Raw genomic sequence first — 57,671 nt, forward strand, 5'->3', positions numbered from 1 at the left:
GAACAGTTGCCAGACTTCAGCACCATGTAGCTAGACAAAGAAAAGTGTAGAGGGGCGTTCAGGAGTTTGCGACAGCGAACTATGTCGTTCATTCACTTGAAGCGTTAGCTTCAAGCGACATTGCGAGCAGTCGCCCAACTCCTGCCCCTCGTAGCTAGACAAAGGAGAACAATCATGTCAAAATTTGAAAAAGACGCAAGAGATTTACTTTCTGCAATTGGCGGAGCTGAAAATATTTCAGCAGTTACACATTGTGCTACTCGCCTACGTTTTGTTTTAAATGACCCGAAAAAAGCACAGGAGAGCAAAATTGAACAAATCCCGTCTGTAAAGGGGATGTTTACCAATGCAGGACAGTTTCAAGTGATTATCGGCAACGAAGTACCGACTTTTTACAATGATTTCACCAAAATCTCTGGAGTAGAGGGTGTTTCAAAAGAGGCTGCAAAATCAGCAGCGAAACAACATCAAAATATTATTCAACGCTTAGTCGGTGTTTTAGCGGAAATTTTTACGCCACTTTTACCTGCGATTATCGTTGGTGGTCTCATTTTAGGTTTTCGCAATATTTTAGAAAGCGTTGGAATGGAATTTCTAGGTCAAAAAGTTATTGAAGGTGTCAAACAACTATCGCCTGATGGCAAGCCAGTTTGGAATACAATTGTTGACATTTCGCCATTTTGGGCTGGTATCAACCGCTTTTTATGGTTGCCGGGCGAAGCGATTTTCCATTTTCTACCAGTTGGTGTGACGTGGAGTATTACACGCAAAATGGGAACAACGCAAATCTTAGGGATTGTTCTTGGGATCACACTTGTCTCTCCGCAGTTGATGAATGCCTATGCAGTAAACGGAGCGAGTGCAGAAGATATTGCCAAATATACGATTGATTTCGGTGTGGGCAGTTTGTTTTTACGAGGGTATCAAGCACAAGTCATTCCAGCCATGCTTGCAGGTTTCCTACTTGTCTATTTGGAAAGATTTTTCAGACGTGTCGTGCCAGAAGCAATTTCGATGATTTTCGTGCCACTTTTTGCTTTAATTCCTACGATTATTGCTGCTCACGTTGTGCTAGGACCAGTCGGTTGGGCAGTTGGTCAAGGGATTTCAAATGTGGTCAATGCAGGTTTGACCTCTACGTTTAGTTGGCTGTTTGGTGGAATATTTGGAGCATTGTATGCACCATTAGTTATTACAGGACTGCACCACACCACGCTTGCCATAGATAGTCAGTTAATTGCAGATTTTGGTTCAACTAATCTTTGGCCGATGATTGCCTTGTCAAATATTGCTCAAGGAGCAGCAGTTTTAGGAATTATTATTGCACATAAAGGCAATAAAAAAGAAGAGCAAATTTCTGTACCGTCGCTTATTTCCGCTTGGCTTGGGGTAACAGAGCCTGCAATGTTCGGGATTAATTTGAAATTTGCCTATCCATTCGTTGCTGCAATGATTGGTTCAGGAATTGCAGGGATGTTTGCTACTTTTGTAAAAATTCGTGCCAATGCTATCGGTGTCGGTGGACTTCCGGGGATTTTAGCAATCCGAGGACAAGATATGGGAATGTTTTTGGTGGCAATGATTATTGCAATTGTGGTACCATTTGTCTTAACATTGTTCTTTAAAAAAGCAGGTATTTTAACTAAAAGTGAACTCGCCCAAGAAACTACCACGGGAACATTTGAAAACATGGAAGAAAATGATACAAAAGAAATACAATCAGGGAGCAAAACAACTATTTTTTCACCAATGAAAGCAGAAATGCGACCACTTTCCGAATGTAGGGACGAAGTTTTTTCTACAGGGATGATGGGCGTAGGTGTAGTGATGAACAATGTGAGCGGAGAAATTTTTGCCCCGTTTGATGGTGTGGTAACAAGCCTTTTTCCAACGCTCCATGCAATTGGTTTAATGAGTGATGAAGGTGTAGAAATGCTTATTCATATTGGCATGGATACAGTAAAATTAAACGGTGAACATTTCATTAGTAATGTCAAGCAGGGAGATAAAGTACGTCGTGGAGAGAAGTTGCTAACGTTTGACGTAGAAAAAATCAAAGCAGCGGGATATAACACACAAACACCGATTGTGATTACAAATGCAAATGATTGGCAAGTAGATTTTACTACTTTACCAAAAGAAGTAAATGTAGGCGAAGAAATATTCTTTGCAACCAAATTATAATTTAGTGAGCCTAAGAGACGACTTGTGAAGTTTTCTCTTAGGTTCAAAGATTGGAGAGAGGAAATTGAGTTTTAAGGATAAGGTAATTTACCAAATATATCCAAAATCGTTTTATGATACCAACCAAGATGGGATTGGGGATTTGGCAGGAATTAGGGAAAAATTGCCTTATTTGGCAGATTTAGGCATTGATATGATTTGGTTAAATCCTATTTATCCTTCGCCACAGCATGACAATGGATATGATATTTCCAACTACAAGGCGATTGATAAAATGTTTGGCACGATGGAGGAATTTGAACTTCTCGTTACGGAGGCGAAACATTTCGGGATAGAGCTAATGCTTGATATGGTGCTAAATCACGTTTCGACAGATCATGAGTGGTTTACTCGTGCATTGGCAGGGGAGAGGCAATATCAGGAATATTTCTTTCTATCTGAACAACCGACAGATTGGCAATCGAAGTTTGGTGGCAATGCGTGGGAAAAATTTGGCAAGAGCGATTTGTACTATTTGCATTTATACGACAAAACACAGGCGGATTTGAATTGGCGAAATCCTCGTGTACGAGAAGAATTGTTTAGCGTAGTCAATTTTTGGCGTAAAAAAGGTATCAAGGGATTCCGTTTTGACGTGATAAACGTTATCGGAAAAGATGAAGTGCTAAAAAATAATTCGATTAACGAAGGGAAAGCTGAATATACAGACAAACCAATCACTCATGACTATTTGCGTGAGCTAAACGATCAGACTTTTGGTCAAGACAATTCGAGCATTACCGTTGGTGAAATGAGTTCTACAACAATTGAAAACGGCATTTTATACACTCAGCCAGAACGAAAAGAGTTATCTATGGTCTTTCAATTTCATCATTTAAAAGTGGACTATGAAAATGGTGAAAAATGGACGAAAAAAACGTTTGATTTTGAAGCATTAAAGCAAATTTTACACAGTTGGCAAACGAAAATGAGCGAACAAAATGGCTGGAATGCTCTGTTTTGGAACAATCATGACCAACCAAGAGCGTTGAATCGCTTTATTGACGTGGAAAATTACCGAGTGCAAGGAGCAAAAATGCTTGCTGCTGCGATTCATCTCAATCGTGGAACACCATATATTTATATGGGAGAAGAAATCGGTATGCTCGACCCTGAGTTTAGTGAAATGAGTGAGTACAAGGATATTGAGAGCTTTAACGCTTATGAAGCTCTTTTAGAAAAAGGCATGCCCCCTGCTGAAGCTAAAAGTATTATCCAAGCAAAATCACGCGACAATTCACGCGTTCCAATGCAATGGAATGGTGAGAAAAACGCAGGTTTTACAAAAGGAACACCGTGGCTAAATGTCGGTAGAAGTTATCAAACAATCAATGTTGAAACGGAGAAAAAGAGTGGTAGCATTTTATCTTTTTACAAGCAATTGATTGCTTTAAGAAAAGAGAAAAAGCTAATTTCAGAAGGGAGTTATCACCCTTACGCTACTAGTCATCCGAAAGTTTACGCTTTTTTACGTGAATTGAAAGATGAAAAACTCCTTGTCTTAAACAATTTCTTCGCTGAAAAAACAATGGTCAAAATACCTAGAGAATTTACAAACGGCGAAATTTTAATAGACAATTACGCAACGCAACAGTTAGAAGAAGAACTTGTCTTGGAGCCTTATCAAGTGTTGGGGATTTATGTGAAATAGATCTTAAGGTTTTGAGGAGAGAGGGGTGTTTCAGAACTCCAGAAGTTTCGTTTTTTGGAGTTCTTTTTTCCCTTGTATTTTTTAAAAGAACATCATATAATAAACTTAACTTAAACAGCAAGAGGTGAGAAAATGTATAACTAACTCAATTTACTATTTGGATAAAATAAAAAAATTGGTTAGTTTGCGTTTTTTTTTGGTGTACAAAAAATGATTTTGTCGTTGAGCTGAATGGAGAGTGTAGGATTCTATGCTTTTTTCGTGAACTTCCAATTTTAAAATTGGAGTTTTTTTTATGTCAAAAATTGAATTAAAAAATATGAGTTTTAGTTACGGTGGAGAGCGTGAAGTTTTTCAAAAAGTTGATTTGACGTTAGAAAGTGATTGGAAACTTGGGTTGATTGGACGAAATGGACGAGGAAAAACGACATTGTTGCGTTTGTTAACAGGTGAACTTTGTTGTTCTGGTGAAATTATTCACCAGATGAATGTTGTTTATTTCCCAGAGAAAATAGAAAATCAAAATGAGCTGACACTTTTTGCTTTGCAGGAAATTAGAGAGTTTGAGCAATGGAAATTGGAGCGAGAGCTACATTTGTTAAATGTTGATTTAGATGTTTTGTATTCACCATTTTCTACGCTATCTGGAGGAGAAAAAACGAAGGTGTTGCTTGCACTTTTGTTTCTGGATGAGCAAAATTTTCCATTAATAGATGAACCGACTAATCATTTGGATATGAAATCAAGAGAAATTATAGCAAGCTATTTGAAAAATAAACGACAGGGATTTATTGTAGCAAGCCATGATAGAGAGTTTGTCGATAAAATTGTTAATCATGTGCTGACGATTGAAAAGACACAACTTATGCTTTACAAAGGGAATTTTTCCACCTATGAGGAGCAAAAGAAACGCCGAGATGAGACGGAAATGGCTCAAAACGGGCAACTGAAAAAGGAAATCGTTCGCTTGAAGAAAACAACTAGAGAGAAAAAAGAGTGGAGTTTGAACAAAGAAGGTGAAAAAAGAGGTGCTGCCGATAAAGGCTTTATAGGTGCAAGAGCGGCACGGCTAATGAAAAAATCTAAGAATTTAGAGAGGAGAATGGAAAAGGAAATTGAGCAAAAGCAGTGTCTGTTAAAGGAAATCGAGGAGACAAGAGAATTGAAAATGAATTTCACCCCTAGTCATCATAAGAGTATTTTTACTGTTGAAAATTTGACACTTTCATTTTCAGAAAAGAAATTATTTCTTCCAATTTCTTTTGAACTGAAAAAAGGAGAAGTTTTGGCGATTCAAGGAATGAACGGCATAGGAAAAACTTCACTTATTCACGCTCTATTAGGTAATTTTCAAGGAGAAATGACAGGAGAAATTCATGCAGTTCAAAATATGAAAATTTCCTATGTTCATCAAGAGCATGAAGGGAATAAAGGCACGTTGTCAGAATTTGCGAAGAAGAAAAAGATTGACTACGAGTATTTCCTCAATAATTTACGAAAACTCGGCATGGAAATGGAAGTATTTAGTCAAAAAATCGAAAATATGAGCTTAGGTCAAAGAAAAAAAGTAGAACTTGCGAAATCTTTAACAGAACAAGCAGAACTCTATGTTTGGGATGAGCCGTTGAACTATTTGGATGTGTTCAACCATGTTCAAATCGAGAACGTTATCAAAAATTTCAAACCAACAATGATTGTAATTGAGCATGACAAACGGTTTATTGAGAATGTAGCAGAAAAGGTAGTAAAATTAGAACGAAAAAAATTATCGGAACAAGCAAATAAAATCCTTTTGTCATAAAAGTAACGATAAAAAATGGTAGAATAAAGAAAAGCGAAGAGGGGCGAATTGAAGTCTGTGGCAGTGAACCGTGCCGTTTACTTGCTCGAAACGAGTTTCGAGCGGCACTGCGAACAGCCACCAGACTTCAGCCCCACGTAGCTAGACAAGGAAAAGCGGAGAGGGGCGTTCTGAAGTTTGCAACAGTGAGCCGTGCCGTTTACTTGCTCGAAACGAGTTTCGAGCGGCACTGCGAACAGTTGCCAAACTTCAGCCCCTCGCAGCTAGACAAAGAAAAGCAAAGAGGGGCATTCTGAAGTCTGCAACAGTGAACATAGCCTCAAGTAACGTTGAGACCCTTTACCAGACCTCAACTCTTACAAATTGAAAAGGAGGATACAAATGTGAAAATCGTAATTATTGGTGGTGTGGCAGCAGGAACGAGTGTGGCGGCGAAGGCACGAAGAAATGATGAACAGGCAGAAATTGTAATTTTTGACAAAGATACGGACATTAGCTACGCAGTTTGTGGGATTCCTTATGTTTTTACAGGAGAAGTGGAAAATTTTGATGAGCTATCTCCACGTGATACCACGTTTTTTAAGGAAAAGTACAATGTTGATATTTTTACAAGACATGAGGTGCTGGATGTTTCTTATCAAGAGAAAAAAATCATCGTGAAAAATTTAAAAAATGACGAAATATTTGAGGAACATTTTGATAAGTTAGTATTTGCAACGGGGACGTATTTTAACACACCAGAGGTTTTCCAAAATGTGCAAGCGAAAAATGTTTTTAGTGTGAAAGATATCACTTCTGGTAAAAATATCATGAATTATCTTGAGCAAGAAGAGGCGAATTCAGTTGTAATTATCGGTGGTGGTTTTGTCGGTTTAGAAATGGCAGAACAGCTGAAAAAGCGTGGTATAGCTACTTCTATCGTGGTTCCTCACAATCAAGTAATGTCAACATTTGATGAGGATTTGGCATTGAGAATTGAGGACGAAATCACACGTCAAGGGATTTGGCTGATTAAAAATAGTGAAATTGTAGAAATTCAAGGCGACAAACGAGTGAAAACGCTTGTTTTAGAGGGCGACCAAGAGCTTTCAGCTGATTTCTTTATTGTGGCAACAGGAGTGAAACCTCTCGTTACACTGGCGGAAAAAATAGGTGTGAAATTGGGCGAAACAGGGGCAATTCAGGTTAATTCGAGCATGGAGACCAATCTGGAAAATGTTTATGCAACGGGAGATGTTGCTGAAAAATTTTCTAGGATAAATGGAAAACCGTTATGGCTACCACTTGCTACGCACGCAAATAAAGAGGGACGTATCGCAGGAGATGCCATGACAGGTGGAAGTTCACGAAATCAAGGCATTTTAGGTACGAGCATTTTACGTTTTTTTGATTTGACGATTGGGCAAACAGGTTTGAGTGAAAAAATGGCGAAAAAGCAAGGTTATGACGTAGAAATTTTATATAATCAAAAAAATGACCGTCCAAATTATATTAGTGATAAAAAAATCTTGATAAAAGCAGTAGCAGACAGGAAAACGCATCAGCTCTTGGGGGTACAAATTATTGGAAACGCTGGTGTTGACAAGCGTTTGGACGTTTTTGCAACGGCTCTTTCCTTTGGTGCGAAAGCAGAAGATTTATTTCAGCTGGACCTTGCCTATTCGCCAGTGTATTCGACGACAAAAGATCCTGTGAATTATACGGGAATGGCACTTACCAACGCTCTTTCAAGGGGAAAAATGATAACTCCAGCCAAACTTTTAAGCTGGCTAGAAGCGGGTGAAGAACTTCAGCTGATAGATGCTAGACCTCTTCAAGAGTATGCAGAAAATCACATTGAGGGAGCAAAAAATATTCCACTCAAAGAGTTGCGGACACATCTTCAAGGGCTGGATAAGGAAAAACGAGTGGTTGTTTACTGTAATACAGGCGTAACAGCTAATGCTGCTCAAAACATTTTGTTAAATGAGGGATTTAAAGAAGTTTACAATTTAAACGGTGGCAATGTGAATTATCAAATGATGAGGAATCATATGGATGGTTAAAAAATTTGGTTGAGGAAGAAGTGAGGCTTTATTTTCCACTTTTTCACAAAAAAAGGATATACTAGAGTAAAGAATAAGAATTTAAGTGGGCGATAGCTTGCTTTGCACTCCCACTTGACTGAAGTTAAATTTCAAAATTTTACGAAGTGAATTCGGAGAAAGAAGGAATGTTTAAAAATGGTAGTGCCAGAAAAAATCCAAACCTCAGTAGAACGTTTAAAAGAAGTGGCAACGGATAAAGCTCAAGAGCTAAAAAGCAATTTCACAGATCAAGTGGAAAAAATTCACGAACTTGTACAAAAAGATTACTCTATTTTCTTATCGGTTGAAAAAGATGGTGTAAAACGCATAGTGAAAACCAATCGTCCGACCAAGCGAATAATTAAATGGCAAAGTAAAGGTCATTAAAAAAAAAGAATGTAAGTCGCCTCCCGCTGACTTACATTCTTTTTTATGCTTCTTGAAGTAAATTTAAGAAATAATCTTTTTCGCTCACCTGTCCTTTTAGCAAACGAATAAAGATAGATATTTTGAGTTTTTCATTGGCATTTAATTCTTCGCCATGATAACTAAGTGGTGTAGTTAATACCTTTTCAATATCATTTTTGCGAACGCTACTTGAAACTAATAAATTATAATCTACTTGCAAAACTTCAGCGACACGTTTGATAAATGAAATTGGTGGGTCGTATTCCCCACGTTCAAATTTTTGATAGGTTGTCCTCGAAACAAAGACTTTTTCTGCCATTTTGCGTTGAGAAATTCCAGATTCTACTCGTAATTTTCTAACCAATTGTTCGTCCATCGTCAATCCTCCCTTTGAAAATATAGTACCAAAAAAGAAAGGTGGATATGTTTCTTTTTTTATGCTAATTCTCATTTTTTATGAAACATAAACGAGCATAATCTGGAAAAAATAGATGAGTGCAATTCCGAAAACCACTTGTAATTAGAAAAAAACAAAGATTGAGAGAAAGAGAGAACTTCATGAATTTCTTAAAAAAGTTTTTGTATTTGTTTAAAAATGCCAAAGGAAGACAGATGTGGATTGTCAAAATGTATGTTTAATGAAGGGGAGTATATAAAGTCAGTGAGGAAATTTAGGATATTATAATGAACCTCTCCTTTACAACACCCAAAAAAGCCTAACCCAAAAGGTTAAGCTTTCAACTGTCTTAACGACGAATTTCTTTGATACGAGCTGCTTTTCCTTGCAATGCACGCAAGTAGTAAAGTTTCGCACGACGTACTTTACCGTAGCGGACTACTTCGATTTTTGCTACACGTGGAGTGTGAAGTGGGAATGTACGTTCTACACCAACACCGTTTGAGATTTTACGAACAGTGTACGTTTCGCTAATTCCAGCACCACGGCGTTTGATTACAACACCTTCAAAAATCTGGATACGTTCGCGACTTCCTTCGACAACTTTCGCATGAACACGTACAGTGTCTCCCGGGCGAAAAGCAGGAATGTCTGAGCGAAGTTGCTCTTTTGTTAATTCTTCAATCAATGGATTCATCTTAATCCGTCTCCTTTTTCCAGTCTATCAATAGAAATTTGAACTCTCCAGCGGATAAACGTAATACGTGAAAAACTCACGAAGAAAATTATACCATGAAATACTCTATTTGTAAAGGAAATTTTTTTCTAGTCCGAATGTCTATTGTTTATTTGCTCGTTAAAAAAAGTCATAGAAGGATAAAATTCCGTTTATCCTTCCATGAACTAATTCTCAATTTTTAATTTTTCCATTTCAAATCTTTCAATGTCAATGGAGAGGCGAATGTGTGGAAATTCACACCCTCGAGATCTGGATTTTGTAAAACGGTTTGTTGATTTTGGCTTAACACTGCCATACCAGCCGTTTCTTCAAGTGCAACTTTTTCCGCCTCTTTCAATACCTCCCATCGTTTTTCAGGGTCAAGAGCATAGTCTTTTGATGCTTTATCAATCAACTCATCAAATTTCTTATTAGAATAGTTGCGGTCATTGCCTGAGTAGAGCATTTTCAAAGTAGAAATTGGGTCTTTATAGTCAGGTGTCCAGTAAATTAGAAAAGCATCATAATTACTTTCACGACTAAGATTCAGAGCAGTTTCTGTTGGTAATGCACGCACATCAACCGTTAAACCAGAGAAGTTTTCTTGCCATTGATTTTGAATACTTTCGCCAAATTTTTTGTAAACTTCAGCATCAGTTGACATCAATTCAATCGTTACTTTCTCGCCAAGCTCTTTTTGAGCAAGTTTCCAGTATTTTTGAGCCTCTTCTTTATTATAAGCCATAACGTCACCCGCATCTTTACGGAAGTCAACCCCTGTTTTTTCATTACTGAAAAATTCACTTGTTACCATTCCATTGAGTGCTTGCGAGCCGTCTGCGATTACGTTTTTCACCAAATTGTCTTTGTCAATCCCAAGTGCCAATGCTTTGCGAAGATTTTCATTTGCAAGTGGCGTAGGTTTTCCGTTTCTTTTTTGGTTAAATCGAATATAATTCATCGTAGCTGTTGGATAAGATTTGAAGTTTTCATGTTTCAAATTCATTTGAGCAGTGCTACCGCTAAGATAAGCGAGGTCAAGTTTTTTATTGTCAAACAAATTCAAAGCAGTATTGCCTTCTTTAACTGTTTCATAGTGAATATTTTCCACGTTGACATTGTCTTTATCCCAGTATTGTTTATTTTTCTTCAAATCCCAGCTCGTTGCCGAATGTTCCCAGTTTTCCACGATAAATGGACCATTATAGGCGACAGAATCAGCTGTTGTACCATATTTTTTGCCATATTTCTTCACAGCGTCTTCGTTTTGTGGGAAAAATGTTGAAAACGTCAAAAGTGAAGTGAAGAAAGGTTTAGGCTCTTTTAGTGTTACTTGCAACGTCAAATCATCTAGTGATTTGACACCTAAACTATCGACTTCTTTCTCGCCATTTGCCACTTCCACCCCATTTTGAATCGTTTCTTGGATAAGGAAACTGTAAATATAACTGTTTTTCGGGTCAGCCACTCGTTTCCATGCGTACTCAAAGTCATGTGCCGTCACTGCTTTTTCATCGCTCCACTTCATTCCCTCACGAAGTGTAATTGTATAAGTCAAACCGTCCGTAGAAATTTCGGGCAATTCTTTTGCAGCAGCAGGAATGACATTGTCTTTGTCATCAAGCGTGTAAAGTCCTTCAAACGCAGCAGTATGCGTAATCGCATCTGGAAAGTCAAGCAATGCCGCTGAATCTAGTGTTGTCAACTCACTTTGCGACATGAGATGAACCGTTTTTTCTTGTGTTTCCTCTTTTTTGCTCTCGTTTCCATTTGAGCAAGCACTTAGTAAAATAGGTGCCAACAAGCTCAGTGTGATGAGTGTTTTTCTTTTTTTCATTTTGTTTTTTTCCTCTCATTAAAAAAATTAAATCAGCAGAAGTTATCTTTCCACTAAAAACCAGACAACAACAGCCTCTTCATTGCTATCGTTGTAATTGATATGCCCTTCGCCAGCCTCAATCAATTGGGCATCACCTGCCTTGCCAACAATATCTTCACCGTTTTCTAATATTGTATGTGCAACGCCAGAGACGACATATGAAAATTCATCTTGCTCGTGACGAGCAAAATCTTTTTCAGGTCGTCGTTCGCCCGGTAATAGTGTAATAATTCCCATTTGTACACGAGAATTATCTTGGTTTTGTGCATCAAAAAAAGTTTCAAATAATTTTGATGAGTCTTTAGAAATGACTTTCATTGTTTCCCTCCAATCAGCCTTACACCCAGAAAAATTTTTTTCTCCATTTAGTATAAAAATTCTGAATATATATGCGTATTTTTGCTGAAATACTAAAAAATAAGAATATTTTCTCATTTACTCAGTCCGCTAAATCAGACTTAAAAATGATTTTCCTTCATTTTTTACTATTTTTATCACTATACCAATGTTCAAGAGTGTTGTCAAAAGTTTTTCAAAAAACTTAGGGATAATAGCAAGGTTGCCTCTAAAAATTCACGCTTACCCAAAATAGCTAATTTTGTTTTAACCGGAATTTTTAGAGATTCCCTTAATTTTCCATTTCTCTTACAAATTCCCTTTTCACTTGTATCATCACTTCAATCAGTTGCAATACTTGAAATAAACCAGCACGATTTTCAAATTCTTCCCGTGTTTTCGGTAGGGGCATTTCTCGGTAGCTGGCATATGCATTTTGAATTTGCTCTAAAAGGATTTTTCCGTCATTATTGGTTGCATAAGTCAGACTAAGGTTTTCAAAAATACGGGCGATTTCGTCAAAATGTTCGGTATCGACTTCCAGTTTAATCATGTGCTGAAGAATTTCTGACAAAATATTTACTTGCATTTGACGCATGGTGAAATATTTGTAGAAAAATTCATTTCGTGAAAACACATGATTTTCCATATATTTTTGCGAAATCGTAACGTTTTTTTCAGTAAAAAGAAGTAATTTGTGACATCTTTTATAAAGTTGCTCCGCCTCCATTTTTCGATTGACATGACTTGCAAGGAGACCTGCAATTTCCTTAAATTCCAACTCTAATTCCAACTGATTTTCAGCAAGCTCTTTTTCGTCGTTTGGCATATAAAGATTAGCGATTAATGCAAAACCAACACCAATGCACATCAAAAGTAATTCGTTTAAAATAAGTGGCAAGCTCGTTTGCTTTTCAATCAGAAAATGCGTCACTAAAACAGAATTGACCACAATGCCGTCGCTCATTCCAAGATACGTGGTAATTGGAATAAATAACAACAAATAGATACCAAACGTAATAGGAGTAAATCCTAGCGTGTGAAAAAGTAGAGCAGCGAGGAGTATTGCGATTAGTAAACTCAAAAGGCGATTCACGCCTGTAATAATCGTACTTTTTTTGGTATTGCTCACGCTTAACACCGCAATAATTCCAGCACTTACTGCATATTCAAGATGAAATACGTTGGCAACAAGGACGGCAAGTGTTGCTGAAATAGCAGTTTTGATTGTACGAAGTCCAATTTTTATTTTCGGTCTATTTTTCATGATGATTACCTTCTATTTTTAACTAAAGTTACTAGTTTCCTAATTTTAAGCGAAACAATAACAATAATAATGATACAATCATATCAAAAAAATTGTTTTATAGACAGAAAAAGATTTAAGGAAATACTAAAAAGGGCAAGAAGTACAATCTATGTTTTAAGAATAGAAGTATTTTCTTGCCCTCAATAATTATGCTAGATTTTCTTTGAGTTCTTCAATCATTTGACGAACGACTTCTTCCGTGCCGTCAGGTAAAGCATGGTAGCCGCCAAGTTCTGTTTTCTTTTTGAGAATGAAATCGAGACGATTTTCCATTCTGAAAATTAATTTCTTCACGTAATCAGCATTTGAAAAATCAGGGGTGAACCCTTCAATTTCACGATATTTCATTCCTTCGATAGAACCGAAGTTTTTCCATTCAACTTCGTCATCGACCACTGCTTCAATCGAAGAAAGAGTGTGATGTGGTTTGACTTTTTCATCGTTGAAAAATCCTGTGTTTAAGATATAGCACTCGGTTTTTCTTTGCTCAAATAGATTTTTGAAATCCTCAAAATCTTCGCCAAGAGCATAAGCACGAAATGGATTGGCGAATGGCTCGATAACGAGAGCATCCATGTCTACTTTGCCCACGATATTTTCAGCAGTAGAGCGTTTGGTGGCAAGTGTCAAGCCAAATACTGCAGCGAGAGTGGCATCTTCAATTTTGACAATTGGTGGCAAGGAGTCGTCTTTCATAATCCAGTAGACAGCATCAATGCTCTCTTTTAAATGGTCGACACGGTTTGGTGTGACAAATTTAGATTTGACTGTTCGTCCGTTTCCGTTGCGAATATCTTCGGTTACAAGCACTTTTTTTCCCGTAGTATCAAGGGTTACGCCGACATTTTGACAAGTAAGGAAATATTTTACCGCCTCACTATCCATTGGGTAATCTTGCGTTTTATCAAAATAAGCAGGCTCAAGAGCAGTAGTAGAACCGTCTTCTTTGGAAATGACGAACGCATCATCATGTAATACAGTTACATCATATTTATCTGCGTTTTTTGCAAGAGTAATCGTAGATTTTCCACTTCCAGAGAGACCGTAGGCTGCCATTGTGTATTTTTTACCATTTGCCAAAGTGTACTGTTTCATACCGCCATGACACGCAACAAAGCCATTTCTATGAGCTGCCGCCCAAGCAAGAGTGAGCGTTCCTTTTTTAAATTCGCCAAAATAACGCAATCCAAGCACCACAGCAGTATTGTGAAGTGGATCAAAAAGAGCAATACCATGCGGAAAATCAGGGTGCGTCCAATCAGGATCACCAACGATAAAAATATCCCCTTGATTGTATGGAGTAGAATTGGCATACATTTCCTCATACTCCGAAGTAATCGCTTGGAAATTGAGCATATAGCTTAAAATATTATTTTCATATCCCTCTGGCAAGAGAAGATGACTTTTCATCATAAATGCTTCATCTAGCCCTACGACAACGTCACAGGTTAAAGTTTTCTTGAGATTAAGCTGATACATTGCCTCACGCACAAGTTTGGCAAAATAAGCCTCGTCAACTTCTGGTTGCCCAATAATTTTGCGAGCAGCAGCAGTACGACCCACGATTTCACCGTCATTGAAAACAAGTACACTCGCTTCACTTGGTAACCCTAAATCTTCTGCACGATAAATTGGTAGACTTGTTTTGATTACGCCTTTTGCTTTTTCTGCTAATCTGTACGCTTCCTCGGTGTTTTTCACACGAGAGACGGTATTGGCATAAAAGGCAGTTTCCACGGTTGAACGAATCGCCGAGAATAAAACGTTTCCATTCTTAATATCTTCGATTTTGTAATTTCCAATTGTAGACATAAAATCACTCCTTATCACTTTCCTTGTTTTTCTTACAATTCTATTTTACCAGACTTTATGTAAAATGGCATTGATAATCTGTGAGCTTGAGAATTTTTTTGAATACAACAAAGAATATAACCATTATACTGGTAGCGGACAAAGAAATTTGTTATATTTAGGGGAAGAATAATAAAGGACACCCCTAAAAGGAATGAAATGATGGAAAATTTGTTATATGTACTTGATGTAGTGAAAGAATGGTTTGTTTATGCACAAAAAAATTATAGAAAACAAGCGTTGCTGTTTTTGGTTATGATTGGCGTATTAATCGCTGCTAGTTATTCGATTTTCCCCTCGGCACGTGAGAAAATTCGAGCAAAAGAAATGGAAGTATTGGTGAACAATGACTTTCTTTATCCGAATAAAGTAAAGACGATTCATTACCATGAACTAGACAAACTACTAAAAGAAAAACCCGCTGTTACAGTAATTTTTGCGATACCAAACGGAAAAGAATACACGAATTTGTTGAAATTGATGAACAAGGAAAAAGAAGTGAGTGCCATGAATCGCATGATTTATTTTTATCCTATTATTTATGATTTAGATGAATTGTCTCAAAAGTATCAGTTGAATGTCAAAAAAGGTATGATTGATATAATTTTTTTTAGTGGTGGAACGGAAAAAAATAGAATTCAACTTTCAAGCGAAACGGTGATGAACAATCAAGTAATTCAACGAATTAACACTCTTGCAGTGACGGAAAAATAAAATGTTAGAGCGAAATACGAAAAAATAATTATAATTTTTGAAGTTATGTAGAAAAAAAGAGAAAATCACTTCATATCCTTTGAGAAATTAATGAAATGTTGCTATATTAGTTATAGGAAGTCACATCGTTAGTTTTTAGAGGAGTGGGTGATTATTATGACACAGCAAACATTTCAACATCTTCACATTACACCGCAAACGCATCAGTTAGTTCATTTTCGTGGTTGTGATTATTATATGGTGCCGTATGGTTCAAATTATAAAGTAGGTGATTTTATTTTAGTTTCTGAATTTGACAGTACAGGCGTTTGCCTGCACAGTTTTACTGAACAAATTTTAGAAATTGATATTAACAAATCAAAGACGAAAATGATGCTTATTATGAAACCGTGGAGTGCAGCAGAAGAAATTTTCTCAAAACTAAAGAAAATGCGTCTGCAAGAAGAATTTGACGAAAAAAACAAAGAGCGTGAGTTTTTACATCTTACACAGAGTTTTGCAATTTGACCGAGGAATTTTCTTCCTTGGTCTTTTTAGAACTTTACCATTTCTTAAACAAAAAAATTTGACTACTTACTGCTTTTTTATTTTCACTATGCTATAATTCAGTGAGTAATATTCATGGAGGGAATTATTTTGGCACGTAAAATAGATGAACACAACACAGAGCCTTGGGAAAAATCAATTTATGACACGGAATTTGAGACGACATCCACTCGTTCTGCCCAAAGGAAAACGAAAAAAGGGAATACTGCATTTTCTACTGCACTCGTGATACTGATTGTCATGATTATTGGGGCACCGCTTTTGGGGTATTATTATATTACACACAAAGGAGATGACCCAAAAGTTACTACTTCGACGACAACAAGTGTTTCAAGTAGTGAGGAGACAAGTTCTTCGACTGTGGCAAGTAGCAGTTCTTCACAAAGTTCGGTTAGTAGCGAAGTGGCAAGCTCGTCTGTTAGCTCATCCGTACCTGCATCTTCTTCAACTGTCGCTTCTTCTAGTTCACAGCAGGAAAACTCTGAACAATACACGACAGTCTTAGACGGTGAAGGATTGGCTCAAATTGCTGCACGTACTGGTGTAGATGAGGAAACGATTGCCCAGCTTAACGGAATTACGATTGCCCAAGACGGGTCATTTGCTCCTGCGATTCATCCGGGACAACAACTAAAAATTAAATAGTCAAGGAGAAGTTGGGACAATACTCAAATTCACTTTATCACAAAGATAAAAGGAGTATGTCAAGTATTGAACCAACCTCTTTTTGTATGAAAATAAATTGAGGAGAAGAACATGAAAGACATTAGTATCGCCATTGACGGCCCTGCTAGTAGTGGGAAAAGTACGGTAGCGAAAATATTAGCGAAAGATTATGGATATATTTATATTGATACAGGAGCAATGTATCGAGCAGTTACTTATTTGGCTTTGGCAAAGAAAATTTCCGTTGAAACTGAAGAATTGCTTATACAAGCGATCGAAAAACAACCTATTTCTTTTCAAGCGAGTGAAAATGGTCAGCAAGTGTTTGTCGGAGATGAAAATGTGACGGAGGCAATTCGCCAAAATGATGTAACAAATCTCGTTTCAACAGTTGCAGCGAAATCTCTCGTGCGTACTGCTCTAGTGAAATTGCAACAAGAATTTGGCAAAAATGGTGGTGTGGTTATGGACGGTCGAGACATTGGCACGGTCGTTTTACCAAAAGCTGAAGTGAAAATTTTTCTCGTAGCAAGTGTTGAAGAGAGAGCAGAACGTCGTTACAAGGAAAATATTGCCAAAAAAATCCCAACGGATTTTGAAATTTTAAAAGAAGAAATCGCTCGTCGTGATTATTTGGACTCTACTCGTGAAATTTCCCCACTCGTGCAAGCTGAAGATGCTGTTTTGCTTGATACGACAGGGTTAAATATTGAGGAAGTAGTCGGTGAAATTAAGAAGATTATTATAGAAAAAACAAGGTAAAAACAAATAATTTCTATTTATTTACAAAAATGTAGAGAAATCTCTTTCATTTTTCGTGAAAATATCATAGAATGGTAGTATCGACTGAAAATTATCAGATAGATATAGATTGTTGTTGTAGGAGGATTTTTCATGTCAGAGAATTTTGAAGCGTTGTTGAACGAACAAGAAGAAATCAAAGTGGGAGATGTTGTAGAAGCAGAAGTTGTGCAAATCGAAGATAAGCAACTTGTTGTTTCACTTCCAAATGGCTTGCAAGGGGCAGTACCTGTTCGTGAGCTAACACGCGAAAAAGATGTAGAGTTAAACACATTGGCAAGTGTAGGGGACAAATTTGAGTTACTTGTAGCTCAAGAAGTTCGTGGAAATGCCAAAGATGAAGGATATTCATTTATCCTTTCAAAAACAAAGCTAGCTGCTCGTAAAGCTTGGGAAGAATTAGTAGGACGTGTCGGCGAAGTGGTTACCGTTAAAGTTACCAAAGTGGTAAAAGGTGGACTTTCAGTTGACTATAATGGTCTTCGTGGTTTCATTCCAGCTTCTCTAGTAGAAGATCGCTTTGTATCGGATTTCTCAAAATACAAAGGGGAATCATTTGATGCACGTATCGAAGAAGTTGACGCAGAAAGCGGACGTTTAATTTTGAATCGTCGTGACATTTTAGCAGAAGAAAAAGCGAAAAAACAAGCAGAAGTTTTTGCAACACTTCATGAAGGTGATGTTGTTGAAGGAACAGTTGCACGTTTGACTGATTTTGGAGCATTCATCAGCCTTGGTGGAGTGGACGGATTGGTTCACGTGTCAGAAATTGCACACACTCGCGTAAATCGCCCAAGTGATGTCTTAAAAGCTGGGGAAGCAGTTCAAGCAAAAGTCTTGAATATTGATGAAGAACATGGTCGTGTATCACTTTCAATCAAAGCTACACAGCCCGGACCTTGGAGCGATATTGAAGAAAAAGCACCAGTTGGTGCAAGCCTTGACGGTGTGGTGAAACGCTTGACAACATTTGGAGCATTTGTTGAAGTGTTCCCGGGTGTTGAAGGTTTGGTTCACATTTCACAAATCTCACACAAACACATTTCAACACCTCAAGAAGTTCTTTCAGAGGGTGATGATGTGCAAGTGAAAGTATTGGAAGTAAATCCAGAAGCAAAACGCATTGCTCTTTCTATCAAAGCATTAGAAGAAGCACCAGCTCGCACTGAAGAAGTCGAAGAAGACGACCACTACGAAATCCCAGAAGCAGAAACAGGTTTCTCTCTAGGAGATTTAGCTGAGGGATTGTCTGATTATCAAGCGGAATAAGGTGTGAGGTGTAATATATGAAAATAGGTCAGCTGAATTTCGTTTTCTCGAACGTTTTTAGCTGACCTATTTTTGTCAAAAAAAGACGAGAACCCCCATTCTCATCTCAAAAAATTAGTCCACAATCTCTTCGCTTTGATAACGATAAAGTCGTTCGCGGACGGAGAGTTTTTTGCCTGCTCTTTTTTCAGAAGCTAATTCAGCAGTAGCAGTAAAGAGTAGGTCGCTAGAGGAATTGAGGGCTGTTTCAAATGAGTCTTGAATGACGCCAATGACAAATCCTACTCCGACGACTTGCATAGCAATGTCATTTGAAATGCCAAATAAACTACACGCAAGTGGAATTAAAAGGAGTGAACCGCCAGCAATTCCGCTTGCACCGCACGCTGAGAGTGCAGAAAGTAAGCAAAGGAAAAGCGTAAGTGGTAGTGGCACTTGAATGTCTAACGTATGCACGGCAGCAAGTGTCATTGTTGAAATCGTAATTGCTGCTCCACCCATGTTAATTGTTGCACCAAGTGGAATGGAAATCGAATAACTTTCTTCCTCAAGTTGCAAAGCATTTGCTAATTTCATATTGATTGGAATATTTGCCGCTGAACTTCTGGTGAAAAATGCTGGAATTGCACTTTCTTTTAAGCAGAAGAATACGAGCGGATATGGATTTTGACGGAGTTTGAGAAATACCATGAATGGATAAATGATAAGTGCTGTGAAAAGCATACTTGCCACTAGCAAAATTACCAATTTTCCATATTGAGCAAGTCCATTGATACCAGTTGTGGCAACGGAATGGTAGACTAAACCCGCAATACCAACAGGAGCAAAACTGATAATGAATTGTACTACACTTGTTATGGCATGAGCAAACGTGTCAATTCCCTCTTTGATTTGCTCATTTGCTTTTCTAAGACCAAAACCAAGCAAACTAGCCCAGAAAAGCACGGCAAGATAGTTTCCACCAATAATTGCTTGAAGAGGATTTTGGACGACATTCATCAAAATCCCTTTGATGACTTCGCTAATTTCTTGAGGACTTTCCTGCTCCACGGCTTTTTGTAGAGTAATAGTAACAGGGAAAAGAAAACTTGCGATGACACCTACTAAACTAGCTAGAAAAGTCGCTACCAAGTAGAGCGAAAGAATCGAGCCAAGATAATTTTTTTCATTTTTCTTATGTTTTGCAACAGATGCTAAAATGAGTGCAAATACTAAAATAGGTGCAATAGATTTTAGTGAGGCGACAAATAATTCACCTAAAAGTGCAAATATTGTTGCTTTTGGAAATAGAAATCCAAGTGTCGCTCCAATCACAATCCCGATTGCGATTTTTTGAATGAGTGATAATGCTTTTAATTTTTGTAACATAAAAAATCCTCCTTATAATTTGGGCTCATGATGTTTGAAAATTTTGTTTTTCCAAATAAAAACAAGAGTGTTATGCTTGCTAAAAAATCACTACTATTATCATAGCACACTTATGAAATTCAGAAAAGAAATTTTCTGAAAATTTTTCGTTTCGTGAAAAAATATTTTAAGGTTCATTTTAGATTTTCTTGTTATAATAGTAGATATAAAAATAAACGAGGTGGACAAATGATTAAGGTGTTATTAATAGAAGACGATTGGCAGTTGTCAGATAATATAAAGAAATATTTGACTGATTTTGCCGAGGTGAAACAAGTTTATGATGGATTAGAGGGGCAATTTGAGGCAGAAAGTGCGATTTATGACATTATTTTGTTGGACTGGATGCTCCCTGAAAAAAGCGGGATAGACGTTTTAAAGACACTTCGTGAAGAACGGAGTAGTACGCCTGTTTTATTTTTGACTGCAAAAGATGACATTGAGGACAAGATGAGAGGATTTCAATTCGGTGCAGATGATTATTTGACCAAACCTTTTTATTTGGAAGAATTGAAAATGCGAATGATTTCTTTACTGAAACGTAGCGGACGCTTGCAAGATGAAAATTCGATTAGTTATGGTGAAGTGGTGGCAAATTTCGCCAATCAAAGTGTCGAAATTTCAGCTGTTGCTCAAGATATTCAAGGAAAAGAATTTGAGCTGCTCGTTTATTTTTTGCAAAATCAAGGAGCGATTTTAACAAAGGAACAGATTTTTGATAGAATTTGGGGATTTGATAGCGAAACGGCGATTACGGTTGTCGAAGTTTATATGAGCAAGTTGAGAAAGCATTTGAAAGGAACGAGTTTAGTTGAAAATTTGCAAACCATTCGGAATGTGGGGTATTTGCTAAAAAAACAAGAAAGTAAGTAGATGAGGGAAAAATATGCACGCAGATTTATCTAAAAAACAGCTACAAAGATTTTTCATTCAAAATGTGTTTGCTTTTGCACTTGTTTTCTCGCTTCTCGGCTTAATTGTCATTAACGTGATGCACCAAAGTGCGTACATGGATGTGGATGAGCAGTTGCAAAGAATTGCGAAAATGAGTTTTTCTTTGCAATCTGACGGTACTAGGCTGATGATTGTGCCAGAAGACAAGCCTGAGGTTAACCAAGAAAATCAAGGAAAACCTAAGCGTTTAGGTTCGATTGGGTTTCAGTCGCAAATTATTCTTTGGTCGAAAGATAAGGAACAAGTTGCCAGCACAATGAACAATCTTGAGCTAGGAAATTTAAGCAATCAAATCAAATTTTCTTCTCTCAATAAAGGAAGTATCCAAGAAGTTTCTTCGATGAATGCTTATGGCGAAAAAATTTATTTCCATTCGATTTTGACGGAATTTAAAGGCGATGAACGAACGGGAATTGCCTATATCCAAGTGTTGTCGAATACGAATCAGGTGCGAGAGAGTGTTTCACATTTTGAGAAAATTATCGTTTGGTGTATGGTGATTTTCTGGCTGTTGTCGCTGATTTTGAGTTTTTATTTGGCAAGAATTTCCATGCGACCTCTTTTGTCGGCTTGGTCGAAACAGCAGGAGTTTGTGGAGAACGCTAGTCATGAGCTTAGAACGCCACTTGCGATTATTCAAAATAAACTTGAGACACTTTTCACTAAGCCAGATGAGAGCATTTTGGAACATTCGGAGGAAATTGCTGATAGTTTGGGTGAAATTCGCCGTTTGCGGAATTTGACGAGCGATTTATTGCTTTTGGCAAGGCGTGACGGTACGCAAGTACAAGTGAACAAAGAAGAAGTCGAAATTTCTAAACTCACAAAGAAAATTACCGATGATTATGCAGAATTAGCAAAATTGGACGAAAAAGTTTTGCGTTATGAATTTGACGAGAATGGCAGTGATCATTTTTGGTTGGATAAAAAACTTTATCAGCAGTTAATGGTAATTTTGCTAGACAATGCGATAAAATACACCAATACAGGAGATGAAATTGTTGTTTCAACGCATATTACGAAGTCTGAGCTTGAATTAGTTGTGAAAGATACAGGCATAGGAATGACAGACGAGGTAAAACGAAAGATTTTTGAGCGATTTGTACGTGCAGATGCCTCAAGAAATAAGCAAACAGGCGGTTTTGGGTTAGGCTTGTCCATTGCCAAACAAATGATGGAACAATTAGGCGGAAAAATTATGGTACTAGACAATTTGCCGAAAGGCTCTGTTTTTAAGATTAGTTTTCCAAAATAACATTTGAGCAATTGCCTTTTGGGGAGTTGCTCTTTTTTTGAAAAAAATAGTAAAATCATTCGTACAAGATTTTATATACAAAGAAAGAGAAAACTAAAAAAACTTTGTATTAAGTAAAAAACGCTTTCAATCTATAATGAAATCGTCCAATAAGGATAGTAACTACGAGGGGCGTTTTGAAGTCTGTGGCAGCGACCAAAATCTTGTCCCTCATAAAAGACTTTGAAAGGAGACTATTATGTCAGATTGGTTAGGAATTAAAGATGAGGTAGTTGTTGTAACAGGAGGGAGCAGTGGAATTGGTGAAGCAATTGTGGAGGAATTGCTCGAGCAAGGAGTGAAAGTGGCGAATTTAGATCTTCATGAGGGGAAAATTCAACATGAAAATTTATTTTTTGTTGCAACAGATGTGACCGATAGACAAAATGTTGCAAGTGCTATCCAAAACGTAGTGGAAAAATTTGGCACGATTGATGCAGTTGTTAACAATGCGGGCATTAATATTCCTCGATTGTTAGTAGATGATCAAAAAGAGGCGAGTGAGTATGAGTTAAGTGAAGAAGTATTTGATAAGATTTTCCAAATCAATGTCAAAGGTGTTTACAATGTTTCACAAGAGACGGCGAAAATTTTAGTCAAGAAAAAATCTGGTGTCATTATCAATATGAGTAGCGAATGTGGTTTGGAAGGTTCTGAGGGGCAAAGTCCTTATGCGGCAAGTAAAGCTGCGATTAACGGTTTTACTCGTTCGTGGGCGAAAGAGTTAGCGAAACATCATGTGCGTGTCGTTGGCATTGCTCCGGGGATTATGGAGGAAACAGGACTTAGAACTGAAAGTTATGAAAAAGCTCTTGCCTACACTAGAGGGAAAACAGTGGAAGAATTGCGAGCAGGTTATGCCAATACAAGTGCTACACCATTAGGCAGAAGTGGAAAATTAAAGGAGGTAGCAGATGTAGTTTGCTATTATATCAGCAGACGAGCAAGCTATGTGACTGGAATTACGACAAATGTTTCTGGTGGAAAAACACGGGGGTAAATTTTAATCGTTATCTAGTTTGCGGATATGGAATTGCTATATAATTAGACATGGCTACCTCTAAAAACTCGCATTTACTCAAAATTGCTAGTTTTTAGAGATACCCATATAAAATAGAACGACTTTTTCAATAAATAATCGTTTTATTTCAAAAAAATTATAGAATGTGGATGAGGAAGTGAAAAGATGACGATTATTAACCGATATTTAAAGTTGCTCGAATTTTTGTCTATAAGGAAAACGGTGCATGTGCAGGAACTTGCAAATTTACTCTCTATCAGTAGCCAGACGGTTGTTAATAGCGTAGAGTTTCTTGCAGAAGAATATTCGGATATTTTTTCACTTGCCATACAAAAAAAGATTGTGTATTTAACCATTCATGACATGGAAAGTTTTCAAAGGCTAGTATACGGTGGAATGAAAGAGGAGGCGGATTATAACTCTCAAGGGAAGAGGACGGCTTATATTTTGCACCAGCTCATTGATCGGGAAAATTTTTTAAACACTGAAGAAATCGCCTTTGATCTTATGGTTTCAAGAGGAACGGTGGTTAATGATTTAAAAGTCATTCGCCAGCTTGTCGAAGAATTTGGTGGTGAAATTGAGGGGAAATCGAGTCGAGGAATCCGACTGAAAGCAGATGAATATACGAAAAGATTACTCTTGCTCTATTTTATTTATGATTATTTTCCTCAAAACATCAGTGAGTATGATGCGAAAAGAATTGAGGAGTTAGAACAACTGTTTGAGCTAGATTTGGAGACGAGACAACTTTTTGAAAAAAATTGGTCTATTTCGCTCAATCGAATCAATCAAGAGAAAAATTTGACGACTCTCCCCAAATACTATACCAATTATTTAAAACAGGAAGAACATTTGGATGCGTTAGTGGTCGATATTGAAGTCAATCACGAATTAAATTTTTCCAAAACAGAGGTAGACTATCTTTATTTTCCGCTAAGTCTGAAAAATACAATTCAAAGAAATTTCTCGGTTAAACTTCCAAAGTCGATTCGACAAATTGTTTTTAAGATTTTCGAGGAATTAGCGGAAGAATTTGGGTTGAAAATGCGTGCGGGTGAAATGCTTGAGCAAACAGAATTTCATTTGTCATTTTTGTTAAATCGCTTGAGTTTTCATTTTGAAAGTAGAGATTTATTTTTTGAAAGCGTAGCAGAAACCTATCCTTTTTCCTATAAGGTATCGGAATATTTCTGTAAACGTCTAGGCAATGAAATCGGTCGTAGAGTTCCGTTGATAGAAGTAGGGTATTTGGCTATTTATTTTGAACTTTCGCTAAGGTCTCGCTACGAAGAACGTGTGAAAAAAGTAGCAATCATCGGTTCTATCGGGCAAGGGTTAAAGCAAGTGGTAAAGGAAAAAATTTTCCGCTTGTTTGGTAGCGATACGCAAATAGATATTCTTTCCTCCAAGTGTGATATTGAAGAAAAGTTAAACGATTATTTGGTTGCGTTCACCAATTCGCTTTTCACTCAGCAATCACTACGGACACCGATTTATTCTTTTCATGAATTGTTAAACGAAAGGCAACTGTTAAAGTTTCAATTTGCAGAAGAAGAAAAAAGCGAGTGTTTCCTAGAATGGATTGAAGCGGAAGTGATTGAGGGAATTTCCTATGAGGAAAATTTAGAAAGATGTATCGAATGTCTTAGCAACCAAGGGATTTTAGACGAGCAGTTTTATGAACGACTTTCTGAACGGGAAAAACTTCGGACAACAGTTGAACCTCCGTTTGCCTTTCCTCATACAATTAATTCAAAATCAGAGCAGTTGGTATTGATTTTTGGTAAATCTTCAGAGGGACTGGAAAGTCATTTTGGGAAAGTACATTTTTTCTTACTGCTTTGTATCCCAGAAGAAATGGATGAGGAGAAAGAAAGAGTGTTGTTGCAAGTATATGAAGTCGTCTTTCGCCTTTTCCGCCGGTATATTTTGCAAAATGGCAAGAAACAATTGCCAACGATTGACGAGCTGAAAGACTTAGTAGAGGCATCTTAATTTCTAAAAAAATAATGAAAGCAGGGGAACGAATCATGAATGAATGGCTATTGTTAGGTGTTATTATGCTAAGCGTGTATCTTTTGCAAGTGTTGTTTGGCTTAAAGCAAATTCAAAATTTTAACAAGACGTATAAAGAATTGCGAAGTCTTGGGAAAGTGGCGATTGGCAAAAGAGCAGGGAAAATCCGATCTGGTACGATTGTGATGTTTGCATTAAATAAAAAAGGAGAAATTCAACGAGCGGTAAAAATGCAAGGTGTGACGGTTCTCTCAAGGTTTAAAGAACAGCCACAATTTGTAGGTTTAGAGCTAATGGTTTTGACGGAGGAACATCCATTAATGATAAAAATGGATAAAATAACACGACAAACCATTTTGAATGCAACAGAATTGTACCAAAGAATAGAAGAGGGCGATTACAAAGAGGAGAAAAAAGAGGCACCAATCAGCTTTCTTGCAAGTAAAGTAGGCTATCACATGAACAAACTAGCGGTAAAGAAAAGCGAAGAAGTGCGTTAAGGAGTTTGCGACAGTGAGCCATGCCATTTACTTGCCTGAAGCACAGCTTCAGGTGGCATTGCGAACAGTTGCCAAACTCCTGCACTTCGTAGCTAGACAAAACGAAAAGCGAAGTAGTGCGTTTTGAATTTTGTCGCAGTGAGCCATGCCATTTACTTGCCTGAAACACAGTTTCAGGTGGCATTGCGAACAGTGACCAAAATTCAGCACTACGTAGCTAGACAAGAAAAGCGAAGAAGTGCGTTAAGGAGTTTGCAGTAGCAAAACAGTTCATTTATTCACTGCGAACTTCAACCAACAAAAAAACAAAAAGGAGCGTAAAAAAATGGATTACATTACAAAATTTGCCGATGCTTTTATGGGATTATTTAAGCAAGGGGCAGAAACATTTACAAGTTGGGTGACAGGAATTGTACCAGCAGTATTGATGCTATTAGTTGCAATGAATGCGTTGATTGCATTGATTGGTGAGGAGAGAATTGAAGGTTTAGCGAAAAAAGCGGCGAAAAATCCACTTGCTCGCTACATGATTTTGCCATTCATTTCTACTTTCATGCTTGGCAATCCAATGAGTATGGTAATGGGAAGATTTCTTCCAGAATACTATAAACCGGGATTTTGTGCGGCGATTATGCAGTATTGCCACACTTCAAACGGTATTTTCCCACATATCAACCCGGGTGAATTATTTGTCTGGCTTGGCATTGCACAAGGGATTCAAAAATTAGGGTTAAATCAAACGGATTTAGCGATTCGTTATTTGCTCGTTGGTTTAGTGATGAATTTTATCGGCGGTTGGGTAACAGATTTGACAACAGCCTATGTTGCTAAACAGCAAGGAGTTACTTTGAGTAAAGATGTTCAAGAATTGATTGAAAGCTAGAAAAAGAGGAGGAATACAAAATGACTTTTGGAAAAATTATTGTTACAAAAGGAAACGGTGGGTTCGGTGGTCCTTTGATTATTGAACCAACGGAGACAAAAAATAAATTTGTTTACATTACAGGTGGTGGCGAAAAGCCAACGATTGTGGATAAAATTGCTGAACTTACCGGTATGGAGGCAATCAATGGCTTTAAGACAACCGTGAAAGACGAGGAAGTTGCTCTTGCGATTGTTGATTGTGGCGGAACACTTCGTTGTGGGATTTATCCTAAGAAAAATATTCCTACCATTAATATTATTGCCACAGGAAAAAGTGGTCCACTAGCAAAATATATTACGGAGGAAATTTACGTTTCAGCAGTAGGATTGGATCAGATTCAGCCGTATGACGGAGAAAGCGTCGTTGCTACGCAAACTGCAAATGTAGAGCCGAAAATTGATACGACCAAAAAAATTACAGAGCAAAGAGCAGAACAAGGAAGTTTTATTGCCAAAATTGGTATGGGTGCAGGGAAAGTCGTTGCGATTTTTAACCAAGCAGCAAGAGATGCAGTGCAGACGATTATTCAGACGGTGCTACCATTCATGGCATTTGTTTCACTTTTGATAGGGATTATCAATGGTACAGGAATTGGGAATGTATTTGCCAATGCGATGAAACCACTGGCGTCCAATCCGATTGGTTTGATTATTATGGGATTTATTTGCTCTCTGCCATTTCTAAGTCCACTCTTAGGACCGGGAGCTGTTATTTCTCAAATTATCGGAACGCTTATCGGGGTGGAAATTGGAAAAGGAAACATTCCGCCACAATTAGCGTTACCTGCATTATTTGCGATTAACACGCAAAATGGTTGTGACTTCATTCCAGTTTCACTTGGGTTAATGGAGGCAGAAGTGGAAACCGTAGAAGTAGGTGTTCCTGCTGTTTTATATTCAAGATTTCTCAATGGTGTCCCACGTGTTGTAGTGGCTTGGTTGGCAAGTTTTGGTTTATATTCATAATATTTGGCTTCATAAAAACAAAAAGGAGCTTGGAAAAAAACACAAGCTCCTTTTGATAATAGAGAATGGAGAGTTATACGAATGGAACAAAAGGAAAAAGTAAAATTATTTGAAACAACGATTACAGCAATTGGCATAGAGGCTGAAAAACTTGCGGAGGAAAATATGGTGATTCTCTTTGGCGATGAGGCACCTGACTTTTTGGCAGATTATTGCTATAAAATTATCCTGAAAAATTTAGAAGGTGAAATTCACGCAGGAATGACTTTGCAAATTGCAAATGTTCCTTATGAGATTATGGCAGTTGGCGATGTAGTAGTGAAAAATTTGAATGAACTAGGACATATTACCATTAAACTAGACGGTTCAACGAATGCTGAACTTCCCGGCACTTTGTATGTGGAGGAAAAAGAGTTGCCAGAGATAACGGTTGGCACAACGATTGCTATTTATTAGATTTGATAAGCGAGGTGAAAAAACATGGAATTTATGCTAGATACAGCAAATCTTCAAGCAATTGAACGATTTACTCAAGCATTTTCGATAAACGGCGTAACAAGTAACCCTAGTATTTTGAAAAAAGAAGGGAAAATTGATCTTTATGCACATTTGAAGAAAATTCGCACGATGATTGGTATGGAAAAAAGTTTGCATGTGCAAGTTGTAGCAAAAGATTTTGACGGTATGCTAAAAGATGCCGAGGCGATTTTGGAAAATGTTGACCGTGAAGTTTACATTAAAGTGCCTGTCAACGAAGTAGGTCTTGCTGTGATTAAAGAGCTAAAAAAGCGAGGAGTCAACGTAACCGCCACTGCGATTTATACGCAAATTCAAGGGTTGTTGGCAATTCATGCAGGAGCTGATTATATCGCCCCTTACTATAATCGCATGGAAAATTTGAACATTGACCCACAATTTGTGATTTCTTCATTTGCAGAAGAAATTCATCGCACGAATGCCAAGACGAAAATTTTAGGTGCAAGCTATAAAAATGTTGCACAAGTGACTACTTCCATAGATTGTGGGGCACAAGCCGTGACGGTGGGTGTTGATGTAGTCGAGCAATTTTTCGCTCATCCGTCCATTGAAAAAGCAGTAGAAGATTTTGCTCATGATTTTGAAGAAATTCACGGGGTAAATCAAACGATGAGTTCCAAATTATCTATGTAATAGTTTCACTCCTATAAAAAAAAGTGATGAGATTGAGAGGAAACTCCGCAATCCAGAGTTTTCTCTCAACGACATCAACTGAATCCTTATTTTTTCAGTACATAATCTTCAATTGCACGTGCTACGCCACTTTCGTTATTACAAGCCGTTTGAACGGTACTTGCTTTGACCACGTTTTCCGTAGCGTTCCCCATTGCAACGCCGATACCTGCCACTTCAATCATAGACAAATCATTATCCGCGTCTCCAATTGCCATAGTCTCGCTTGCTTGAATCCCTAAATGTTCAGCGAGTGCAAGAAGAGCGGCACCTTTGCTTGCTTTTTTGTTCAAAATTTCATAATAGAACGGGCTTGATTGGACAAGGTTGTAGCGTTCATTGTATTCTTTCGGCACTTTTGCGATGACTTCGCTTAGAAATTCTGGATCGTCGATAAACATCATTTTCACAATATCCAAATCCTTCGTCATTTCCTCTTGCGTGCGGTAGCTGACAGGCATTTTGACAAGGTATGCCTCATGCACCGTGTAAGGCGAAATATCACGGTTGGAAGTGTAAATGCGTTCGTTGGTAATTGAATGTAAATGAACGTTTAGTTTACGAGCGAGCAAGTCAATTTCAAGATAATCTTCGTGCGTTAGTCCAAAACGTGCCAATTCTTTCCCTGTTGCAGTTTCTTGCACTAAACCTCCGTTATAAGTAATCACGTAGTCGCCTACTTCATTCAAATTTAATTCTTTCAGATAATCCACTACACCCGGAAGAGGTCGTCCTGTTGCAAGAACGATTTTCACTCCTTGCTCTTTTGCAGTCGCAATCGCTCTTTTCACGTCCTCTGTAATGACGTGATTGTCTGTTATTAATGTGCCGTCAATGTCAATAGTAACTAATTTGATGTTCATGTTGTTTCTCCTTAAAATGTTTTTTTGATACTGTTTTGATTTCGCTCAATGTTTTCAATCAATCAATTCTCCATTATGAATATGCTTTGAAAACTCCTTATAAACATCTTCAAATAATCCATTTTGTTGATTCATTTCAAGCATTTCTTTTGGGAAATAAAATCTTCTGTCCCCAACACTTTCACCAGTAATCGCACGTACCAGTGGGGAAAGTGTCGAGAGTTCTTTCATGCTACCGTCTTCTAGCATAATTTCAATTTGCGTACGAGTGCGTTTTTCCTCTGGTCGATAAAAATCATAAGGCAAATCCCAGCTTGAATTTTCAGCGGTATAATAGGCAGGGTTATAGCCTACTTTTTCAACGAGCAGTTGCATTTTTTCAATCAAAGGAAGCTGTGCATCATGGACAACAACTGATTTTAAAGGTTTACGGTTGCGGAATTTTTCAGCCAAATCGCATAAAATGGCATCTTGATGTTCCGTCCATTCACCAAAGTAAGTGTTTAACACGCCGTCATCTAGCAAAAGATAATCTTTCAACGTAAAATCCCCTTTTAAAAAAGGAACAAGGCGAGGAGAAGAACGGTTGAAATATTCTTTTTGACTTGGATATAAATCTTTCGCTCGTTTCAACAAATGATCAAGCAACACTTCCATGGCTCGTGAGGTGGGGTGAAAATAGATTTGCATATACATTTGATAGCGTGAAACAATATAATCTTCGACAGCGTGCATTCCTTGTGCCAAAAAAGCAATCCCGTTTTTATAGGGGCGAATCACACGATTGATCCGAGTCAAATCGAAAAAGCCGTATTGCGTACCAGTATAATAGGCATCTCGCAATAAGTAATCCATTCGGTCGGCATCAATTTGCGAAGAAATCATTTGCACGACTTGCTTATTTGGATAGTCTTTTGTGATGACACTTGCCACTTTCTCAGGAAAATCAAGAGAAATTTTGCGAAGGATTTGGTTGACCTCGGTAGTTTCGCTTGTGATAATTTCAACGGTGAATTTTTCATGGTCAGTTGAAAATATTTTCTCAAAAGTGTGAGAATACGCTCCATGACCGACATCATGCAGAAGTGCTGCACAAAGCGTGACAAGTCGCTCGCTATCTTGCCAGCCATTTTCTCCCAATTTGTCAGCAGGATATTTTCGTTTAAAAATATCACAAAAAAGTCGTGCATTTTCGTACACCCCAAGGCTATGCGAAAATCTTGAATGTTCTGCACCGTGAAAAGTAAAACTAGACCCTCCCAATTGTTTCACACGTCTCAAACGTTGCATTTCACGACTATTGATTAAATCCAAAATCACTTGATGTGTCACGTGGATATAATTGTGAACAGGGTCACGAAATACTTTTTCCTTTTCCAACCACTGATTTTTATAAAGTGACATTTCGCACCTCCTAAATGAATATTGTGTTACTTTTTATTTTACCATTTTTCTTTGGAATTTATGGGAAATTGTGCGAGAAAAGTTTTGTGAGGTATTTTTTCTTTGACGGAAATAGCAGGTGATGAGAATTTTTAAGAGGTTTCCTTCACACGTGAAGAAAACGAACAAAAAACGCTATGATTAGGAAAAATCCTCCCTCAACCGTATGTGAAATTCAGCCCAAAGACTGATGAGAAAACGAAAAAATAAGGTATGCTAAAAAATGTAAAGGGCACCTCTAAAAAACTCCGCTTAAGACTAAATTAGCTAGTTTTTCGATTATCGAGGAAATCGACGAAAGCTATGTGGTTCATAGAAAAGCGGAGAGGGGCGGTCAGGAGTTTGTCGTAGTGAGCCACAGCATTTATTTACTGGAAACGAAGTTTCCAGTGCTGTTGCGAACTGCGACCCAACTCCTGCCCCGTATAGCTAGACAAGGTTGAGGAGATTGACGAAGAAAATCGGAAAACTAGCAATTTAGGATAAGTGCGAGTTTTTAGAGGTGCCCTAAAAAAAAGACACTTGAAAAAGGAGAAACATATGCTACTACAAGCTAAAAAAATCAGTAAATCATTTGGAAACAAATACAATGCGATTCAAGCATTGAAAGAAGTTGATTTTGCAGTTGAACAAGGGGATTTTGTTGTGATTTTAGGGGCGTCAGGTGGAGGGAAGACCACTCTTTTGAATACTCTAAGTACGCTAGAAACAGTCGACAGCGGGGAAATTTATTATGAGGGACGAGACGTTCAAGCATTGAGTGAGAAAGAGAAAACGGATTTTAGGAGAAAGAGCATTAGTTTTATTTTTCAGCAATATCATCTGGTGGCAGAATTGACTGTGCTTGAAAATATTAAATTAGGGTCTTATTTGAATGAAACGAAAACGATTGATATTCTTGGGCTGATGAAACAGTTAGATATAGAAAATCTCAAAGATAAATATCCATACGAGCTTTCTGGTGGGCAACAACAGCGGGTGGCGATTGCTAGAGCATTGGCAAAAAATCCGAAAATTTTGTTTTGTGACGAGCCAACAGGTGCGTTAGATGAGAAAACAGGGAAATCAGTCTTAGGTTATTTAGAAAAAATCAACGCTGAAAATGCGACGACGATTATTATGGTTACGCATACGGCTGGTATTGGTGAAATGGCAAAACGTGTGATTCGAGTGAATAGCGGACAAATCGTTGAGGATAAGAAAAATCTTTCTCCGATTTCTGCAAGTGAGGTTTACTGGGGATGAAAAATTTAATCAAGGCGAATTTTAGAAAATTTTTAAAGAATAAAGGGAGAGTTTTTGGACTTATTCTCCTAATGTTTGCAAGTTTGATGATTTTTGGTGCAATGACAAACGTCTTTCTTCCGATTGAACGAGCGGAGGAAATGCTTGCTAAAAAAGGAAATCAAGAGGAATTTAGACTCATCATTTCATCTATGCCCAATGCTCAAACGATAAAAGAAATCGAAGAGAAATATCAAGTTTCACTAGAAAAAAATGTTAGCAAGAGCGTTGTAGAGGGGGATGAAAAATGGACGATTGTTGCAAACAATTCTTCTATTAATCAAACGGTTTTACAAACAGGAAGAATGCCCAAAACAGCGAAAGAAACACTTGTTGACCCTGAATTTTTGACAGCGAAAGGTTCCCGATTGGGTGACGAAATAACGGTGAAAAATCAAACATTTAAGATAGTCGGAACATTTTATCGTCCAGATTATGTGTTATTTTCTGATATTAACCAAGCAAGCCCTATTTCACCAGAAAACCAGCATTTAATTTCACTGACAAACGAGGGATTTTCGAATATTCCTGAGCAAGAAACAATTGTTTTGAGTGGAAAATCGAAGGCAAACTCCAAGATTGAAGAATTGAAAAAAGATGTGAGATTTTCTTATTTGGCAGTCAATGACAATGCTCTAATCGGCGGAGCAAGTGTGATGATGAACAAAAACAAACAGCTCTCCCTTTATTTTTCAGCGATGATTCTTATTTGTTCGATTTTTATTTTATTGATACTTTTGAAGAAAATTGTTGCAGAACAGCTGAAAACTTTTGGCGTTTTACTCGCACTTGGGTATAAAAAACGTGAGCTTTTGTTAAGTTTTCTTCCTTTTCCTTTGCTCATAGGAAGTGTTAGCTCGATTGTTGGCTATATTTTAGGCTTTCTTCTTTCTGGTGAATTGAGAAAAACAATGCTTGTTTATTTTCATCTTCCAAAAGTAGAGGAAAAATTTCCATTTCTAGCTTTAGCGTTGACGACTTTCTTCATTGCAAGTTTGTTAATGGTGGCAACAATCGTGTTAGTTTTACGTTTACTTTATCCAAAAGCATTGGTTTTGATGAATGGTTCGGTGAAATATAGCAAAAATTCTTGGCTTGTAAGGAGATTAAAAAATCTCCCAATGAAAAATTTTGTAAACAAAACCGCTCTTTCTTTTACATTGAGCAGAAGTAAACAATTAGGTTTACTCATTTTCACAAGTTTTCTTTCGGTGTTTTTATTATTGGTAGCATTATTACAGTTTCATTTGCCGAATCAAACAAGTGAATTGTTGAAAAAACAATATCATTTTGATTATATGTTGCAATATGACCAATTGCAGAGGTTAGAAGAAACAGCAGAAGAAAACGCTCAAGTTGCCTTCATTGCAAATGTAGAGAGTTTGAAAAAACAGAAAGAAAAAATCGACAGCAAACAAGTTGTGTTAAACGCTTCTCGTTTTCAAACGAAGGATTATTTAAAATTATATAACGGCGAAAATAAGTCAGTTAATCATTTTGTGACAAAAAATCAAGCGGTAGTGAGTCGCTATTTTGCCAGCCGCCACAATGTAAAAATAGGAGAAACGCTCAATCTAGTGGTTAATGGAAAGAACATTTCTTTTAAAGTAAAAGAGTTTGTCGATGATGCAACACAGACGATTTATGCTGATTTTGATTGGAAAGAGCTCCAAAAACTTCACCAAAATCAATATAATTTTCTTTATACGAATAAAAATGTTGGACAAAGCAAAGAGTATCCAAAGATTTCTCGTTCAAAGGCAATTGATAATCATTTAACAATCGCCAAACAGCTCCAAGCGGGCAGTATTAGTATTGGGATTGTTGCGTTTATAATTTCAGTTGTGTTATTGGTGTTCACCATTTCAAGCATTGTAGAGGACAGTAAAAATAATCTAGTGCTTTTGAAATTGCTTGGCTATCGCAAGCGAGAGCTAAATCGTATGTTTTTAAGAAACGCACAATATTTATTTGTTTTATCAAGCATACTGTTCCTTTTCTTCTCCTCAAGGATTTTTCAAATGATGGAAAAACAATTGACCATTCAACTTTCCATGCCATTAAAAATTGCTTTGTCGACAGGAGATACGTTTTTCATTTTATCGTTTTTGATTCTTCTTATTGTACTTGTGAGTGGCAGTCAAAAAAGAAAAATCAATCGTTTGTCAATCAATGAAGTGCTTTTTAGTCGATAATGTAGCTATTTTTCGTTTAACGAAGAAAAAGCAAAACAATAGATATAAGAGTGGGAAATAGGAAACTATTTTTCTGCTCTTTTTTCTTTACATCAATCAAATTTAAAAGATTTTGTTTAGTTTTCACAAAGAAATGATTTTGAGACTTGCCGATAAAAGTAAAAAATATTAAACTGAGAGGTAACGAAAGTTCTTAATTTTTATAGGAAATTCCTATTAACAAGAAAGGGAATATTATGAAGTCTAAACTAGAAGTCCAAACAGCTCTTACGCAGAAGGAGATGAAACGAACGCTTTCTCGAATGTGGAAAATTCGTGCGTTTGAAGAAAAACTTTCAGAACTTCAAGCAGTAGGGGAAATCTACGGCACTTATCATTTGTCAATTGGACAGGAGGCGACAGCAATCGGTGCTTGTTCGCAGTTGAACATTACCGATATGATTACTTCGACACATCGAAATCATGCACATTGCTTGGCGAAAGGAATTGATATGCGTGCGATGCTTGCAGAGCTTTGTGGGAAATCGACTGGAACCAATAAAGGTAAAGGCGGAAGTATGCATATTGCTGATTTGAAAACGGGAAATCTTGGGAGCAATGGAATTGTAGGAGCAGGTTTTCCAATTGCTTGCGGAGCCGCTCTTGCCGCTCAAATGAACAAGACAGGACAAGTAGTGATTTCTTTTGGTGGAGATGGTTCGGTCAATGAGGGGGCATTTCACGAGGCACTCAATCTTGCATCTATTTGGAAATTGCCAGTGATTTTTTTCATTGAAAACAATCTTTATGGCATGAGTAGCAAGGTAAGTGAAATGGTAAACATTTCTCATTTGTCTGACAGAGCAATTGCCTACGGCATACCGGGGATTACGATTGATGGAAATGATGTTGAACTTGTTATGTCAACAACGAAAAATGCCATTGAATACGCTAGAAAAGGTCAAGGCCCAACGTTAATTGAGGCGATTACTTATCGTCACGAAGGACATTCTAAGAGTGACAAACTTGTCTACCGTACAGAACAAGAATCGGAGATTTGGAAAGAAAAAAATGACCCGATTCGTCGCTTTGAGCTAAAAATGATTCATCAGGCGAATTTCACAGAAGAAGATGTGCGTGAGATTGAAAAAATCGCTCGTTTTCATGTGGAGGAGCTTGCAGAAAGTGTCAAGAATGACCCTATGCCAACAAAAGAAGATTTGCTAAAAGATGTTTATTTTGGAAATGTAGGTGAAGTGCGTGCGTAAAATTACTTATTTGGACGCAGTCAATGAAGCGTTGGACGAAGCTCTAGGCAACGACCCACGAGTTTTCCTCATTGGTGAAGATATTGGTGTTTACGGTGGAGGTTTCGGTGCGACAAAAGGGCTTGTAGAAAAATATGGTGAAGAGCGAGTACGTTCCACACCGATTAGCGAGGCGGCGATTGCAGGTGTGGCAGTAGGTGCGGCAATCAAAGGTTTGCGACCTGTTATGGAATTACAGTTTTCAGATTTCATCACGATTGCTATGGATCAAATTGTCAACCAAGCAGCGAAAATTCACTACATGACTGGAGGACAAGCGAGAGTGCCAATGGTCATGCGGACAGCTGGAGGTAGTGGCACAGGAGCAGCAGCACAGCACTCTCAGTCACTTGAAAATTGGACGGCACATATACCGGGGTTGATTGTCGTAATGCCAAGCAATGCCTATGATGCCAAAGGTTTACTTCATGCTGCGATTGAAAATGAAAATCCAGTCATGATTTATGAGCATAAATTGCTTTACAAAGAAGAAATGGACGTACCAGAAATTCCTTACACGATACCTCTAGGCGTAGCTGAGGTGAAACGTGAAGGAGCGGACATTTCGATTGTTGCGACAAGTCGCATGGTAATGCTCAGTCTTTTGGTGGCAGAAAAACTAGCAAGCGAGGGCATTTCAGTGGAAGTAATTGACCCACGAACACTAGTGCCATTAGATAAACAAACGATTTTAAAAAGTGTAGAGAAAACGAAAAGAGTGCTAGTTGTCACAGAAGAAGTCAAAGAAAGTGGATTTGGTGGCGAACTTGTGGCGATTATTGCAGAAAGCGAGTTGTCTATGCAATTGAAAGCACCAATCAAACGTTTAGGTGGTTCATTTACGCCAATGCCAGCAGGTCAGTTTTTGGAAAGTCAAGCAATCCCAACAGTTGAGAGCATTGAGGCGGCAGTAAGGGAATTGGTAGGTGGACGTGATGAGTAACGGGAAAGAAGTAAAACTCATTGTTCGCAACACTATTCGTCAATTTGGTGAACGGCATGAGTTTGAAACGGTTACAAAAGGTGTCCTTTACGAAAAAGGCGAGAGCATATTTTTGCGATACATGGAAGAAATTTTGACAAACGACCAACCGATTGAGACAATGGTCACCATTCAGTTTTTGGCGACAGACGAAATTCGTATTATCCGAACAGGCGACAGTCGCTTGCGACTTCGTTTTTCTAAAGGCGAGAGAATGGAAGGACAGCTAGAAACACCAATGGGCAAAATGAACGTTGAAACACACACTCAGCAGATTCAGAAAAAACTTTCCTCAAGTGCGGGAGAACTATTTCTTCGCTACCAAATGAAAAGCCAAAATGGTTTGATGGGAGAATACGAACTTGAAGTAGGGTATGAGGTATAGAATAACTAGCTAGGCAACACGAAACCAATAATAGAACAAAGGTTTCCGTGTTGCCTAGCTCGTTTTATCCAATAATAATTTTCTCCGTAGGATATAAATACCCAATATCCTGCGTTTGTTTTGGTACAAAGAGGAGGAGCATATAGAGTGTGCCGACACGTCCGACAAACATGAGAATGGCGATAGTAATTTTGCCAATGACGGTCAAATCATCTGTAATGCCGAGTGAAAGTCCTGTTGTTCCAAAGGCACTTGCGACTTCAAAGACAATGGCAATCATTTTTTGCTCTTGCGTTGCCATTAATATCAACGTAGCAAAGAAACAAAAGAGTAGCGATAAATTCATCACGACAACGGATTTTCGCACATCGTCATCGTCAATTCTTCGGCCGAAAATGTTGACTTTTTCTTCCCCTTTTAAGAACGAAATCACGTATAAAAATACAATGATAGCAGTTGTTGTCCGAATACCTCCGCCAACAGAAGAAGGAGAACAGCCGATAAACATTAAAAGTGAAAAAATCAGCAAAGTATTCGGTTGAAAATCCGTCATTGGATTGATTTGAAGTCCTGCGTTTCTTGTTGTCATGGAGTAAAACGCTGAGCTTGTCCATGCTTGAATTTCTGAGACATTTTTATAGAGATGATTTTTCTCAAAGGCGAAAATCAAAATGGTTCCAATAATGAATAAGCCTAAAAATGTCACAAGAGCAAGTTTTGAAAACAAAGAGAAGTTGTATTTTTTTCTGGATTGTTTATCTTTCCAATTGGCAATCCAATCGGTTATTTCAAGCAATACTGGAAAACCAATGCCACCTAAAAAGATGAGAAACATCACAACATATAAAAAGAAATAGTTGTGAGCAAATGGAATCATGGATTTCCCTGTTACATCAAAGCCGGAGTTCGTAACAGCAGAAATCGACTCGTAAATTCCCCAGAAAAAACTTTCTCCCCAGTTGTCATACAAACCTTTTGCATGAAAATAAATGCCAAAGGCAATACCAAAAAGAAATTGAGCGGCAATCAAAATAATCAATGCACGCTGAATCATTCGCACTACGCCAGAGAGTCTCGGTTGATTCATGTCAATCATGATTAGCTGTCTACGACGAAGGGAGATTTTTTTCTTGGAAAAGATGAACAAAAATGTCGAAATCATCATAATTCCAAGTCCACCCACTTGAAAAAGAATTTCCAAAAGGACAATACCAGCCGTGTTAAAGACGGTATGAATGTCAAAAGTGGTAAGTCCTGTCACGCTAGTTGTTGAAACAGACATGAAAATCATATCTAACAAACCAACTTTACTATTTGGCTGTCTGAAAAATGGCAGTTGAAACAAGATAAACGTAATCAACGTTAAAAATAAATAGTAAAACACAATAATCTGAATGGAAGAAAATCGTGAAATGATTTTTTTATCTATAAATTGATAGATTTTTTGTAATGAACGATGCTGACGCATAGAATTTCCCCACTTTTTTTTGTTTTTATTATTATAACATGGAATGGGAAATAATTTCATTTGAAATCCAAAGCAAAATATGGTAAATTGAAAGGTGAATGAGGTGTAAATATGGCAATTAAAAAAGCATCCCTTGCTTGTACGGTATGTGGCAATCGCAATTATTCGATTACAGCAGGAGACCACAAGCGTACAGAACGCTTGGAGGTTAAAAAGTTTTGTCGCTATTGTGGCAAGCATACGATTCATAGAGAAACAAAATAAGATTGGAGGAGTGAAAGTGAAATTTTTGAAAAGTGTTGTGCAAGAAATGAAAAAAGTAAGCTGGCCAACAAAACAACAACTTCGTAAATTTACGTTTATCGTATTTGAAACAACGATTCTTTTCGCTTTGATTTTCTGGATATTTGACACAGCAATCAAAGGTGGGTTCAACTTAATCTTGAAATAAAAGTTACACTGAGTTCTAAAAAGCTCGCAAATTTTAAAATTTGGTGTATAATACAAGATGAATGAAAGAGCTACGCGTAAAGTGGGCTTTTTTATTTTGAATTGAAAACAGAGCAAAATGACGAATAAAGGAGCAGAAAAAATGGCAAATGAGAGCTTTGAAAGAGAATGGTATGCACTACAAACTTATTCAGGATATGAAAACAAAGTAAAACGTGACTTGGAGCAACGTGCGTTGTCAATGGGAATGGAAGATTACATTTTCCGTGTTTTAGTACCGGAGGAAACAAAAGTTGATGAGAGTAAAATTGATAAAAATACAGGAAAACCAAAAGAATATCAAGAACAAATTTTCCCGGGATATGTTTTAGTTGAAATGGTGATGACTGATCAAAGTTGGTATATTGTGCGTAATACGCAAAATGTAACAGGTTTTGTTGGTTCACAAGGTGCAGGTAGCAAACCAGCTCCACTTTTGCCAGAGGAAATGGCGGGTATTTTGAGAATGATGAATCTTTCTATTCGTGTATCTGATTTGGAAGTGAATATTGGAGATACTGTTCGTATTATCGAAGGTGCATTTGCGAATATGACAGGAAATGTTTCAGAAATAGATTATGAAAAACACAAATTGAAAGTAGATATTGAAATGTTTGGTCGTGAAACGAGTGCAGAGCTTGATTTTGATCAAGTGGAAGAATTTTAATGAGCGAGCAACATTTTTATTGCAGAAGAAGGTGAGAAGATGTCAATGTTTTTAGATAGTGCCGTAATTGAGGTCAAAGCTGGTAAGGGTGGCGATGGTATGGTGGCTTTTCGTCGTGAAAAGTATGTGCCAGACGGTGGACCCGCTGGTGGTGACGGCGGTCGTGGTGGAGATGTGATTTTGGTTGTTGACGAGGGGCTTCGCACGCTAATGGATTTTCGTTACAATCGTCATTTCAAGGCGAAAGCTGGCGAAAATGGTATGAGCAAAGGAATGCACGGTCGTGGTGCAGAGGACAGAATTGTCCGTATTCCTCCGGGGACGACAATTCGTGATGCCCAAACAGGAAAATTACTCGGAGACTTGACGAAAAATGGCGAGGAATTAGTGATCGCCAAAGGCGGTCGTGGCGGTCGTGGAAATACTCGTTTTGCAACGCCTAAAAATCCAGCTCCAGAGCTTGCGGAAAATGGTGAACCGGGGCAAGAGAGAAAAATCGAGCTAGAATTGAAAGTTTTGGCAGATGTAGGACTTGTTGGTTTTCCGTCTGTTGGCAAGTCAACTCTTCTATCGGTAATTTCAGCGGCTCGACCAAAAATTGCAGCGTATCACTTTACAACGCTTGTGCCAAACTTGGGTATGGTGCAATTAAAAGATGGACGTAGCTTTGTTGCAGCCGATTTGCCGGGGCTAATCGAGGGTGCCTCTCAAGGAGTCGGTTTGGGAACTCAATTCTTGCGACATATTGAGCGAACACGTGTTATTTTGCACGTCATTGATATGAGTGGCATGGAAGGGCGAGACCCGTTTGAAGATTATTTGGCAATCAATAAAGAATTAGAGGCACATAATCTACGTTTATTGGAACGCCCACAAATTATCGTGGCAAATAAAATGGATATGCCAGAATCCGAAGAAAACTTAAAAGCGTTTAAAAAGAAATTGCAACAATTGAAAGCTGATGAATTTGCAGATGACGTACCAATTTTTGCTATTTCTGGGATTGCACATCAAGGAATTGAAAATTTACTTGCGAAAACAGCCGATGTGCTAGAAGAAACGCCAGAATTTCCACTTTACGAAGATGAAGAAATCGAAGATGTGGTTTATTACGGTTTCACACCTGATGAAAAACAATTCGACATTAAACGCTTGCCAGATGCCTCATGGGAATTGGTAGGACGTGATATTGAAAAATTATTCGCAATGACCAATTTTGCTCATGATGAGACCATTATGCGATTTGCTCGTCAACTGCGTTCAATGGGTGTTGACGAAGCACTAAGAGCCAGAGGAGCAAAAGATGGCGATATTGTGCATATTGGAAGTTTTGAGTTTGAGTTTGTGGATTAAACAAAAAAAAGCGGAAAGTTTTTTCCGTTTTTTTGTTTATGGGCACCTTTATAAGTCACCTTAAAATTTTCACCCTAAAGCTATAAAGAATAAGCTCCTTATGGTACAATGAAAGTTAGAGTAAAAAAAGATAGATGCTTAACAAGGAGAAAGAAAAATTTCGCTAGAGAAGGAGAGAGGAATGCTATCGAATTTGTTTTCAAAGAAAAAACTGATGGATGAAGAATTTTCTTTTGATGAAAAAGGATTGATTCCGCACCATGTGGCAGTTATTATGGACGGCAATGGTCGCTGGGCAAAAAAACGAATGCTCCCACGAATTGCAGGGCATAAAGAAGGTATGGAAGTAGTCAAGAAAATTACAAAATCTGCTAGTATGCTTGGCGTGAAGGTGTTGACCTTGTACGCATTTTCAACGGAAAATTGGAAACGACCCGATGACGAAGTGAATTTTTTGATGAAACTTCCAGTTGATTTTTTTGACAAGTTTGTTCCTGAACTAATCGAGGAAAATGTCAAAGTGAATGTGATGGGCTACATCAATCAATTGCCTGAACATACAAGAGATGCGGTAAATCGAGCGATAGAGGCAACGAAAGACAATACAGGGATGATTTTAAATTTTGCTCTTAACTACGGTAGTCGCACAGAAATCACGTCAGCTGTCGCAGCCATTGTGCAATCAGGCATTTCAGCAGATGAAGTGAGCGAAGAGGTGATTAGTGAGCATTTGATGACCAATGGTTTACCAAAAGAATATCGTGACCCTGAGCTTGTCATTCGTACAAGCGGTGAGGAGCGTATTAGCAATTTCTTACTCTGGCAAATTGCATATAGTGAATTTTATTTTACAGAAGAACTATGGCCAGATTTTAATGAGGAAAGTTTCAAACTAGCCCTCGGGAATTTCCAAAAGAGAAATCGACGATTTGGTGGAGTGTAAGGATAGAGAAAAGCGTAGAAGTGCGTTTTGAAGTCTGTGGCAGTGAGCCATGTCGTTTATTTAATCGAAACGTAGTTTCGATCGACATTGCGAACAGCCACCAGACTTCAGCACTTCGTAGCTAGACAAAGAAAAGCGGAGAGGGGCGTTTTGAAGTTTGTGGCAGTGAGCCGTACCGTTTACTTGCTAGAAACGGTAGTTTCTAGCGGTACTGCGAACAGCCACCAAACTTCAGCCCCTCGTAGCTAGACATAGAAAAGCGTAGAGGGGCGGTCAGTGGCTTGTCGCAGTGAGCCATGCCATTTACTTGCCTGAAGCAGAGCTTCAGGTGGCATTGCGAACAGCGACCAAGCCACTGCCCCTCGTAGCTAGACAAAGAAAAGCGAAATGGTGCGTTTTGGAGTTTGCAACAGTGAACACTGTCGTTTATTTACTAGAAACGTAAGTTTCTAGCGACATTGTGAGTAGTTGCCAGACTTCAGCCCCTCGTAGCTAGACAAAGAAAAGCGTAGAAGTGCGTTTTGAAGTCTGTGGCAGTGAGCCATGTCGTTTATTTAATCGAAACGCAGTTTCGATCGACATTGCGAACAGCCACCAGACTTCAGCACTTCGTAGCTAGACAAAGAAATAGAAAAGGAGCTGAAAAACTTGAGAACAAGAGTAATAACAGCAGTTGTTGCATTGATTGTGTTTATTCCTGTTATTGTAGCAGGAGGGATTTTTATTGAGGTGCTTACAAGTCTTATGGCAGCAGTCGGTGTGTATGAATTATTTAAAATGAGAAATTTAGACATTAGAAGTGCCGAGGGGGCATTGGCGATTTTAGGAAGTGTTTTTCTTGTATTTCCAGTCAAAAAATATTTAACCTTTTTGCCAACAGACGCAAATTGGGTGCTATTTTTCCTTGTCGTTCTAGGTTTTTTGGCAATGGTTGTGATTTCTAAAAATGAATACACATTTGAAGAAGCTGGATTCCCTATTTTGACGAGTTTATATGTTGGTTGCGGGTTTCAATATCTCGTTCAAGCACGTGGAAAAAGTTTGCTTGCATTGCTTTTTGCGTTATTTATCGTTTGGGCAACGGATATTGGAGCATACATGATTGGTAGACAATACGGAAGTCGTAAATTGGCACCGTCTATTTCGCCGAATAAAACAATTGAAGGCTCTCTTGGTGGAGTAGTTTGTGCAGTTGTCGTTGCATTGATTTTTCTACTTATTTATCCAGCAAAAGAAGTATTTGATAAAAGTTTACCAATTATGCTATTGTTTACAGCGATTTTCTCCATGTTCGGTCAGTTTGGCGATTTGGTGGAAAGTGCAATCAAACGTTTCTACGGTGTAAAAGATTCCGGAAATATTTTACCGGGACATGGTGGCATTTTGGATAGATTTGATAGCCTATTGTTTGTGTTTCCAGTTATGCACTTGTTTGGGTTATTCTAAAATTTGATAGAAGGACTGAAAAGGTTGAAAAATATTTGTTTATTAGGAGCGACAGGCTCTATTGGTGAAAGTTGTTGTGACGTGTTGCGAGGACACAAAGAGAAATTTCACCTGTCTGCTTTCTCTTTTCACAAAAATGTAGAAAAGGCACGAGCAATCATTCAGGAATTTTCACCGCAATATGTTAGTTGTGGAGATGAAGAGTCAAAAGAGCGTTTGTCAAAAGAATTTCCCAAGATAACGTTTGGCGTTGGCAGTCATGGATTGGTTGAAGCAGCAACGCTTGAAGAAGTAGACGTTGTCTTGACTGCTGTAAGTGGAGCGGTTGGTTTTACCCCGACACTTCAAGCGATTGAGAAAAAGAAAACAATCGCTCTTGCCAATAAAGAGACACTTGTCATGGCAGGAAAATGGATTATGGAAGCAGCACGTAAGCAAAATGTAAAAATTTTACCTGTTGACTCGGAACATTCAGCGATTTTCCAAGCATTGCAAGGGCAAGATAGAACTTCGCTTAGAAAACTTGTCATTACGGCAAGTGGCGGTTCATTTCGTGATTATACACGAGAAGAATTAGAACACGTAACCGTAGAGCAAGCGTTAAATCACCCGAATTGGTCAATGGGGAAAAAAATCACAATCGACTCTAGCACTATGATGAATAAAGGACTTGAGGTGATTGAGGCACATTGGCTGTTTGATGTTCCATATGAAAACATAGAAGTGGTTTTGCATAGGGAAAGCATTGTTCACTCAATGGTTGCTTTTCATGACGGAAGTTATCTCGCACAACTTGGGGCGAGTGATATGCGAGAGCCAATTCTTTTTGCCCTAGGTTTTCCAGAACGTCTGGAAATGAAAAATGAAAAACCGTTTGACCTCACGGAAATTGGCAAACTTCATTTTGAAAAAATGGACGAGGAACGTTTCCCAATGTTGCGATTGGCATTTGAATGTGGGAAAAAAGGCGGAAGTTTTCCGACTGTTTACAACGCAGCAAATGAAATTGCAGCCAATGCCTTTTTAGACGGGAAAATTCGCTATTTGGAAATTGAAAAATATGTCGCATTCGCTTGCTTACAACATAAAGAAAAAGAGGACTTGACCCTTGAGGACGTGATAGAAATTGATAAACGTACAAGAAATTTTGTGCGTAAGGAAATCGAATATGCACAAAGTCAAGAAAACGAGATGAGGAGGTAGTATTTTGCAAACAGCATTGACATTTATTTTTGTATTCGTAGTAATTGTAGTAGTACACGAGTTTGGGCATTTTTATTTTGCTAAAAAAAGTGGTATTTTAGTACGTGAATTTGCCATTGGTATGGGACCGAAAATCTTTTATCATCGTGCAAAAGACGGAACAGCTTATACCATTCGTCTGTTGCCACTTGGAGGGTATGTGCGTATGGCAGGTCTTGGTGATGATGAAACCGAGATTTACCCGGGAACACCAATGACCGTAGAATTGGATGAGGAAGGCAAAATTGCCAGAATGAATCTTTCTACAAAAGTCCAATTGACCAACGGGATTCCAATGGAAGTAGTAGAAATTGATTTGGACGAGAAATTGTTTCTTCTTGCACAAGTGGTAGGAAATGACGAAGAAGTTCGCTATGATGTGCGAAAAGATGCGACCGTTATAGAAAAAGATGGCACAGAATTATTGATTGCTCCACGTGAAGTGCAATTTCAATCGGCAAAAGTTTGGCAAAGAATTTTGACCAATTTTGCAGGTCCGATGAATAATTTTATTTTAGGAATTGTCGTGTTCATTATCATCACCTTTATCCAAGGGGGCGTGCAAGATTTGAACTCGAACAAACTTGGTGAAATTATGCCAGATTCTCCCGCTCAAAAAGCAGGGTTGAAAGAAGGCGATGAATTGCTTACGATTGAAGGAGTGAAAATCGCCAACTGGGAAGATTTGACGAACCAAATTCAGCCAAATCCGAACAAACCTCTGAAAATGGAAGTGAAAACTTCAAAAGGGGTGAAAACGTTGACGATTACACCGAAACAAAGTCCAGACACAAAAGAAAAAAGTGGAATGATTGGTATTATGCCACCGTTTGACAGCAGTGTTTCTGGAAAAGTCTTTGGTGGATTCAAACGTGCGATGACTATGAGTCTTGCGATTTTCAAAGGAATTGGCGGATTGTTCACCGCACCCTCACTCAACAAACTAGGTGGACCTGTTATGATGTTTAAAATGAGTGAACAAGCAAGCCAACAAGGGTTTGTGACAGTTCTTTCGCTCATGGCGATGCTCTCAATGAACCTTGGTTTCATGAATCTCTTGCCAATTCCAGCACTTGACGGTGGGAAAATTGTCCTGAATATCATTGAAGCGATTCGGAAAAAACCACTTAGTCAAGAAAAAGAAGGGATTTTAACCCTTATCGGTGTAGGTTTCATTGTTGCTTTGATGATTATGGTAACATGGAACGATATTACAAGATTCTTTTTTAAATAAATGAGGTTTTAAAAAACTCAAAAGTATAAATAAGGAGATTTACAAACTATGAAACAATCAAAAATGTTCATTCCAACTTTGCGTGAGGTGCCAAATGATGCACAAGCGTTAAGCCACCAATTGCTTTTGCGTGCAGGCTATGTTCGCCAAGTATCAGCAGGAATTTACTCTTACTTGCCACTTGCCAACCGTGTCATTGAAAAAGTAAAAGGAATTATGCGTGAAGAATTGGAGAAAATTGATGCAGTAGAAATGCTCATGCCTGCTCTTTTAACCGCAGATTTATGGCGAGAAAGTGGTCGTTATGACACGTACGGAGATGATTTATACAAATTGAAAAATCGTGAGCAATCAGATTTTATCTTAGGACCAACGCATGAAGAAACATTCACACAGCTAATCCGTGATGAAATTAAGAGCTATAAACGTTTGCCACTTAATTTATACCAAATTCAGCCAAAATATCGTGATGAAAAACGTCCTCGTTTTGGACTTTTGCGTGTGCGTGAATTTATTATGAAAGATGCGTACTCTTTCCATGCGAATCAAGAGTCTCTTGATGAATGTTATCGTGAGTATGAAACAGCTTATTCCAAGATTTTCGAGCGTTGTGGTTTGACATTCCGAGCGATTATTGGAGATGCTGGAGCAATGGGGGGAAGTGATTCTAAGGAATTTATGGCACTTGCAGATGTGGGAGAAGATACGATTGTTTACTCGACAACATCAGATTACGCAGCCAACTTAGAAATGGCGACAAGCCTGTATCAGCCAAATAAAGTGGTTGAAACTGCACTTTCTCTTGAGAAAGTATCCACACCAAATGCCAAATCAATTGAAGAAGTGTCGAATTTCTTAAACGTGCCAGCGGAAAAAATTATCAAATCTGTTTTGTTTATCGCAGACGAAACGCCAGTTCTTGCATTGGTGCGTGGGGACCATGAGGTCAATGACGTGAAGTTGAAAAATTATCTCGGAGCAGACTTTTTAGAAGAAGCATCTGAAGCAGATGTAAAACGTTACTTTGGTGCAGCCTTTGGTTCAATTGGTCCAGTTGGATTGAGCGAAGAAGTACGAGTGGTCGCAGATTTGTATGTAAATGATATGAATAACGCTGTGACAGGGGCAAATGAAGATGATTTCCATTATTTAAATGTCAATGTAAAACGTGACTTTACACCGAGAGACGTTGTGGATATTCGCAATGTGCAAGAGGGTGAAATTTCACCAGACGGTCAAGGAACGCTTGCGTTTGCTCGTGGGATTGAAATTGGTCATATTTTCAAACTTGGCACACGTTATTCTGAGAGTATGAATGCAAGAGTTTTGGATGAAAATGGAAGAGAAATTCCAGTGATTATGGGTTGTTATGGCTTAGGAGTTTCCCGACTTCTTTCAGCGATTGTAGAACAGCATGGAAGTGAGTCTGGCATTTCATGGCCGAAAGAAATCGCACCATTTGATGTGCATATTGTGCCAATGAATTTGAAAAAAGAAGAACAAGCACAGCTCACAGACGAAATTTACAAGACACTTTCAGAAAACGGTTTTGAAGTCTTAGTAGATGACCGCAATGAACGTGCTGGGGTGAAATTTGCCGACTCAGACCTCATTGGCTTACCACTTCGTGTAACCATTGGGAAAAAAGCAGAAGAGGGCATTGTTGAAGTAAAAATCTTAAAAACAGGTGAAATGCTTGAAGTGAAAAAAGAGGAACTTGTAAGTACTTTGAGAATACTTTTGGAGCGGGTGGGATAAGGAAGAGAATTATAAACAGATAAGACCGTTTGGGTGGTTTTATCTGTTTTTTAGAAAACAATGAGTTTGGAGCGGATAGGAAAATGTTTGATGAGGAAAAAGTAAATTCTTTAAACGAATTAGAATTAGAAGTTTATCGTTATATTATTGGCAATTACGAGGATATTACTAGTTTGACCATTCGTGAATTAGCACAAAAAATTCACGTATCAACCAGCACAATTGTTCGATTTGCGACAAAAATGGGTTTCCAAGGCTATTCTGAGCTAAAATATCATTTAAAAAAGAAGATAAAAGAGTCAAGTGATATTGAAAACTATTATGAAAATATGAATGAAGTAGAGCTGTTCTTACGAAAATTAGCAACAAAAGAATATCAAGAAAAAATCCAACCAGTAATTGAGATGATTCAAAAGGCGAAAATGACCGTTTTTAGCGGTATGGGAACAAGTGGGGCTCTAGCAAATTATGGTGCAAGATATTTTTCCAATTTAGGAATTGTTTCGTTTTCGATTACGGATCCGTATCACCCGATTTATCAAGGAGACTATCCCGATATTTTATTCATCATTCTTTCTGTTTCAGGAGAAACGATTCAGATGATTCATCAGGTGGAGGAGATAAAGCGTGGAGGGGCAAAAGTTTTGGCAATCACCAATAATGAACATTCGACTATTGCTCGACTTGCAGATAAAAATCTTTCATATTATGTAAAAGATGAAATGTTAAGCAGTCTGTCTGTACAATTGACGACTCAACTTCCAGTGATTGCTTTGATAGAAGTATTGGCTCATAAAGCACAACCGTAATAAACATAGATAGAGGCTTGAAGAAAGTGGAAATTTCTTTAAGCCTATTCTTTGTTATGGAAGAAGAAATGATTTTGTTTTTTATGATGAAACAAATTTCTTTTAGCGGAGAAAGTGTTTACAATGTTTTTATTTAGTGTATGCTAATGACATAGACAACAAGCAGTGCACGCAGTCTAAAAAGAATATATTAAAATGGAGGATTTATTACAATGAATGATTTTGTAAATGAACGCTTATTGCCACCTGTAATGAAGTTTGTTTCGACAAAGCCAATGATGGCATTAAGAAATGGAATGCTTTATGTAATGCCTTTTACGATAATTGGCTCGATTTTTCTACTTTTATCCAATATTCCGATTCAGTCATTGGCAGATATGATCAAAAGTGCTGGATTGGATGTGTTTTTTAATCAAGCATTTGGGGCATCTTTTGCGATTATGGCATTTTTTGCAGTGATGGGGATTGCGATTAGTTACTGTCAAGAAACAGGAATGAAAGCAAGTGATGCAATTCCAGCTGGTTTTGTTGCATTGACAAATTTTATTTTGTTGCAATCAGCAGAAATCCTAACAGAGGCAAGCAAATCAAAAGAAACAGTCGTTGTTGGCAATATTATCAATAAGGATTGGGCTGGCGGAAAAGGAATGATTGTTGCGATTATCGTTGGACTTATTACGGGATTTGTTTATTCTTGGTTTATCCAGCATGACATTCGTATTAAATTACCTGAAGGTGTACCTGAAAATGTAGCTGGTTCATTTACAGCACTCATTCCAGGTGTGGTATTGATTACAGGTACATTGATTGTTTATTCTATTTTTAAACTCACTTTAAATACAACATTTTTTGATTTTATCTATAAAGTATTGCAAACACCTCTTCAAGGGATGACAGATTCTATTGGTGGTGCGTTGTTAATGGGAATACTAATTCCGCTGTTGTGGAGTTTTGGTGTACATGGATCAACTATTGTTGGAGGGATTATGGGGCCAATTTTGACGAGTAATTCTCTTGACAATCAAGCGATTGTAGATGCAGGAAAAGAACTTACCATTGCAAACGGTGGAAGAATTGTGACACAACAATTTTTAGATCAATTTATGACGGTTACAGGAGCAGGCATGACAATAGGGATTGTTATTTATATGGTTGCTTTTGCGAAAGCGAAACAATATCGGACTTTAGGAAAATTATCTATTGTACCAGCACTTTTTAATATCAATGAGCCGATTATTTTTGCAACCCCAATTGTAATGAATCCTATCATGATGCTACCGTTTATTATTACCCCTACTTTGTCTGCTTTGATTACTTATGGTGCATTGGCAAGTGGCTTGGTTCCATTGTTTAAGGCAGTCATTGTTCCGTGGACGACACCACCGATTATTTCAGGTTTTCTTGTAGGAGGGTGGCAAGCAGCGGTGTTACAATTTGTTGTATTGGCGTTATCATTTTTCATTTATCTACCATTTATTCGTAAAATGGATGGATTAGCAAAAGAAGAGGAGGAGTAAAATGTCATTAAGAGAGAAATTTTTATGGGGTGGCGCCGTAGCTGCTCATCAATTGGAGGGTGCATGGCAAGCTGGGGGGAAAGGAGTGTCTGTTGCAGATGTAATGACTGTTGGTGGAAATGGTGTTCCAAGAAGGATTACAGACGGTATTCTACCAAATGAAAATTATCCTAATCATGAGGGAATTGATTTTTATCATCGTTATAAAGAAGATGTAAAACTATTCGCAGAACTTGGGTTAAAATGTTTTCGTACTTCGATAGCATGGACGAGAATTTTTCCAAAAGGAGATGAAGTAGAACCAAATGAGGCAGGCTTACAATTTTATGATGATTTATTTGATGAATGTCTAAAGTATGGTATCACACCTATTGTGACACTTTCACATTTTGAAATGCCGTATTTTTTGGTTACAGAATATGGTGGTTGGCGAAATAGAAAGATGATTGATTTTTTTGCTCATTTTGCTGAAGTAGTGTTTACACGCTATAAAGGCAAAGTAAAATATTGGATGACATTTAATGAAATCAACAATCAAGCGAATTTTCATGAAGATTTTGCTCCTTTTACAAACTCTGGTTTACGTTTTGAGATAGGGGAGAATCGTGAAGAGTTGATGTATCAAGCAGCACACTATGAGCTTGTTGCATCGGCAAAAGCGGTTATATTGGGCAAGAAAATAAATCCAGAATTTCAAATTGGAAGTATGATTGCGATGTGTCCTATTTATCCAGCTACTTGTAAGCCAGATGATATGATGAGTGCAACGGTTGCGATGCAACGTAGGTATTGGTTTAGTGATGTGCACTGTCGTGGACATTATCCAAGCTATATTTTGAAATATTTGGAGAGACAAGAAATTCATTTGGATAAAACAGAGGACGATGTAATGCTACTCTCAAAAGGAAAGGTTGATTACATCGGGTTTAGTTACTATATGAGTTTTGCGATTCAAGACACAGGGGAATCTCCTGCCTTTGATTATGATGAGTCAAAAGATTTGGTTGAGAACCATTATGTGAAATCTAGCGAGTGGGGCTGGCAAATTGATCCGACAGGCTTGCGCTATGCACTGAATTGGTTTAATGAACGCTATGAACTTCCTCTTTTTATTGTGGAAAATGGATTTGGGGCAAGAGATGAAGTAAATGTTTCCGGTGAAATCAACGATTATTATCGCATAGAATATCTAAAAGCTCATGTCAAAGAAATGAAAAATGCAGTAGAATATGACGGAGTAGATGTAATTGGCTATACTCCGTGGGGAATTATTGATTTAGTTTCTGCAGGCACAGGAGAAATGGAAAAACGCTATGGCGTGATTTATGTTGATAAGAATAATCGAGGTGAAGGAACATTAGAGCGGAAAAAGAAACAGTCATTTGATTGGTATCGCAAGGTTATTGAGGAAAACGGAGAGAATTTATAAGCAATATGCATCTCTAAAAACTCATATTTATCTCCAAATTGCTAATTTAGAGGTACCCTTAAATGGAGTTTTTAGATCTAACTTTAATTTTACAAGAGTCTAGGAATTTTCTCCGAGACTCTTATTTCATATTGAAAAAATCTTAAAATTTCATTCCACCCCCTTTTCCACAAAGGTATTTATAGCAGAAAAAACAATTTTACGTTATGATAGAGAAGAACACTTTAAAAAAGGTAGTGGCAAAAAATGCAGATTGGTAATTTTAGGTTAGGTATGCGGACGGTGAAAACGGGCGTGGCAGTTTTCTTTTGTATTTTGCTCTTTGGACTTCTGCAACGTGGAAATCCTATGATTGCGTGTATTGCTGCCGTGTTTAGCTTACGTCAAGATTTTACGACCTCAGTTAGCTTTGGGAAAAGTAGAATAATCGGTAATACAGTTGGTGGTGCTTGTGCGGTGCTGTATTTTTTAATTGCAGAACATTTTCAAAGACACTTTCTTGTGCAATTATTTATTCTTCCTTTTTTCATTGTTGTGTGTATCTCGTTTTCCAATGGAATTAAAAATAATGCAGGAATTATTGCCAGCGTTGCAACGCTTTTGATGATTTCGCTCAATATTCCAGAAAATGAGACCATTTCTTACGCATTTCAGCGTGTGCTAGATACTTTTATCGGTACGTTTATTGCGATTTTGATGAACATTACTATGCGTGAGAAAGCTGAACAAGAGGAAATTTCGCTAGAGCATGATATTGAACGTTTGCAAATGGAAGAGGAAAAACTACGGAAATTGCGTGAGACATTCATCGAAAAAAATAACAAATAAAAGGAATGAGGAAAATGGAAAAAGCCTTAGTTGAATTGATTACAGCACGTGTGAATGAACGTTTCCAAAACGAAACGGAATTTTATCAAAGTCAATTAGGATTGACACACGAGGAGTGGGAAAATTGGAAACGAGGAGTGTTTTTTGTAAGCGAAAAAGGAGTAGCTGCGATGATTCAGCTATTTACCGATTATGAGTGGATGCTCATTCAAAAAGTCATTCGCCAAACGAAAGTCATTCCTGAAAAGGAACAAGGAGCAGTAGATGATTTTAACAAAATGAAACTGGCGATTGCAAAAAAATGGATGACAAGCGAACTTGCAACGGTTGATCTTGTCGAACGTTTGCAAGAAGTTGATAAGTTAACGAAAACAATCGAATTACGCATTATTTTAAGCTATGATGCTTGGGGATATAGTGATATTTTGACGTTCACATTCCCAGCAGTAGAACGTGACAAAGTAGCAGGGAGCAGGCGTGAATTGATCCAATATATGACGAGTTTGGAAAAGCGTGAGAGTTAATTTGACGGAGGTGTAATATCAGAAAATGAAAAAAATAATCCAGTTAGTTTCTGTTTTCGGTGTTCTGATAGGAATTGGTTTGATTGCCTTTCGTGTGGGTGAAAATATGCCAATGGAATATACCACTTTTGCACAGGAAACCAAACAACAAAAAGAAGAAAATAAAGTAGCAATCGCTTTGCCTAACGTAAAGACAAGCGATTGGGATTTGGTACTTGTGAATGATACGCACAAAGCAAGCGAAAAAGCTCCTGAGCTAGAAAAATTAAGCAATGGCTATGAGCTAGACAAGCGTGTAGCACCTTTCTGGGTGAAGTTAAATGCAGCTGCTGAAAAAGCAGGACATGAACTTCAAATGGTTTCTGCCTATCGTTCGCCTGAAGAACAGGAAAAAATCGTGCAGGAAAATATCGGGCTAAATATGTCGGAAAACATGAGTGAGGAAGAGGCACAAGAAGAGACGATGAAAGTCATGACACGTCCGGGATATTCAGAGCATAATACTGGCTTGGCTCTTGATGTGGTAGGAGTAGATTATTATAATGATCATCTTGACAATTTACTCGTAAAAGAATATGCTCAAGATGCAAGTGCAAAATGGCTTGCCCTCCACGTTTCAGAATATGGTTTTATTCTGCGTTATCCCCAAGGAGCTCAAAGTATTACAGGAATTAATTTTGAGCCGTGGCATTTCCGTTATGTAGGTGTGGAAAATGCGAAATATATCACAGAACATCACTTAACATTGGAAGAATATATTGAATTATTAAAAGGAGTTGGAAAGTAGCAAGTGGCAAAACGACGAAAAAAAAGAAAATTTATTTTAAGAAGAGTGATAGTTGTAGCTTGCTTATTAGTTGTTGGATTTTTCTTTGCGATAAAAGTATTAGATTTATTTGGCGAAGGAAATTCCAAGAGTGAGGAAAGCGTAAAAGAAGAAAGTGTAACAAAGGAAGGGTTTATCGAAAAAATTGCTCCCTATGCACAAGAGTTAGGACAGGCATACGGTGTAAAGCCGAGTATTATTTTAAGTCAGGCGATTTTAGAGAGCGACTTCGGTCAGAGTAAATTGGCAAAGAAATACAAAAATCTTTTTGGTGTCAAAGCATACGGCAATGCACCTAAAGTGTCATTGGATACGAAGGAATTTGTCGATGAAAAATGGATTACCATAAAAGGTGAGTTTCGTGTTTATGCAACCTGGAACGAGTCAATGGACGATCACACAAAACTGTTCGTAGAAGGTGTGGATTGGAATCCTGAGTTATACAAAGAAGTATTTACCTCAAAAGATTACAAAGAAGCAGCAAAAGCAGTACAAGACGCAGGGTACGCAACAGACCCAGACTATGCAGAAAAGCTGATTCATGTTATTGAACAGTATCATTTGGATAAATATGATTCTTAATCGGTAGAGAAATTGTATGGAAACATTCATATAATTTCTCTATTTTTTGTACTCCTCATTCTAGTTACGAGGTGCTGAAGTCTGGTGGTTGTTTGCTTTATTTCATTCATTTTTAAAATTAATCACAGGAGAATTGTTACCGATAGGTGCGAAAAATGGTGGAAAAAAGAAGAAAATATGTTAATTTAATCCCAAAAGGGAATACAAAAAAACGGAGGATACAGAAAATGAAAGAAAAATTACAAAATCTACAAAAGAAACACGTGATTGCTGGTGTTGTGGGAGTGTTTGTCGTTCTGATTGGTTTGACGTTTGTTGTGACGAAAAACGTTGAGGCGAAACGTGCGGAGGCGATTGCGGAGCAGAAAAAAGAGTTTGAGAAGAAAAGTAAGGACTTGGAGAGTATTCAGAGTGAAATCAAAGGTCTTTGGGAAGATGAGACAAAAGGATTTTTGAAAAAAGAAGTGTCAGAGGATACTTTCAAGAAACTTCAAAAGCAGTTTTCAGAGCATAAAATCGCAAAAGAAGTAGAAAACAAACAAGTAGAGAGTGCGAAAAATGACTACAACAAAGAAATCGCAAAAACGACAAAAGTTTTTGGTGATTTTGAGGTGACGTTTAACTCTCAAACAAAAACAAATGCACTGTTCAAAGCACCCGTTGTTATTGGAAAAGAAGTCAAAAAAGACGGAACGATTTCAGACGGTTTGACGATTGAAAAAATCAATGAAGTCGATACTGAAGTCTTAAACAACGAGTTTTCAAAAGCGGTCGCAGAGTTGAAAAAAATTGCGACTGACCAAGTCAACGGCATTACCAACAGCAAAAAAGCGGTAGAGGCTCTTTTCAAAGACGGAAAACCGCTTGACAACGAAGAAAATTACAACAAAGTAAAAAAAGAAGTTGAAAAAATCAAGAATGAAACTGCCAAAAAAGAGCTACTTGCCAAACTTGACCAAGTGAAAAAAGTGGTCGAGGAGAAGAAAAAAGTAGCCGAAGAAAAAGCGAAAAAAGAGGCGGAAGAAAAGAAAGCAGCAGAAAAAGCAGAGGCGGAGGCAGCCGCAGAACAATCTGGCGGAAAAGCCGTGCAAGACGACAGCGGAAATTGGGCAGTGGAAACACCACAAGGTGTAACCGTAGCCCCAAGTCAAGCAGCACCTCAAGCTCAAGCACCAAGCAATAACAATAACGGAAGTAGTACAGGTGGCGGGAATACCGCAAGTCCACAAACTCCTGCCCCACAGCCTGCACCGAGTCAACCAGTGACGATTGTTGCGGGAGCTGTTGGGAATAGTGGAATGATTTTCGATACAGAATCAGAGGCTGATGCTTGGGCGACTGCGGAACGCTGGAAAGAGGGAGGAAAATGGTTTAAGAAATCACAACAAGTTGTTGACATAGTTTATTCTGACGGTAGCAGAAAATGGACGGTGAATTTCTTTTAATAATAGTAAAACCCAACCTCTCATTTTGGAGGTTGGGTTTTGTTTTAATTAATTTCGTTTAGAAAAAAAGACAAATTTTGTAAAAATTGCTTGTTTAATCACAGGAGTTAGTTTAGAATGGTTTTAGGGAACGAAAGTTTAATTGACGGTAGCTAAATACTTTTTGAGAGGAAGTGATGCCTATGAAAGTAGGATTTAAAGTTCGCATTCTAACGAAAGGATTAGCACTTAAAATGACTGTTGCAGAGGCTCTGTCATTGATGTTAGCGTTTGGCTCTTTTGTCGCAACGCTCATCTTTGGTATCCTTGAAGCCAACAAGAAAAAGTAAAAAACCCGTCTCTACTTTAGCCAGTTGACGGGTTTTTTATAACTTCAATATAGCTACCGACTTTTAATCGGTCGTTCCTTATAGTTTTATTATATACCGAAATTAAAAGAAGTCAACTGAAAAATCATAAATAAGGCAAAAGCCAACTTTCATTTTATTTGAGAGTTGGCTTTTTTTGCGTTTGAGAAAGAAAGGAAAAAGCGAAATGCCAATAAAAAATCGTTCGCCTTCGTAAAAATCGAGGTGAAAAAGACAAACTAAAAGAAAATTAAAATAGGAGGTTAAAATGAATTTTCATTTCAAACAAAAAGTAAAAAAAGCAACGGTTTTATCTGCTTTGTTGCTTGCAGGGTTTGCACAAGCACGAAATGTCTCCAGTGAAACGTTAGATATTCAATATCTAAGTCCAACCGTTCATTATGAAAGTCATACACAGGGTTATACTGGTTTTGCTGATATTTCTAGGATGTATATTGACGGCAAACTTGGGTGGTGTATTGAGCCAGAAACCCCCGCACACGCAGGGGCTGGATATAGTAGCACACCTAGCTATAATCATAAGATGAATCTCATTACCGCTATGGCAAGCGATTTAGGAGCTGAAACGAATAACGAAATTTTTGTTGGTGCTTTGAAAATGTTGCATGGCGAAATTAATTGGACGTGGGATAAATTGACAGGAATGACTATGGCAACGGCAGATTCGGCGATTGGTCGTATTAACACGAAAATCACTGAATGGAATACAAAACCAAGTTTTGACGGTCAAACGATAACGGTGAAGTATGGCGATAGTATCACTTTGACGGATACGAACAATGTTCTAAGTGAATATTCGAATATGAAAGTTAATAGTGCAAATGTAATCTATTCAATTAGTGGAAATAAAATAACTATTACCCCAAAAGACGCTACCAAAGCTAGTGGTATTTTAGGTTTCCAAAGACCCAAAAGATATGGTTCACCGTTAGTCTGGGATAAACCGAGTTCTCAAAAAATTATTACACAAGGCGACCCTTTTAGCTTACCTTTCAACATCAACATAAAAGTAACCCTCCAAGGAGATGCCGAAATCCTAAAACTAGACAAAGTAACCAGAAAACCAGTCGCAGGGGTATCCTACAAAGTCGATTTCTCGGACGGCACACCAAGCAGAACCGTTACAACTGGAAAAATCCCTTGTTTTATCGCAGGTTTTAGATTAGAATAATTTGTATAGAAATGCCACAAAGAAAATAATTGAAAGAGGTGTGAGAAGATGAACAATGAATAGTAGCCCACAAAATAAATGAGAATTTCAGAAGCAATCAGATAGACTTTTCTCCAAAAATTTTGTGGCGAATACCATAATGATAAAGCAACTATAAAAAAATGAGTTTTGCGAATTTGTTAGTGGAAAATGGTTGATCTATTAT

Annotated in this window: 57 protein-coding genes; 47 read left to right on the forward strand and 10 right to left on the reverse strand. The window is 37.9% G+C overall.

The window, feature by feature from the left end:
- The first annotated feature begins 174 nt into the window (after positions 1–174).
- The 5 genes from treP (at position 175) to B5D30_RS06425 (ending at position 8,128) form a co-directional block, all read left to right on the forward strand.
- The gene (treP, locus tag B5D30_RS06405; protein WP_078807229.1) at positions 175–2,184 is read left to right on the forward strand and encodes a PTS system trehalose-specific EIIBC component; all 2,010 of its coding nucleotides are present in this window, start codon (positions 175–177) and stop codon (positions 2,182–2,184) included.
- 64 nt (positions 2,185–2,248) lie between these two features.
- Positions 2,249–3,874, forward strand: a complete 1,626-nt coding sequence (gene treC, locus B5D30_RS06410; RefSeq protein WP_078807230.1) for an alpha,alpha-phosphotrehalase — start codon at positions 2,249–2,251, stop codon at positions 3,872–3,874.
- Between the two features lie 295 nt (positions 3,875–4,169).
- The gene (gene abc-f / locus B5D30_RS06415) at positions 4,170–5,675 is read left to right on the forward strand and encodes a ribosomal protection-like ABC-F family protein (protein WP_078807231.1); all 1,506 of its coding nucleotides are present in this window, start codon (positions 4,170–4,172) and stop codon (positions 5,673–5,675) included.
- A gap of 383 nt (positions 5,676–6,058) precedes the next feature.
- Positions 6,059–7,720, forward strand: coding sequence for an FAD-dependent oxidoreductase (locus tag B5D30_RS06420; RefSeq protein WP_078807232.1), 1,662 nt, complete (start codon positions 6,059–6,061; stop codon positions 7,718–7,720).
- A 177-nt stretch (positions 7,721–7,897) separates the two neighbouring features.
- Positions 7,898–8,128, forward strand: a complete 231-nt coding sequence (locus B5D30_RS06425) for a hypothetical protein (protein WP_078807233.1) — start codon at positions 7,898–7,900, stop codon at positions 8,126–8,128.
- A gap of 43 nt (positions 8,129–8,171) precedes the next feature.
- On the opposite strand, the gene B5D30_RS06430 is transcribed toward B5D30_RS06425, so the two are convergent.
- The 6 genes from B5D30_RS06430 to B5D30_RS06455 form a co-directional block, all read right to left on the reverse strand.
- On the reverse strand, positions 8,172–8,525 hold the full coding sequence (locus tag B5D30_RS06430; protein WP_159443239.1) for a helix-turn-helix domain-containing protein: 354 nt from the start codon (positions 8,523–8,525) through the stop codon (positions 8,172–8,174).
- A gap of 370 nt (positions 8,526–8,895) precedes the next feature.
- Entirely contained in the window at positions 8,896–9,243 is a 348-nt protein-coding gene (gene rplS / locus B5D30_RS06435) for a 50S ribosomal protein L19 (RefSeq protein WP_078807235.1), read from the reverse strand.
- 220 nt (positions 9,244–9,463) lie between these two features.
- The gene (locus B5D30_RS06440; protein WP_078807236.1) at positions 9,464–11,101 is read right to left on the reverse strand and encodes a peptide ABC transporter substrate-binding protein; all 1,638 of its coding nucleotides are present in this window, start codon (positions 11,099–11,101) and stop codon (positions 9,464–9,466) included.
- A 42-nt stretch (positions 11,102–11,143) separates the two neighbouring features.
- Positions 11,144–11,461, reverse strand: a complete 318-nt coding sequence (locus B5D30_RS06445) for a cupin domain-containing protein (RefSeq protein WP_078807237.1) — start codon at positions 11,459–11,461, stop codon at positions 11,144–11,146.
- A 310-nt stretch (positions 11,462–11,771) separates the two neighbouring features.
- A complete protein-coding gene (locus B5D30_RS06450) occupies positions 11,772–12,746 on the reverse strand; it encodes an aromatic acid exporter family protein (RefSeq protein ID WP_078807238.1) in 975 nt (324 codons plus the stop codon).
- Positions 12,747–12,935: 189 nt separating this feature from the next.
- Complete coding sequence (locus tag B5D30_RS06455) at positions 12,936–14,600, reverse strand: phosphoenolpyruvate carboxykinase (ATP) (RefSeq protein ID WP_078807239.1); 1,665 nt, start codon at positions 14,598–14,600, stop codon at positions 12,936–12,938.
- A 201-nt stretch (positions 14,601–14,801) separates the two neighbouring features.
- On the opposite strand from B5D30_RS06455, the gene B5D30_RS06460 reads away from it, so the two are divergent.
- From B5D30_RS06460 to rpsA, 5 genes are all read left to right on the forward strand, one after another.
- The gene (locus B5D30_RS06460) at positions 14,802–15,353 is read left to right on the forward strand and encodes a hypothetical protein (protein ID WP_078807240.1); all 552 of its coding nucleotides are present in this window, start codon (positions 14,802–14,804) and stop codon (positions 15,351–15,353) included.
- Positions 15,354–15,509: 156 nt separating this feature from the next.
- The gene (locus B5D30_RS06465; protein WP_078807241.1) at positions 15,510–15,860 is read left to right on the forward strand and encodes a hypothetical protein; all 351 of its coding nucleotides are present in this window, start codon (positions 15,510–15,512) and stop codon (positions 15,858–15,860) included.
- A 129-nt stretch (positions 15,861–15,989) separates the two neighbouring features.
- Positions 15,990–16,544, forward strand: coding sequence for an SAG1386/EF1546 family surface-associated protein (locus B5D30_RS06470; RefSeq protein WP_159443240.1), 555 nt, complete (start codon positions 15,990–15,992; stop codon positions 16,542–16,544).
- A 111-nt stretch (positions 16,545–16,655) separates the two neighbouring features.
- Positions 16,656–17,327 carry a (d)CMP kinase gene (gene cmk / locus B5D30_RS06475; RefSeq protein WP_078807243.1) on the forward strand — a complete coding sequence of 224 codons (672 nt, stop codon included), beginning with the start codon at positions 16,656–16,658 and terminating at the stop codon, positions 17,325–17,327.
- 132 nt (positions 17,328–17,459) lie between these two features.
- Positions 17,460–18,635 (forward strand): 30S ribosomal protein S1, encoded by a 1,176-nt coding sequence (gene rpsA, locus B5D30_RS06480; protein WP_078807244.1) that lies wholly within the window; start codon positions 17,460–17,462, stop codon positions 18,633–18,635.
- 114 nt (positions 18,636–18,749) lie between these two features.
- On the opposite strand, the gene sstT is transcribed toward rpsA, so the two are convergent.
- A complete protein-coding gene (gene sstT / locus B5D30_RS06485; protein WP_078807245.1) occupies positions 18,750–20,003 on the reverse strand; it encodes a serine/threonine transporter SstT in 1,254 nt (417 codons plus the stop codon).
- A gap of 228 nt (positions 20,004–20,231) precedes the next feature.
- Here sstT and B5D30_RS06490 point away from each other — a divergent pair, with 228 nt between their 5' ends.
- From B5D30_RS06490 to B5D30_RS06530, 10 genes are all read left to right on the forward strand, one after another.
- Positions 20,232–20,915 (forward strand): response regulator transcription factor, encoded by a 684-nt coding sequence (locus tag B5D30_RS06490; protein ID WP_078807246.1) that lies wholly within the window; start codon positions 20,232–20,234, stop codon positions 20,913–20,915.
- A gap of 13 nt (positions 20,916–20,928) precedes the next feature.
- Complete coding sequence (locus B5D30_RS06495; protein ID WP_078807247.1) at positions 20,929–22,251, forward strand: sensor histidine kinase; 1,323 nt, start codon at positions 20,929–20,931, stop codon at positions 22,249–22,251.
- Positions 22,252–22,489: 238 nt separating this feature from the next.
- Complete coding sequence (locus tag B5D30_RS06500) at positions 22,490–23,290, forward strand: SDR family oxidoreductase (RefSeq protein ID WP_078807248.1); 801 nt, start codon at positions 22,490–22,492, stop codon at positions 23,288–23,290.
- A gap of 186 nt (positions 23,291–23,476) precedes the next feature.
- On the forward strand, positions 23,477–25,309 hold the full coding sequence (locus tag B5D30_RS06505) for a BglG family transcription antiterminator (RefSeq protein ID WP_078807249.1): 1,833 nt from the start codon (positions 23,477–23,479) through the stop codon (positions 25,307–25,309).
- Positions 25,310–25,344: 35 nt separating this feature from the next.
- Positions 25,345–25,830, forward strand: coding sequence for a transcriptional regulator GutM (locus B5D30_RS06510; protein ID WP_078807250.1), 486 nt, complete (start codon positions 25,345–25,347; stop codon positions 25,828–25,830).
- A 123-nt stretch (positions 25,831–25,953) separates the two neighbouring features.
- Entirely contained in the window at positions 25,954–26,091 is a 138-nt protein-coding gene (locus tag B5D30_RS13615; protein WP_159443241.1) for a hypothetical protein, read from the forward strand.
- 64 nt (positions 26,092–26,155) lie between these two features.
- Positions 26,156–26,713, forward strand: coding sequence for a PTS glucitol/sorbitol transporter subunit IIC (gene srlA / locus B5D30_RS06515; RefSeq protein WP_078807251.1), 558 nt, complete (start codon positions 26,156–26,158; stop codon positions 26,711–26,713).
- A 20-nt stretch (positions 26,714–26,733) separates the two neighbouring features.
- On the forward strand, positions 26,734–27,720 hold the full coding sequence (srlE, locus tag B5D30_RS06520) for a PTS glucitol/sorbitol transporter subunit IIB (protein WP_078807252.1): 987 nt from the start codon (positions 26,734–26,736) through the stop codon (positions 27,718–27,720).
- Between the two features lie 81 nt (positions 27,721–27,801).
- Positions 27,802–28,176 (forward strand): PTS glucitol/sorbitol transporter subunit IIA, encoded by a 375-nt coding sequence (locus B5D30_RS06525; protein WP_078807253.1) that lies wholly within the window; start codon positions 27,802–27,804, stop codon positions 28,174–28,176.
- A gap of 24 nt (positions 28,177–28,200) precedes the next feature.
- Complete coding sequence (locus B5D30_RS06530) at positions 28,201–28,890, forward strand: fructose-6-phosphate aldolase (RefSeq protein WP_078807254.1); 690 nt, start codon at positions 28,201–28,203, stop codon at positions 28,888–28,890.
- 86 nt (positions 28,891–28,976) lie between these two features.
- On the opposite strand, the gene yidA is transcribed toward B5D30_RS06530, so the two are convergent.
- Positions 28,977–29,792, reverse strand: coding sequence for a sugar-phosphatase (yidA, locus tag B5D30_RS06535; RefSeq protein WP_078807255.1), 816 nt, complete (start codon positions 29,790–29,792; stop codon positions 28,977–28,979).
- Between the two features lie 54 nt (positions 29,793–29,846).
- A complete protein-coding gene (locus B5D30_RS06540) occupies positions 29,847–31,196 on the reverse strand; it encodes an HD domain-containing protein (RefSeq protein ID WP_078807256.1) in 1,350 nt (449 codons plus the stop codon).
- Positions 31,197–31,540: 344 nt separating this feature from the next.
- On the opposite strand from B5D30_RS06540, the gene B5D30_RS13620 reads away from it, so the two are divergent.
- The 6 genes from B5D30_RS13620 to B5D30_RS06565 all read left to right on the forward strand — a co-directional run bounded on the left by B5D30_RS13620 (position 31,541) and on the right by B5D30_RS06565 (position 37,367).
- Complete coding sequence (locus tag B5D30_RS13620; protein WP_159443242.1) at positions 31,541–31,678, forward strand: hypothetical protein; 138 nt, start codon at positions 31,541–31,543, stop codon at positions 31,676–31,678.
- Positions 31,679–31,775: 97 nt separating this feature from the next.
- Positions 31,776–32,480 (forward strand): ABC transporter ATP-binding protein, encoded by a 705-nt coding sequence (locus tag B5D30_RS06545; RefSeq protein WP_078807257.1) that lies wholly within the window; start codon positions 31,776–31,778, stop codon positions 32,478–32,480.
- Positions 32,477–34,714: an FtsX-like permease family protein gene (locus tag B5D30_RS06550; RefSeq protein ID WP_078807258.1), complete on the forward strand. Its 2,238-nt coding sequence runs from the start codon at positions 32,477–32,479 to the stop codon at positions 34,712–34,714. The genes B5D30_RS06545 and B5D30_RS06550 overlap by 4 nt, the downstream gene beginning before the upstream one ends.
- 236 nt (positions 34,715–34,950) lie before the next feature.
- Positions 34,951–35,961: a thiamine pyrophosphate-dependent dehydrogenase E1 component subunit alpha gene (locus B5D30_RS06555; RefSeq protein WP_078807259.1), complete on the forward strand. Its 1,011-nt coding sequence runs from the start codon at positions 34,951–34,953 to the stop codon at positions 35,959–35,961.
- Positions 35,954–36,943: an alpha-ketoacid dehydrogenase subunit beta gene (locus B5D30_RS06560; protein WP_078807260.1), complete on the forward strand. Its 990-nt coding sequence runs from the start codon at positions 35,954–35,956 to the stop codon at positions 36,941–36,943. Before B5D30_RS06555 ends, B5D30_RS06560 begins: the two co-directional genes overlap by 8 nt.
- Positions 36,936–37,367 (forward strand): YwiB family protein, encoded by a 432-nt coding sequence (locus B5D30_RS06565; protein WP_078807261.1) that lies wholly within the window; start codon positions 36,936–36,938, stop codon positions 37,365–37,367. The genes B5D30_RS06560 and B5D30_RS06565 overlap by 8 nt, the downstream gene beginning before the upstream one ends.
- A 64-nt stretch (positions 37,368–37,431) precedes the next feature.
- On the opposite strand, the gene B5D30_RS06570 is transcribed toward B5D30_RS06565, so the two are convergent.
- Entirely contained in the window at positions 37,432–38,835 is a 1,404-nt protein-coding gene (locus B5D30_RS06570) for a TrkH family potassium uptake protein (protein ID WP_078807262.1), read from the reverse strand.
- Between the two features lie 111 nt (positions 38,836–38,946).
- Here B5D30_RS06570 and rpmG point away from each other — a divergent pair, with 111 nt between their 5' ends.
- From rpmG to B5D30_RS06660, 21 genes are all read left to right on the forward strand, one after another.
- Positions 38,947–39,099, forward strand: a complete 153-nt coding sequence (rpmG, locus tag B5D30_RS06575) for a 50S ribosomal protein L33 (protein ID WP_078807263.1) — start codon at positions 38,947–38,949, stop codon at positions 39,097–39,099.
- 16 nt (positions 39,100–39,115) lie between these two features.
- Positions 39,116–39,286: a preprotein translocase subunit SecE gene (secE, locus tag B5D30_RS06580; protein ID WP_078807264.1), complete on the forward strand. Its 171-nt coding sequence runs from the start codon at positions 39,116–39,118 to the stop codon at positions 39,284–39,286.
- A 141-nt stretch (positions 39,287–39,427) separates the two neighbouring features.
- Positions 39,428–39,991: a transcription termination/antitermination protein NusG gene (gene nusG, locus B5D30_RS06585; protein ID WP_078807265.1), complete on the forward strand. Its 564-nt coding sequence runs from the start codon at positions 39,428–39,430 to the stop codon at positions 39,989–39,991.
- A gap of 39 nt (positions 39,992–40,030) precedes the next feature.
- On the forward strand, positions 40,031–41,344 hold the full coding sequence (gene obgE, locus B5D30_RS06590) for a GTPase ObgE (RefSeq protein ID WP_078807266.1): 1,314 nt from the start codon (positions 40,031–40,033) through the stop codon (positions 41,342–41,344).
- A 181-nt stretch (positions 41,345–41,525) separates the two neighbouring features.
- On the forward strand, positions 41,526–42,287 hold the full coding sequence (locus B5D30_RS06595) for an isoprenyl transferase (protein WP_078807267.1): 762 nt from the start codon (positions 41,526–41,528) through the stop codon (positions 42,285–42,287).
- A gap of 289 nt (positions 42,288–42,576) precedes the next feature.
- Positions 42,577–42,732, forward strand: a complete 156-nt coding sequence (locus B5D30_RS13625; protein WP_159443243.1) for a hypothetical protein — start codon at positions 42,577–42,579, stop codon at positions 42,730–42,732.
- A 76-nt stretch (positions 42,733–42,808) separates the two neighbouring features.
- Positions 42,809–43,015 carry a hypothetical protein gene (locus B5D30_RS13180; protein ID WP_144399513.1) on the forward strand — a complete coding sequence of 69 codons (207 nt, stop codon included), beginning with the start codon at positions 42,809–42,811 and terminating at the stop codon, positions 43,013–43,015.
- The gene (locus B5D30_RS06600; protein WP_078807268.1) at positions 42,936–43,733 is read left to right on the forward strand and encodes a phosphatidate cytidylyltransferase; all 798 of its coding nucleotides are present in this window, start codon (positions 42,936–42,938) and stop codon (positions 43,731–43,733) included. The genes B5D30_RS13180 and B5D30_RS06600 overlap by 80 nt, the downstream gene beginning before the upstream one ends.
- A 24-nt stretch (positions 43,734–43,757) precedes the next feature.
- The gene (gene dxr / locus B5D30_RS06605; RefSeq protein ID WP_078807269.1) at positions 43,758–44,936 is read left to right on the forward strand and encodes a 1-deoxy-D-xylulose-5-phosphate reductoisomerase; all 1,179 of its coding nucleotides are present in this window, start codon (positions 43,758–43,760) and stop codon (positions 44,934–44,936) included.
- Between the two features lie 4 nt (positions 44,937–44,940).
- Positions 44,941–46,209, forward strand: a complete 1,269-nt coding sequence (gene rseP / locus B5D30_RS06610) for an RIP metalloprotease RseP (protein WP_078807270.1) — start codon at positions 44,941–44,943, stop codon at positions 46,207–46,209.
- Positions 46,210–46,257: 48 nt separating this feature from the next.
- Complete coding sequence (locus B5D30_RS06615; protein WP_078807271.1) at positions 46,258–47,967, forward strand: proline--tRNA ligase; 1,710 nt, start codon at positions 46,258–46,260, stop codon at positions 47,965–47,967.
- A gap of 83 nt (positions 47,968–48,050) precedes the next feature.
- On the forward strand, positions 48,051–48,776 hold the full coding sequence (locus B5D30_RS06620; protein ID WP_078807295.1) for a MurR/RpiR family transcriptional regulator: 726 nt from the start codon (positions 48,051–48,053) through the stop codon (positions 48,774–48,776).
- Positions 48,777–48,988: 212 nt separating this feature from the next.
- Complete coding sequence (locus B5D30_RS06625) at positions 48,989–50,293, forward strand: PTS sugar transporter subunit IIC (RefSeq protein ID WP_078807272.1); 1,305 nt, start codon at positions 48,989–48,991, stop codon at positions 50,291–50,293.
- A 1-nt stretch (position 50,294) separates the two neighbouring features.
- Positions 50,295–51,722 (forward strand): 6-phospho-beta-glucosidase, encoded by a 1,428-nt coding sequence (locus B5D30_RS06630; RefSeq protein WP_078807273.1) that lies wholly within the window; start codon positions 50,295–50,297, stop codon positions 51,720–51,722.
- A 246-nt stretch (positions 51,723–51,968) separates the two neighbouring features.
- A complete protein-coding gene (locus tag B5D30_RS06635; protein ID WP_078807274.1) occupies positions 51,969–52,550 on the forward strand; it encodes an FUSC family protein in 582 nt (193 codons plus the stop codon).
- Positions 52,551–52,564: 14 nt separating this feature from the next.
- Complete coding sequence (locus B5D30_RS06640) at positions 52,565–53,074, forward strand: hypothetical protein (protein ID WP_078807275.1); 510 nt, start codon at positions 52,565–52,567, stop codon at positions 53,072–53,074.
- 25 nt (positions 53,075–53,099) lie between these two features.
- Positions 53,100–53,861 carry a M15 family metallopeptidase gene (locus B5D30_RS06645; protein ID WP_078807276.1) on the forward strand — a complete coding sequence of 254 codons (762 nt, stop codon included), beginning with the start codon at positions 53,100–53,102 and terminating at the stop codon, positions 53,859–53,861.
- Between the two features lie 3 nt (positions 53,862–53,864).
- Positions 53,865–54,482 carry a glycoside hydrolase family 73 protein gene (locus tag B5D30_RS06650; protein ID WP_078807277.1) on the forward strand — a complete coding sequence of 206 codons (618 nt, stop codon included), beginning with the start codon at positions 53,865–53,867 and terminating at the stop codon, positions 54,480–54,482.
- A gap of 227 nt (positions 54,483–54,709) precedes the next feature.
- Positions 54,710–55,927, forward strand: coding sequence for a hypothetical protein (locus tag B5D30_RS06655; protein WP_144399514.1), 1,218 nt, complete (start codon positions 54,710–54,712; stop codon positions 55,925–55,927).
- 176 nt (positions 55,928–56,103) lie between these two features.
- Positions 56,104–56,256 (forward strand): putative holin-like toxin, encoded by a 153-nt coding sequence (locus B5D30_RS13630; protein WP_159443244.1) that lies wholly within the window; start codon positions 56,104–56,106, stop codon positions 56,254–56,256.
- A gap of 286 nt (positions 56,257–56,542) precedes the next feature.
- A complete protein-coding gene (locus B5D30_RS06660) occupies positions 56,543–57,466 on the forward strand; it encodes a hypothetical protein (RefSeq protein ID WP_078807279.1) in 924 nt (307 codons plus the stop codon).
- Positions 57,467–57,671 lie beyond the last annotated feature (205 nt).

Source organism: Pilibacter termitis (genome assembly GCF_900167335.1).
GTDB lineage: Bacteria > Bacillota > Bacilli > Lactobacillales > Streptococcaceae > Pilibacter > Pilibacter termitis.

Excerpts from the sequence above, each read along its gene's own strand:
- treP (WP_078807229.1), top strand. The coding sequence starts at position 175 with ATGTCAAAATTTGAAAAAGACGCAAGAGATTTACTTTCTGCAATTGGC.
- abc-f (WP_078807231.1), top strand. The coding sequence starts at position 4,170 with ATGTCAAAAATTGAATTAAAAAATATGAGTTTTAGTTACGGTGGAGAG.
- B5D30_RS06425 (WP_078807233.1), top strand. The coding sequence starts at position 7,898 with ATGGTAGTGCCAGAAAAAATCCAAACCTCAGTAGAACGTTTAAAAGAA.
- B5D30_RS06430 (WP_159443239.1), bottom strand. The coding sequence starts at position 8,525 with ATGGACGAACAATTGGTTAGAAAATTACGAGTAGAATCTGGAATTTCT.
- rplS (WP_078807235.1), bottom strand. The coding sequence starts at position 9,243 with ATGAATCCATTGATTGAAGAATTAACAAAAGAGCAACTTCGCTCAGAC.
- B5D30_RS06440 (WP_078807236.1), bottom strand. The coding sequence starts at position 11,101 with ATGAAAAAAAGAAAAACACTCATCACACTGAGCTTGTTGGCACCTATT.
- B5D30_RS06445 (WP_078807237.1), bottom strand. The coding sequence starts at position 11,461 with ATGAAAGTCATTTCTAAAGACTCATCAAAATTATTTGAAACTTTTTTT.
- B5D30_RS06450 (WP_078807238.1), bottom strand. The coding sequence starts at position 12,746 with ATGAAAAATAGACCGAAAATAAAAATTGGACTTCGTACAATCAAAACT.
- B5D30_RS06455 (WP_078807239.1), bottom strand. The coding sequence starts at position 14,600 with ATGTCTACAATTGGAAATTACAAAATCGAAGATATTAAGAATGGAAAC.
- B5D30_RS06460 (WP_078807240.1), top strand. The coding sequence starts at position 14,802 with ATGGAAAATTTGTTATATGTACTTGATGTAGTGAAAGAATGGTTTGTT.
- B5D30_RS06465 (WP_078807241.1), top strand. The coding sequence starts at position 15,510 with ATGACACAGCAAACATTTCAACATCTTCACATTACACCGCAAACGCAT.
- cmk (WP_078807243.1), top strand. The coding sequence starts at position 16,656 with ATGAAAGACATTAGTATCGCCATTGACGGCCCTGCTAGTAGTGGGAAA.
- rpsA (WP_078807244.1), top strand. The coding sequence starts at position 17,460 with ATGTCAGAGAATTTTGAAGCGTTGTTGAACGAACAAGAAGAAATCAAA.
- sstT (WP_078807245.1), bottom strand. The coding sequence starts at position 20,003 with ATGTTACAAAAATTAAAAGCATTATCACTCATTCAAAAAATCGCAATC.
- B5D30_RS06490 (WP_078807246.1), top strand. The coding sequence starts at position 20,232 with ATGATTAAGGTGTTATTAATAGAAGACGATTGGCAGTTGTCAGATAAT.
- B5D30_RS06495 (WP_078807247.1), top strand. The coding sequence starts at position 20,929 with ATGCACGCAGATTTATCTAAAAAACAGCTACAAAGATTTTTCATTCAA.
- B5D30_RS06500 (WP_078807248.1), top strand. The coding sequence starts at position 22,490 with ATGTCAGATTGGTTAGGAATTAAAGATGAGGTAGTTGTTGTAACAGGA.
- B5D30_RS06505 (WP_078807249.1), top strand. The coding sequence starts at position 23,477 with ATGACGATTATTAACCGATATTTAAAGTTGCTCGAATTTTTGTCTATA.
- B5D30_RS06510 (WP_078807250.1), top strand. The coding sequence starts at position 25,345 with ATGAATGAATGGCTATTGTTAGGTGTTATTATGCTAAGCGTGTATCTT.
- srlA (WP_078807251.1), top strand. The coding sequence starts at position 26,156 with ATGGATTACATTACAAAATTTGCCGATGCTTTTATGGGATTATTTAAG.
- srlE (WP_078807252.1), top strand. The coding sequence starts at position 26,734 with ATGACTTTTGGAAAAATTATTGTTACAAAAGGAAACGGTGGGTTCGGT.
- B5D30_RS06525 (WP_078807253.1), top strand. The coding sequence starts at position 27,802 with ATGGAACAAAAGGAAAAAGTAAAATTATTTGAAACAACGATTACAGCA.
- B5D30_RS06530 (WP_078807254.1), top strand. The coding sequence starts at position 28,201 with ATGGAATTTATGCTAGATACAGCAAATCTTCAAGCAATTGAACGATTT.
- yidA (WP_078807255.1), bottom strand. The coding sequence starts at position 29,792 with ATGAACATCAAATTAGTTACTATTGACATTGACGGCACATTAATAACA.
- B5D30_RS06540 (WP_078807256.1), bottom strand. The coding sequence starts at position 31,196 with ATGTCACTTTATAAAAATCAGTGGTTGGAAAAGGAAAAAGTATTTCGT.
- B5D30_RS06545 (WP_078807257.1), top strand. The coding sequence starts at position 31,776 with ATGCTACTACAAGCTAAAAAAATCAGTAAATCATTTGGAAACAAATAC.
- B5D30_RS06550 (WP_078807258.1), top strand. The coding sequence starts at position 32,477 with ATGAAAAATTTAATCAAGGCGAATTTTAGAAAATTTTTAAAGAATAAA.
- B5D30_RS06555 (WP_078807259.1), top strand. The coding sequence starts at position 34,951 with ATGAAGTCTAAACTAGAAGTCCAAACAGCTCTTACGCAGAAGGAGATG.
- B5D30_RS06565 (WP_078807261.1), top strand. The coding sequence starts at position 36,936 with ATGAGTAACGGGAAAGAAGTAAAACTCATTGTTCGCAACACTATTCGT.
- B5D30_RS06570 (WP_078807262.1), bottom strand. The coding sequence starts at position 38,835 with ATGCGTCAGCATCGTTCATTACAAAAAATCTATCAATTTATAGATAAA.
- rpmG (WP_078807263.1), top strand. The coding sequence starts at position 38,947 with ATGGCAATTAAAAAAGCATCCCTTGCTTGTACGGTATGTGGCAATCGC.
- nusG (WP_078807265.1), top strand. The coding sequence starts at position 39,428 with ATGGCAAATGAGAGCTTTGAAAGAGAATGGTATGCACTACAAACTTAT.
- obgE (WP_078807266.1), top strand. The coding sequence starts at position 40,031 with ATGTCAATGTTTTTAGATAGTGCCGTAATTGAGGTCAAAGCTGGTAAG.
- B5D30_RS06595 (WP_078807267.1), top strand. The coding sequence starts at position 41,526 with ATGCTATCGAATTTGTTTTCAAAGAAAAAACTGATGGATGAAGAATTT.
- B5D30_RS06615 (WP_078807271.1), top strand. The coding sequence starts at position 46,258 with ATGAAACAATCAAAAATGTTCATTCCAACTTTGCGTGAGGTGCCAAAT.
- B5D30_RS06620 (WP_078807295.1), top strand. The coding sequence starts at position 48,051 with ATGTTTGATGAGGAAAAAGTAAATTCTTTAAACGAATTAGAATTAGAA.
- B5D30_RS06625 (WP_078807272.1), top strand. The coding sequence starts at position 48,989 with ATGAATGATTTTGTAAATGAACGCTTATTGCCACCTGTAATGAAGTTT.
- B5D30_RS06630 (WP_078807273.1), top strand. The coding sequence starts at position 50,295 with ATGTCATTAAGAGAGAAATTTTTATGGGGTGGCGCCGTAGCTGCTCAT.
- B5D30_RS06635 (WP_078807274.1), top strand. The coding sequence starts at position 51,969 with ATGCAGATTGGTAATTTTAGGTTAGGTATGCGGACGGTGAAAACGGGC.
- B5D30_RS06640 (WP_078807275.1), top strand. The coding sequence starts at position 52,565 with ATGGAAAAAGCCTTAGTTGAATTGATTACAGCACGTGTGAATGAACGT.
- B5D30_RS06645 (WP_078807276.1), top strand. The coding sequence starts at position 53,100 with ATGAAAAAAATAATCCAGTTAGTTTCTGTTTTCGGTGTTCTGATAGGA.
- B5D30_RS06655 (WP_144399514.1), top strand. The coding sequence starts at position 54,710 with ATGAAAGAAAAATTACAAAATCTACAAAAGAAACACGTGATTGCTGGT.
- B5D30_RS13630 (WP_159443244.1), top strand. The coding sequence starts at position 56,104 with ATGCCTATGAAAGTAGGATTTAAAGTTCGCATTCTAACGAAAGGATTA.
- B5D30_RS06660 (WP_078807279.1), top strand. The coding sequence starts at position 56,543 with ATGAATTTTCATTTCAAACAAAAAGTAAAAAAAGCAACGGTTTTATCT.